The organism is Marinoscillum sp., assembly GCF_040222955.1.
GTDB lineage: Bacteria > Bacteroidota > Bacteroidia > Cytophagales > Cyclobacteriaceae > Marinoscillum.
Map to the genome: position 1 here is coordinate 57,672 of NZ_JAVKCA010000004.1, position 46,152 is coordinate 103,823.

Consider the following 46,152-nt stretch of genomic DNA (forward strand, 5'->3'; position numbering starts at 1 on the left):
AAATGACTGGGAATCCCGACAATTCGCAGCGTCCGATAAAACAGAACTTTATTCCAAATTTAAATCCACACAGAAAAGGCTGAACACCCTCCTGTCAGAAAGCAGTGATGAACTCCTGACCAAGACAGTCCCAAACCACACCATCACATTCGAAAAGCTACTGTGTGGCATCATTCAGCACGACATCTACCATTTAGGGCAGATCTATTTGCTCAAATCTTCTAAATGATTTCTTTCTGAGACTGATCGGGCAAATACTTCATAAATACCGCGAAGCACTGGGACACGACTACCATGCGTACCACAACCATGCACAGCGGGTGTATACCTATGCCACTACCCTCCTGCTGATGCGGGAAAATAAAAAACTGGCAATCGCTGCGGCATTTCACGACCTGGATATCTGGGTATCTGATGGCATGGACTATCTGCCAGGATCCGAACAATTGGCCAGAGACTACTTAAAAAGCAGTGACTTTGATTACCTGCCGGATGAGATTGCCTTTTTCATCAAAAGCCATCACAAACTGAGACCCATCAAAGGAAATATAGAAGCTGAGGCCTTTAGAAAAGCTGACCTGATAGACCTGACCAGCGGATTCATTCGTTACAACATTCCTGAGAGCATCATCTCGGAAACCGAACGTGCTTTCCCGAGGCAAAATTTCACCGGAATGATTTCATCTAAAGCCCTTAAACATGCCATCAGGCATCCCCTGAGACCATTTCCAATGATTAAGTGGTAATTTTGAGCATGATCTATGAAGAAGCCCTGAAGCAGGCACGAGACCAGCAAAAAGCAAATAAGGCTTTTCTGAAAACCCTTAAACGGCTCAAGCCCAAAGACCTGGATGATCAGTTTCACTCGCTACATGAGGAAGTCTTCGAAGAAGTAGATTGTCTGGAATGTGCCAACTGCTGTAAAACCACCTCGCCCATCTTTCAGATGGCGGACATTGAGCGGCTGGCCCGTGTCCTTAAAATGAAGGTGCCCCTGTTCATTGACACTTACCTGTACCTGGATGAAGAGCACGATTATGTACTGAAATCTGCTCCCTGTCCTTTTTTGGGTGCCGATAATAAATGCATTGTCTATGAAAACCGCCCGAAAGCCTGCCGTGAATATCCGCATACCAACAGAAAACGCATGTATCAGATCACGGATCTCACGTTTAAAAACACCCTGGTTTGCCCGGCAGTGAGTCAGATCGTGAGAAAACTCAGCGAATCATACAACCAATAGGCGTTCGCCAGCATCCTTACAGGGATATTGCTTAAATTAAGCCTGTAATCCTGAAACGATGCGCACTCTAACACACCCCATGCTCTTTATCCTCCTGCTGGCCAGCTGCGGCGAAAAGGAAAACACTCCTGAAGATCCGTTGAAAGATTACGCTTCGAGCTATGAGATCATACAGGGAGAAATATGGGATCAAACCTGCATCAGCTGCCATGTATCAGGATCTTCCTTTGCACGACAATCCGATTTGATTCTCACAGCAGATGTCTCCTATGCTCAGCTCATCAATCGCCTTCCTAAAAACACAGCTGCCGTGGAGGATGGACTGACACTGGTAGGCGACAAGGGACTGGAAAGTCTTTATGACAGCTTCCTGTGGGAAAAGATAAATGCACCTGATCAGGAACACTTTTATGCAGATCATCCCGGCTATGGCTCACAGATGCCTTTGGGCGGGGATCCTCTGACCAACGGGCAGCTTGAATTCATTCGCCAATGGATCTCAGCAGGGGCACCGCCGGAGGGTGATGTGATAGACAGGGATGTACTTAAAGACAGCAGTCGGTTTGAGCGTGTGGCTTTCCAGCCGCTTCCGTTACCAGAGCAGGGGTTTCAATTTCACATCACCCCTTTTGAGGTGCGCCCGAATAGTGAACGTGAGCTTTTCAAATACCAGCCCCTCCACAATGCTGAGCCCCTCTACATCTCCGGATTTGAAATCACCATGAAATCAGGCAGCCATCATTTTATCCTGTATAACTTCCCTGAAACTTTTGCTCCCTCTCTCCTCCCAAATGAAAACCTGATTAGGGATGTCTATGATGCCTCAGGCAACTACGTCTTCACTACATTGTACCACATGCAGTTTCATCAGTTTGTGGCTGGCACTCAGGTACCCAAAGTGCGCTACAATTACCCAGAAGGGGTGGCACTAAAAGTACCTGCAAATTCTGGTTTTGACATGAACAGCCACTATGCCAACCGAACGGACCAAATCATGGAGGGTGAAGTGTACGCCAATATCTACACCACTTCGGCCAGTGAGGTCATGCATGTCGCTCAAATTCTCAATCTCAATAATGACAACTTCTATCTACCGGCCGGAAAAGTAACAACCATTCAAAAAACATACACCTTCGATAAGGCTCGCCATATTTTTCAACTCTGGTCTCACGCCCACGAGCACAATACCTCTTTCAAAGTATTCATCTCCGGGGGAGAACGCCACGGTGAACTGGTCTACTTCTCCAATGACTGGGAACATCCGCCCATCCTACAACTGGATCCTCCACTCAGGCTCAATGCCGGCGAGGGCCTCACCCTGGAGGCTACCTATAACAACTGGGAAGAGCGGGACCTTGCCTTTGGTCTGAGAAGCACCGATGAGATGATGATCCTCTTTGGGGCGTATTATGAGTAGTTCAAAGGCCCTTTAGGTGATGGATGTGTTCGTCCACCACATCTATTTGTTTGGTAATGGCTTCCACATACTTTCTCATTTCTTTCTCCAACTCCTTGGCTACCTTCTTATAATCATCCATGGTTTTGTTTCGCTCATTATCATTTAGAGAGGTGCACTCCTGCCGGAGAAATGCAAGAAAAGCTCCGGTCGTGTAATCCGTCTCCAAGGTACTGATATCGTCCAACGTAGCCTTGGCTTCAGGATCTTCGCTGGTCTTAAACTTGCTCTGCACGATCCTGTAAAGGGAGCTGTCATAATGATGAATTTCCTTCAAAAGTAAGATGGTGTTGTCCCTGTATGCCTTGTTTCGGCAATAATCCATCAAGCCCTCATAGGTTCTGAGTTTTTCTGCAGAATTGTCCCACTGTATGGTAAGGTCATCAATGATGGTCACAATATCCTCGTCCTTTTCCTGTGATTGGGCCATAAAACAAAAGCAGGTAAGACAAAGCAGTAGTATTAAGCGGTGTGTCATAAAAAATGGGTTTATAATCTTCTGCTGATAAAGATATCAAATTCAACCAATTCATACTTGTAGTAGTTAATATCATACCCATACGATTGGTCCTTACCTTTGTCTCATGGAAAAAATCTCAATCCTGGGCTGTGGCTGGCTGGGCCTCCCCCTGGCCAAAGCCCTCATACAAGCAGGACACCCCGTCAAAGGCAGTACCACCCATTCTGAAAAAATATTCCTTTTGCGCGCAGAAAACATCAGCCCTTACCTCATCAATCTTGGCCCAACCTATCAAGGACCCAAAGACTTTTTTGAAAGTGACCTTGTAATCATCAACCTCCCCCCCAGAAACAGAAACGAAGATCCATCGTTTCATCAAAAGCAGTTATTATCCATCAGGGAAAACCTCCTTATTTCCGGTGTCTCCAAAGTCATCTTTGTGAGCTCCACGGCTGTCTATCCCAATCTGAATCGGGTGGTCACCGAGCAGGATGCCTCAGCATTAAGCCTGAGCAGGGCTGGTATTTCGCTGCTGGACATGGAGCATCTTTTCACAGAAGTACCCAACCTCCAAAGTACCATTATCAGGTTTGGCGGACTCTATGGACCCGGACGGCATCCCGGTGGGTTTCTAACAGGTGGAAAGCAGCTTGATGGTGGCAAAAACCCGGTCAATATGATTCATCTGGACGACTGTATTGGGATCATCCAAACCATCATCCGAGACCAGCATTGGAATCAAACATTCAACGCCTGCTCTCCCAAACGGCAGACCAGAGCTGAGTTTTACACACGAGCTGCGAGAGACCTGGGCGTAGAAATCCCTGACTTCACACAGGCAAGCAAACCCTACAAAGAAGTTTCATCCGAAAAAATGCTCTCCCAAACAGGTTACCGGTTCTTTCATTAAGTTTCACCTTTTCGTTCTCTTGGTTTTGTCCTACTTTTGCCACCGTTTTAATCAAAGCCAACCATGAAAATATTCAGGTACGTACCCATTATCATTCTCACTCTACTCTCAACACAGTCCTTCGGCCAGATGGCCATCTCCTTTGAGGAAGCCAAAAACCAGGGCATCAACGTGGCTGAGCTGGACAGTACCTATAAAAGTGGCATACACAGCGACCCCAGCCTGGCGGTATTTTCAGAGCAGCAAACGGAGTATATTCAGGCATATTACGCGATGATTCGTGACCTGAGCACTTACCTGAACAGCAACGATTTCCGATGGGGCGGACAAACCCGGTGCTTCAATAGAATATATTTTGCCGCTGATGGCTCCATCGAGTACTTCATCTATCAGTTTGAAGAAGGTGAACTCAGCGCAGAAAGGCAGGCAGAGTTTGATCAGCTCCTGAATGAGTTCATCAACAACGCAAAATTCCCGATGAGCAAGGATGTGAAATTTGCACAATGTAGTCCTGTAAACTACCGGGATACGCTCTAAGCCTATCCAGAGGCTACCTCTTACAAACATCCTTCTGTGGGTCGGAGCCATTCACCCCTTTTTTAAACTCCATCAGGATTTCCCCGTGTGATCATGGGGCATGTATCCTCCATGTTCATTGGAGATGGTAGGTGCCTACCTGTCCACCGTACCTTGTCATATTGACGCTGGTTTCATTTTCAAAAGCCTGCATGAGAACCTGTGCGCGTTTAAAACACCAAAATATTTAGGCCAGCCGCGCGATCAAAACCATACTATATTTTTATTATTCCCAACAATTATCTAATTTCATTAAATATTATTTTGATTTTGATTCAATAAATTAAAAATATTTTAATAATTGAAGGCTTTAAATATTAACTCCGTAATTGACCCCTCTCTTTTGGATAAGGGTATAGAAATCCGTTTAAAAAATGGCGAAATCCTGACGCAGCAATTCGCCAAAGCGAATGATTTCTATCTACTCAAATCCGGGCGTGTAAGATTTTTTCTGTCTATGGATGACTCAGGAGGGGAAATAGAAGTAGGTGAAAGTGATACCAGACTGACTCCTATCGGGTGGAGTGGCTTTAATGCCCCCGGCAGATATGCCACCACGGTGAAAGTGGATTCTCTTTCGGCCACCTTTATCAAGTGGAATCACGAAGAACTGCGTGAGATTCTGGAAGCCAATCCTGAACTCGGCACTGCTTTTCTCAGAGATATTTGTGGAAGGGCCAGAGATCTTATCAAAATTGCAGTAAAAATCCTCAATGCCAAAGCCCCTTCCGTCCTCCCCTCATTTCCTGAGAATGCCAATGGATTCACCATCACGCAGCCTTCTCCTGAAGAGGATTTGGTGAAATTTCTGCGAAAATCTTCATTTTTCGAGGCTTTTGATGAAGTGCCCCTGGAGTTTCTCACCCAGAATGTAGAGCGCCGTATGTATGCTGCCAATGAAACCATCTACACACAGGATAAAAAATCAGATGGCTTGTTCATCCTGGGAATGGGCAAAGTCAGGTTTAGTTACCATAGCGAAAATCAGGCTAACGTCAGTTTTACCCAGATTACCACGCCCGGGTTTGTGCTCAGCTGGGCCTCCTCGGTTTTCAAACCCAACATCATCAATGCCCACGCTGTGCAGGACACATTGGTCTATTTTGTCCCGCAGACCAGTCTGGACAGAATCATCAAACTCAATCCTGCCTTTTCACCACAGTACTTCAAGCGACTCCTCTGGCTGATCAGCCATCAACTACAAGCCATCAGGGCGAGGATTATCGCCTCCAGACTCAACCATGAGGTGGTGGCCATCAGTAACCTGATCGACCAAAACAGCGCCAGGCTTACACTCACCTCCCCATTGCACAAAATACCTCACCTGCTAGACAACAAACTGACGGTCACAGACGCCATAGATACCCTGGAGCACCTCAAAGAACACGGCACCTCGCTGGAGAAGACCATTGCACTCTCTTCACTGGACATCCTGGAGGGGATCAGGAAAGAGCAGCAGTTTTACAAAGGCCTGGTCAATGTATATAACAGTGTGGTTGGTGCCCCTAAAGACCTCCCTGCTGACCAAGTCAGAAAAATCAGTGCCACTGCTTATAGGAAGATCTTCGACCAGCAGGAGCATATCATTACAGGTACTGAAAACCTGCCCGACAAATCGGGCAATATCTTCATATACAACCACCTGAGAAACCATACCTACAACACCCTGCCCAATCAGTTTCAGATCACACTGGACTCCCACTTTATCAGTAGCATGGTACTTATGAAAAAATATGGAGACCCGGGGCTGCGCATTGTGCGGGTGGGTCTCAGCAAAGAATTTGCCCATCAGGAGTACTACCAGCGGCTGGGACATATAGATGTGTTCACCGAAGATTCAGGAAAGAAACCTAAAAAACTAAAGAAGCAGGTACGCCAAATGTTCTACAATGAAGCTGGCGCACACTTATCCAAAGGAGGTAACCTCATTATAAGCCCGGAAGGAAACTCCTATAGCACTGAAGAGTCCCCGGGGCCATTCAAATCCGGCGCTTTTAACCTGGCGCTCTCCATGAAAAAAGAGCCCTGGATCGTCCCGGTGGCTATGGCCAATTTCGAGAAGCGGGCAAGAAACAATTGCTTCTCTTGCCTCATTCTGCCTCCCTTCAAGGTGTCTGACTATATTAGCGACCCTGAAAGCAAAACAGAAATGAAGCAGTTTCTTTCGGAGTATCAGGAAACCTACCGCATCTATGTGGAGCGTGCCCTGGAACAATCGAAGACGCCTTTAGTGTAGTGCCCCATGGATGAATATATTATGGATTTTGAATTTGAAGAGGAGATAGAGGCGCTTGAGCAAAAAATCCTTGATCACACGGACAAAAAGGATCTGGTGGTTTTTTACGGGAGTTCCTCTATAAGACTTTGGGATAACCTGGAAAGTGACCTTGCTCCCCTCAACATACTCAACCTGGGTTTTGGCGGGTCCTCTTTCTCCTGGTGTATTTACTACTTCGAGCGCCTTTTCGCCAACATCAAGCCATCGCATATGGTCATATATGTAGGAGACAATGACCTGGCCAATGGCATTAAACCAGAGAAAGTGCTGAAAAAATTTCGGATGCTTGTCAAAATGGTTCGGCTCACCTTCCCCAAGATGCCTCTGGATTTTATCACCATTAAACCCAGCCCTATACGCACCTACCTGCTACCCGAAATACAGCTCACCAATAAGCTCATCAGGAAAGAGCTCATGGGGCTGGACAAGGCCCGCCTCATTAATGTCTTTGACTCTATGCTAAATGAAAGGAATGTAGCCCGACCAGAACTCTATCTGGAAGATCAGCTCCACATGAATGAAAAGGGCTATAAGATCTGGCGTGGCGTAGTGAGGCGCTACTTTGAGATATAAAAAAACCACCCGGCAGTGCCAGGTGGTATCGGGTTTGTTGTTTAATAAAGGTTTACTCCACTCCGTATAGTGTTTTTCCGGCCTCTTCGTACTTGTCTCCTTCTTTCCAGAAAATCTCCTCGGTGCGGTTGCCTATGAGGGTCACTGCGTAAATAAATGACTTGGAGTATTTGGTAAGGTAATCATAATCCAGTGTATTGGGCTCATCCGTAGGCTGATGGTAGTATTTGGTGATTTCTTCGTTCATCTCGGTATACCCGGGATCATAAGAGACGGCAGGTACACCTTTGGCCGCAAAACTCACATTGTCTGACCGGTCATAATAATTTTCCTCTGGCAAGGGATCGTCTATGGCCGTGAGTCCAAAGGCTTGAGCTGACTTCACAAACAATGGAGTCACGGAGGTCCTGTTGAAGCCCACCACAGTTACTTTGGTCACGTCGTTGTATCCACCAGTATCCGTATTCAGGTCAAAAACAGTCTTTTCCAACGGGAACACAGGATGATCTGCATACCAGCGACTACCCAACAACCCTTTTTCCTCAGCATTGCAGGCCAAAAATGCTACTGATCGCTTTGGAGGATTCTTACTCAAATACTCTGCCGCTGTGAGCATATTAGCGATACCTATGCCATTGTCACGGGCGCCATTCCAGATAGAGTCGCCTTCCGTCGTACTCACGCCCACATGATCCAGATGCGCAGAGATCATTACATACTCGCTTTTCATTGTTGGGTCTGTACCTTCTATATAGCCCACCACATTGGGCACCGTGATCGACAGATTGTTTTTCCCATGAATGGAAATAGTAGCAATCTCTCCATCGCTTTCTTCAAAAAAGGCCAGCAAATTATCAGAATCATTCAGCCATGCCGAAGGGAATGTGGATTTGCCACTTGTTTCGCCTTTGTCCAGCCTGTACTTTTCACCAGAGAAGTAATACTGAATGAGCTTCCAGGGATAGCGGCCAGGCTTATAAAGTTCCACAAGGCCTAGACCGCCTGCTGCCTCCACCATCTCCTGCTTTTGTATGGTATAAGGAGTAAGTCGCTCCTCCGGGTTGCCATTCCCGGCTTTGGCTACCACTATTTTGCCTTTCAGGTCTTTGCCCTTTAAGTCATCTTCCAAACCAAACCCCACATAGACCACCTCACCGCTGAAGGTGCCATTGTTGGAAGTATAAAAAACCATATCGTCGCCAAGGTTGAAGGTTTTCTCACCAACAGATAACGTCGCCTTCTGGGGACTTACTTCTTTTATAAGGGAGACAGGCTGAAAATAAGAATCCATGCCCGGAGCCATTTTCACACCATACGAGCGAAATCGCTCTGCGATATATCTGGCGGCTATTTCATTCTCTATCGTACCAGTATTTCTTCCTCTCAGTTCATCGGAGGCCAGAAAATACAAATGTGATTTAATTTCACTCAGTTGAACTTGCTTGTCAATGTCTTTGACCAGCTCCAGCTCTTGCGAAAAGCTCCCAAAAGAGATTAGAAGCGCTGTAAATAGCGTCAGTAAATACTTCATTTTCAGTTTGTTTTATTCTTAACAATCACTAAAGTACCGAATTGTTTAGTAGACAGAAATCAGCATTTTGTATGCGGTCATAATCAGGCGTTGGATGGTATTGCTTCAAACGGAGGCAGAAAAAAAGCCATCCGGATAAAGTATCCGGATGGCTTTCATAAAGGAGAAAAATCTTGCTTAAAACTTCGGATGTTTGACTCCAGGGAAAGTTTTCTCGAAGAATTCACCGTACTCCTTGATGGTTCGCTTCATGTCCTTTCTCAACCAGATGATTCCGATCAGGTTGGGTATAGTCATCAGCGCGATGGTGATGCCCGACAAAGTCCAGATAATGGTCGTATCCTGAAAGGCAGCAAAGAAAAAGGCAATGACATAGACGATGCGGTAATAAATCACGGATTTAGACCCGAAAAGGAAAGTCATGGCACGGTCTCCATAGTAAGACCAACTAATGGCTGTACTAAAGGCAAATAACAAAAGACCGATGGAGACAATATATTGACCATAATCACCAAAAAAACCTCTGTTGAACGCCAGAGCTGTAAGTGGTGCACTATGAACAAGGGACTCGCCAATAAACTTCAGTGGTTTGCTATCTGTCACTGTCCCGTTGACAATCTCTACCGAACCTGTGAATACCTCATCGGTCAGGAGGCCTTCATTTTTGTAGACCATGATGTTCTCCGCAAAACTTCTGGAATGCAGGAAAGTAATGTCCTCGTTCTGGATTTTGCCATCCACCACATTCAGCACTCCTGTATACACAGGTAGTGCTTTGATGCCATTCAAATGGTCATAGATGGTTTTGGAGTTATCCGGGTTGCTCTCTTTATAGCTATCGTTGAGAATCTCTATCTCGGCATATTCAAACTGATTACTGTGTTTTTCTGACCACACCCCCGAGGAGAGCAGTACCAGGCCTGTCACCAGACAGATGATAATGGTGTCGATAAAAGGCTCCAGAATAGCTACCATCCCCTCAGATAATGGCTCGTTAGCCTTGGCCGATGCGTGGGCGATAGGAGCTGACCCCTGCCCAGCTTCATTAGAGAACAGGCCTCTGTTCACCCCACGATTGAAGGCAAAAGCAAGATTGGCACCTATGAAGCCACCTGTAGCTGCCGTACCAGTGAAAATATCACTAAAGATGGAAACGAAAGAAGGGACAATGTTCTCAACATTGAAGAAAATAACGGCAAAGGCGCCTATGAAATAGATGATTGCCATGCCGGGCACCAGTTTGGAAGTCACTGCGGCAATCCGCTTGATCCCGCCAATAATCACCAATCCCAGACAGATGGCCAACACTGCACCAGTCAGCATCTGATTGATCCCAAAGGTGGATAACATCGTGCTGGAGATGCTATTGATCTGAGGAAGACTACCAGTGCCAAAAGAGGACAACACCGTAGCCACAGCGAAGATCGTCGCCAGCCACTTCAGGTTTACTTTTTTGCCTCGTATTTTAAACTCAGCATTTTTCATATAGTACATTGGCCCGCCGGCCATCGTACCATCATCCAGTTTATTTCTGTATTTGTGTGAAAGCGAAACCTCCACAAACTTGGTACACATACCCAATGCAGCTGTAACAAGCATCCAAAAAAGTGCTGCCGGACCGCCCAGGTGAACAGCAAATGCCACACCCGCAATGTTGCCGGTGCCCACCGTACCCGAAAGTGCTGTGGATAGTGCCTGAAAGTGAGAAGTATCTCCAGGCAGATCCTTTCGATCAAACTTTCCGCTCACAATGCGTAAGGCGTGTCTGAAAAACCTGACCTGGGGAAACTTGAGGTAAATAGTGAAAAACAAACCTGTACCTAGCAGGACATAAGGAAACCAGACTGCCCCACCAATGAAACTGTCAATGAGGCTAAGAAATTCGTTGATCTGAAGCATAAAAGGGAATAGGTTGTAAATTGATAATCCGACAAAAGTAATGATTCTAATGAAAGTAGCGCGGTGTACCTCACCGCTTTGATTTCACGGCTGCCTTAGATAAATTGACCACATGATCGGTCTCCTGAAAATCATCCTCAAAATACTCCCCTGGCTATTGGTGGTGCTCCTGCTCACTTTCATGCTGCTGGAGGAGAAGCTCTCGCTGGATGTGATCACAGGGGAAAAAGAAACGTACCAGAGCACCATCCTCACACGTGTGGAGGAAATGGGAAATCTGGAACTGGTGAAATATAATTTTCAGGAAGTAACCGAAGTAAAAAAGGCCGTCGATAAGATCGATTTTAAGTTTTTCAAATTACCCACCTCCCTGGCCCCGGACTCGAGGGCCGTACTCATCAGTCAGGGGAGTGCCGCCGGGTGCATAGACCTGTCTGCTGTGAAAAAAGAGGACATCAGGGAAGATAACGATACGCTCTATGTCACCCTACCTGCACCGGAGCTATGTTATTTCAAAATAGACCTGGAAAAATCTCGGCTTTATGACCTTGAGATCTCCGGGATAGCGAGGAATGAGCAAAAAAAATTCATGGAAGAACTGTACAAAGTAGCTGAGGCAGAAATCAAGACTTCCGCATTAAAAATGGGTATCCTGGAGCAAACCAGAACAAATGCCGGGCTCATTCTGCAACCACTTTTTGAAAATCTTTCCGATAAACCAGTCGTCATCAAGTTTCGAATGGATCAATCAAATATTTCAAATCAATAAATCAATCAAATGAGAACAAACATTTCCTCGGGAAGCCCCTGGGAAGACAAAGTAGGCTACAGCCGGGCTGTGGTCATTGGCAACGTGATAGAAATATCCGGTACGGCACCCGTAAAAAATGGAGCACCCTTTTACGGATCTGCCTATGAGCAAACCAGGTGCTGCCTGGAAATCATAGAAGAAACACTCAAAAAAGCCGGCGCTTCACTGCAGGACGTGGTGCGCACGCGCATGTATGTCACCAACATCGCTCAGTGGGAAGAAGTTGGCAGGGCGCACGGGGAGTTTTTCGGCACCATCAAGCCCGCCACTACCATGGTAGAAGTGTCAGCCCTGATAGACGACCAGCTGCTGGTGGAGATCGAAGCCACTGCAGTCATTAGTCACGGGTAGAAGAACCAAAAAGCTCCCGCCACTAACAGGCGGGAGCTTTTTTTAGTTTTTCTCTTTCTTTTTGCGGCTCATGGCCACATCGTACACAAAGGAAGCTGCCAGTTTGGCGGTACGCCCATCATCATAGGTGGGGTTAAATTCTGCCACGTCAAAGCTGATGACCTTGCCGGTGCCCAGGATCGTTTTGATCATTCCCCGCACCAAATAGGGAAACACACCGAAGGCCGCCGGAGCGCTTACACCAGGTGAAAACCCCATAGACATCACATCCAGGTCCAGGGTAATGTAGATATAGTCCATACGGGCAGCAAACCCTAATATGCGCATTCTGATCTCCTCAATGGTATCGATGCGTACTTCCTCCAACGGGATGTAGGTCTGGTTGTAGATTTCCATCACCTTGAACTGAGCCCGCTGATTTGCCGCCTGATTAATGCCAATGGGCAGATAATGAATCTGTTCTCCACGCTCCTCACAGTCGTCTACTATTTGCCGGAAGGGCGAGCCAGAGTGGGCTCCGTTGGCGTATGACCGGAAATCAAAATGCGCATCAAAGTTGATTACCCCTATGTTCCGCTTAGGCTTATCCTTCACAAACTCGTAGATGCCGTTGTAATGACCATAGGCGATCTCGTGACCTCCGCCGAGCAGGATCGGAAAATACCCGGCACTTAACAAGGTTTTCACCTTCTCCGCCAGCTCTTTTTGTGCCTCCTCCAGCTTACTTTTTACAGTAGCCACATTGCCCACATCTTTGATCTTAAGCTCTTCACCACTGAAGTGCACAGCCAGGTTACACATGGCTTTCCGGATAACATCCGGACCGTCCTTGGCTCCGGGCCTTCCCTGATTTCTTTTCACTCCCTCATCAGAAGCAAAACCCAAAATGGCTACCTGATTGGGATGATCGGCGGGTACCAGGCTCTTCTCCATGTCCACTACCTCCACTACATGATGCCACAGGTGGCCATCCTCTCCATCAAACGGGTCATTTCTCCCCGTCCAAATTTTCTTATTTGGTGACTGATACATATTTGGTCTAATATAAAATCGTGTGACTTCAGACGAGCTGCCCGCTCTTCCAAACCAGCGATGGCTTCACACTCCCCTGATGATAAAAAATTTCTCTGTAGTCCTTTACGGCAAAGGCGATCATATCGGCACGCTCACCAATGGCCAACCGACCTCTGTCTTTCAGATTCAGTGCCATGGCAGCCCGAAAAGTAATTCCGGCGAGCAGCTCTGCGGCTGTTAGCTTCTCATATACGCCCAGCAGTGATGTTTGCACCAGCAGGTCTCCCATGGGAGCAGAGCCCGGATTCCAGTCGGTGGCAATGGCCACACTCGCACCGGCATCCAACAACTTTCGCGCCGGCGTAAACTGCATTCCCAGCCCAAGCGATGCACCTGGCAATGCCACAGAAACCACCTCCGATGCGGCCAGTGCCTCAATCTCTTTTTCTCCTGAAGCTTCCAGGTGATCCGCACTGAAAGCCCCCATGTCCACGGCCAATTCACTCCCCCCTACACTGAACTGGTCTGCGTGTACTGTCAGTTCAAAGCCCAGCTTGCGGGCGGTGGACAGATAAGGTCGCGCCAATGACTCAGGAAAGGCATTGTCTTCCACAAAAATATCCACTCTCTTGGCTAGTCCTCTCACCAGAACCTGAGGGAGTAGCTCATTTTCCAGATAAGTCAAAAACGCCGCAGGTTCGTACCCCTTGGGGCATACGTGGGCTGCCAGGCAAGTAGGAACCAGATCAGCCTTCGTCACCGACTTGGCATCACGAATGATCTCTAATAGCCGGAGCTCGTGTGCTGCCTCCAGCCCGTAACCTGTCTTCACTTCTATAGTGGTCACACCTTCAGACAGGTGTTTGTCAGCCCTCCTGATTAAGCTTTGGAGGAGCTCCTCCGATTCGGCCTGCTGTGTCTTGCGCACCGAATCAAAAATGCCCCCTCCGGCAGCCAGGATATCCTGATATGACTGCCCGGAAGTACGCATAGTGTAGTCCTGATAGCGGCTCCCACCCCACACCAGGTGTGTATGACAGTCTACCAGCCCGGGAATCAGCACCATGTCTTCTTCTATGGGGTGGTATTCGTAATCCCTGACCTCAAAAGATGAAAAGGGAGCGATGCTCACAATGTGCCCATTTTCTATCAGCACACCTCCCTCGTCGATCACCGTAAGTTGCTCATTCTGTATTTTTCCCTTCAGGGGAATATCCCAAAGTGCAATGATCTGCCTGAAAGGTCCGTGAAGAGTAGGCATTGAAGATATTTTTTGGATTAAATAAAAAAGAACACAAAGCTAGTAGGAATTGCTTACTTAGAAACAGATTGCGATTAATATCCGTACTTCTCTTTCCATCGATTTTTCAGAAATTTTCTCAACTCCTCTTCACGGGGATTCCTTCCCGGATCATAAAATTTAGTGGATTTGATCTCATCCGGTAAAAACTCCATCTCCGCAAAATTGTGCTCATACGCATGTGCATACTTGTAGCCGTCTCCATACCCCTGATCTTTCATGAGTTTGGTGGGAGCATTGCGAATGGCCATAGGTACCTGCAAATCACCTGTCCTGGCCACTACCCTTTGTGCTTCATTGATGGCCTCATAGCTGGCATTGCTCTTGGGGGAGCAGGCCAGGTAGGTCACGCATTGCGAAAGAATAATCCGGGATTCCGGATAGCCAATCACATTGACCGACTGAAAAGCCGCATTGGCCATGACAAGCGCTGTGGGATTGGCATTGCCAATGTCTTCAGAAGCCAGAATGAGCAGCCTGCGAGCAATGAACTTGACATCCTCGCCCCCTTCGATCATCCGGGCCAGGTAATACACCGCCGCATTGGGATCACTGCCCCGTATGGACTTGATAAACGCTGAGATAATGTCATAATGCATCTCTCCGGACTTGTCATAAAGCACGGTCTTACGCTGCACGGCATTGATCACTTTTTCGTCAGTGATGTTAATAGCTTTCTGGTTTTCATCACTCTTGATGACCAGTTCGAGGATGTTCAGCAACTTGCGGGCGTCCCCTCCCGAAAGGTTGAAAAGTGCTTCTGTCTCTTCAAGGGTGACCTGCATCTTCTTCAACTCATGATCCTCAACCAGGGCTTTTTCAATGATGGTTTTCAGGTGGGATTTCTCCAGGTGATTGAGTGTATACACCTGGCACCTGGAAAGCAGGGCGGCATTCACCTCAAAGCTTGGATTTTCAGTGGTGGCTCCTATCAGAGTGATCACTCCCTTTTCCACGGCACCCAGCAGGGCATCCTGCTGACCTTTATTGAATCGATGGATCTCGTCGATAAAAAGAATCGCCTTGCTACCACCCCTTATATTTCCGATTACCTCCCGGATGTCCTTTACTCCGGCACTTATGGCACTGAGGGTATGAAATGGCATCTTCACCTGATTGGCAATGATATTGGCCAAAGTAGTCTTTCCGGTACCCGGAGGGCCCCACAGGATCATGGAAGGCACTCTCCCCGAAGCGATAGATCGTTTCAAAATGCCCTTTTCGCCTACCAGATGCTCCTGACCGATGAGCTGATCCAGATTGGAAGGCCGCATCCGCTCCGCCAGCGGAGAGTTGTCTTGAAAAATGCTCATGCAACAAAGATAAATGGCCGGATGGCCAATGGGTATAAAAAAACAGCTTTCCTTTATAAAGGAAAGCTGTTCACTTTTGGATTGAAAAAATGTCAGTTATCGAATCTGGCCGTAAGACCCAGGTGATTAACAACCTGTTGGTAAAATTCTCTTTCGGATTTTTTGGGGTGATAATCCTTATTCATGTAGGAAAAACAATAATTCACAAAATGCCGCTTTTCCTCCTCTGAAGCCAAATGCATGATATCATACTCTTCCCACTCTTCCAGCAGCTCCAAAGTATCATCCTTTGGCACACCCAAAAACTGACCTACATTAACAATTGCATCTCTTTTCTCTCCAGCCGGCCCAGCCAGCTTTGCAAGGGTGCAGAGGATCTGCATAGTCTTTTTGTCAATCTCAGTGAATACCATAAGCTGTCTTTTTAGAATTACCAGAATATAGAATCGTAGTACAATTATACGAATTGCAAACGATTGCAAGTCTATTTTCGTTGTAAATATTTTCACTTTATTTGCGCCGAACCAATGTCCGTTAAATTCACATTTGGTGAAAGATCTCAAGCACAAATCATTCATTATGCAGAGTACAGATCGGCGAAATAAAATGCTGCATCAAGGTCAGTTTTTATTCAAATACCGGGGCCTCCTTCCTGTGATCTTTTTGATCATTGGATTGATTATTTTCTTTTTTCAAGTCCGGAACTCTGCACTTTTCTTCACTGAAGGTGAGAAGCACATCTACGATCTCTCCTGTTTGGTGCTTGCCCTTTTCGGTCTGATCATTCGGGTAATTACGGTAGGATATACCCCAAAAGGTACATCCGGAAGAAACACTACCACCCAGGTGGCGGATCAGCTTAACACCACAGGGCTTTATGCAGTAACCAGAAACCCACTGTACCTTGGCAATTTTCTGATCTGGCTGGCGATAGTCCTACTTTGCCAGCACATCTGGTTTACCATTTTCTTTCTTTTAAGCTTTTGGTGGTTTTATCGGCTCATCATCTTCACTGAAGAGACCTTTCTGGCTACTGAGTTTGGAGCAGCTTACCTGACGTGGAAGAGCAACACCCCGGTCTTCTTTCCTGCTTTAGGTAAGTACCAGCCCAGCACCCGTACCTTCAACTGGAAAAAGGTGCTCAGAAAAGAGAAAAATGGGGTTGCTGCCATCTTTGTTATCTTCTTCCTATTTCAACTCACCCGAGCCATAGCCGATGACAAAGATTTTCATCCATTGACATTTCTATCCGATCACCTCTTCTGGTCACTTTGTGCCATCGGATCGGGACTGTATTACCTTTTGATCAAAGTAATCTCAACCACGACAAACTGGCTGGAAAATACAAGTGGAACCCCAAAGACTTAGGTCTGCGACCGTATCTTTGCCGCGTGAAATTTCCGGATCTCAAGCAACATGCAGCCATGCTCTTCGTGGGCCTGCTCTATGGCACCAATTATAGCATTGTCAAAATCATCACACCTGAGTACATTCTTCCTTTTGGGCTGATCGTAGTGCGGGTGGCCATCGCCACAGCCTGCTTCTGGCTGATGGGGCTGGCGGTCAAAGAAAGTATACACTGGCGAACGGACTGGCTGCGGATCGTTCTCTGCGCATTCTTCGGTGTGGGGATCAATATGCTTTTCTTCTTCAAAGGAGTAAGCCTGACCACCGCCATCAATGGCAGCATCATCATGACCCTCACCCCCGTGATGGTCTTTGTCACCTCCCTCGTCCTCTTGAAGGAGAAGGTAACCCTGCTAAAAGTCCTTGGGTTGGCTGCTGGTTTTTTAGGGGCATTCCTGATTATTTATCGTCCGGGAACGGAACTTTCGCTGGGAAACTGGAAAGGCGATGTACTCATCCTCCTCAATGCCCTGAGCTATGGGGTTTACCTCGTTTTGGTGAAGCCCCTTATGGCAAGATACAGACCCATCACGGTAGCTAAGTGGATCTTTTTCTTCGGCTTCTTTCTGGTGCTGCCTGTTGGCTGGAGTGAATTCACGGAAATTCACTGGCAGACGCTCCCCGCCAAAGTATACTTGAGTATGGCATTTGTGATCATCGGAGTGACGGTGATTGTCTATGCCTTGAATATCTGGGCCCTGAAAAAAGTGAACCCTTCCACAGTGGGCGTTTACATTTATGTGCAGCCGGTTTTTGCCACGCTGATCGCCAGTACCTTCTTCGGCGAAATACTTACCATCCGGCACCTTTTCGCTGCCCTGCTGGTGTTTGCCGGAGTGTGGTTAGTAGTGAAAAAAAATTAAAGATTGACTGTGTCATAAAACACCAGATACCACTTGCCACCGATCAATTGAAAACGTCGCTCTGAATAAAAACCACCACCATCTTCCTGTACTTTTTCAATCACTTCGCCTTCCTTCTCCACAATATCAGTGATGTATTGCGGATCAGAAATTTCGGTCACCTTCTGTTTGTGAGGCTCCCAGGAGGATTTCACCCAGGGCTGACTGCCCTCCGGGCCTTCATACTCTCCCGCCAGTGGAAACTTCACCCGGTCTAATTGGAAGCTTTCATCTGTATGAAAGCGGTCGTAGAACTCCTCGAAAACCTCTGAAGTCCTGGAAGTAGTAAGGTTCTTTGCACACCCGGCAAATAGCACAGCGATCAGGCATAAAATGCCCCATTGAGAAAGATTTTTCATAGGCTTTTAAAAGTGGAGAGTGTCTGCTCGAGATGATCATCCGTAAAATCCAGATGGGTCACAAATCTGACGGCCTTTTTGCCGAAAGATACGCCCAGCACACCCTTTTCATTGAGTTTTTTCAAATATTCTTCCGGTGAAATCCCATCCAGCTCGGCGATGACGATATTGGTCGTAACCGGGATCACTTGTCCAATGTATGGTTGCCCCTCGAGTCCCTTGCCGATCTCCCTGGCTCTCTGATGATCTTCTGTCAGCCGGGCACGATGTTGATCTACGGCATAGGTGCAAGCGGCCGCCAGATATCCTGCCTGACGCATTGCCCCGCCTAATGCCTTTCGCACCCGAGTGGCCTGCTTGATCATGGATTTGGAAGCGAGTAGCACTGAACCTACAGGAGCCCCCAGTCCTTTTGAAAAGCAAACCGAGAGTGTGTCAAACAAGCCCCCATAATCCGCCGGGTCTTCTCCAGTTTCCGCCAATGCGTTGAAAAACCGGGCTCCGTCCATATGTAAAAGCAGCCCATGGGCATCACATACCGCTCTGATCTTTCGGATCTCACCAATATCGTAAATACTCCCACCGCCTTTGTTCATGGTATTCTCCAGACCTACTAATCTCGTGCGTGGAAAATGTATGTCATCAGCATTGATATTTTCTTTAATCTGCTCAGCTGTGAGTCGTCCTCTGTCACCCGTGAGCAGCTTTGGCGAAAGCATGGAATTGTAGGCCATCCCACCACCTTCATAGAGATAAATATGAGAATGTTTATCGCAGATGACCTCATCCTGTGGGTTGGTGGATATGCGCAGCGCAATCTGATTGGCCATGGTGCCGGAGGGGCAAAAAAGGGCGGCCTCCATTCCGAAAAGTTCAGCTACCTTCTCCTGCAGCTCATTGACAGATGGGTCGTCACCCAGCACATCGTCACCCACTTCGGCAGACATCATGGCCTCCAGCATGGCAGGTGTGGGTCGTGTGATGGTATCGCTTCTCAGGTCAGCTATGGTGCTTTTTGTCATCATTGCCCTAAAATATGGAAATTGGAAATAACCCTATCTTTGAATGCCCATTAATTCATCTCAACATCCATTAATTCAATTCTATGATTATCCACCTCAAAGGTGACCTGGCTTCTGAAAAAATAGCCACCCTCGCGATTGCACATGAAGCCATTCATTTTCGTTCAGAAAACCGGGATATTCTGGTGCTCTCCTCCAAAGTCACTTCTACCCCGGCGGCACTGGCCCCTTATGCCGATCAGTCTTTTGTACTGGACAGTGACATCCAGTTGGCCAGCAGGGACTATCAACCGACTAAAAGAACCATTCAAATCGGCCAGGACGCCATAGGGGGCAATACCCGAAATACCATGATGATGGCCGGACCGTGTAGCATAGAATCCTGGGAGCAAATCTCTCAGGCTGCTGAGCTGCTAAAATCCCTCAACATCAAAACGCTGAGAGCGGGTTGTTTTAAGCCCCGCACATCGCCCTACACTTTTCAGGGATTAGGAGAAGAAGGGTTGAAAATGCTGGTAAAAGTGCGGGAAACCTATGGCCTGAATATTATCACTGAGGTGAAAGACAGCTCTCATGCAGATCTGGTCATTGACCATGCCGACATAGTGCAGATAGGCACCAAAGCCATGTATGACCAGAGCATTCTTAGGAAATGTGGAAAATCAACCAAACCGGTCCTGCTCAAACGGGGTTTTGGCACCACCCTGCAGGAGTTCGTACAAGCGGCAGAATTTATCCTTTCGGGTGGCAATCCTAACGTTATGTTGTGCGAGCGGGGCATTCGTACATTTGAAAATAAAACGAGGTTTACGCTCGACCTAACCGGGGTGGCTTATTTGAAGGAATTCACCAACTTGCCCGTGGTGGTAGACCCCAGTCATGCCATGGGCTATCGCTACGGCGTACCTGATCTCACCAGAGCTGCCGTGGCCATGGGAATTGATGGTTTGCTGATAGAAACCCACCCAACACCTGAGCTGGCAAAATCTGATGCAGCTCAGCAACTCAATTTTACTGAGTTTACCAAAATGTTTCATTCACTCAAACCTGTGGCCGAGGCTGTAGGACAAACAATGACTTAATGACAAAACTTCCCACCATCAAATTACTTGTGCTGGATGTAGACGGCACCATGACCGACGGGGGCATCTATATCATGGAAGATGGTCGGCAGTTTAAAAAATTTCACGCTCGCGATGGACTCGGCATTAAAGAAGCCATGAAAGCAGGCGTGGAAGTGGGCATCATCAGCCACAGTCTGGCTACTGAGATGGTCAACTCCCGGGCCAATATGCTCGGAATGAAGCACTTCTATGTGGGTCAGCGTCCTAAGCTGGAGGTGCTCAGCGAATGGATCAAAGAACTCAACATCAGCTATGATGAGATTTGCTTTATTGGTGATGACATCAATGACCTGGAAATCATGCAAAAAGTAGGGTTTTCTGCCTGTCCTTCAGATGCCGCAGCAGCCATAAAAAAAATCGCGAAGGTGGTGCTAGACAGAAAAGGAGGTGATGCCGCGGTCCGTGAGTTCATTGACCGGTTCATCCTTTCGGAGGAATGAGTTAATCAAACTTATTTAAATACTGGGTGAAGAAGAATATAGGCATAGGCCAGAGTTTCCTGGCAAACTTCTTCTTGAAAAATCCAAAATGACCGATCCGTTCCAACCCAAGATCCTTAGGCTTGATAAACTGAAAGGTGGTCACTGCATTCCTGTAAAAGTGCATGAGTGCCTGTGTGGCTGCCGAAGGGGCCAGTAGTTTGTCATCCTCTATGTTCACAAAATGAACCGGAATCCTCACAGAGTCAAACTTCTGCGCCATTTCCCTATTCCCTTGCAGCACTCCTTGCGGGTGGGTTCCCCACTTGCGCCACTCCTTAGCCGCATTTTTGGGGATGTCAATATTGCCACCCATGGTCCAGCCCGGTAGATAACGATAGGCAGAGACTGTCAGGGGAATCAAAATGTACCAGAAAATGAGAACATAAAGCCACCATAAGCCTTTCCAATGACCATGGTATGCCGACTGGGACCCCACGAAATAAGCAGACCTAATGCGTCCGTTGTTGGCCGCTTTTGGAAAAATCTGCCCGGCCACACTGTGACCTATCAGAAAAATTTTATCATATTTTTCATCAGCCCAGGAAATCACGCTTTTGAGATCCTGATCACCCCAGTCGCTCATTTTGCAGCGCTCATCCTTCACAGCGCCGTGCAAAGAGCCTCCTATCCCGCGATAGTCAAAAGTGACCACATCAAATTCTTTGTATTGGCAAGCGTAGTCCGCGAACCCTTTGTAGTAGTGCTGAGGAGCCCCAGCAGCTGGACTCACGATGATCAGATGTGCACTTTTGGCATCTCCTGAAAAAAGCGTAGCGCTTATTTTGGTTTTATCCTCCGAAATGATCTGAAACCCTTCAGCCTTATGCATGCCTTATTTTTATACTGAATTGCCGATGTGGCGGATAACATCTGGACTGCCGCAAATGTATTATAATACTTTATATTCACAATCCGTTTGGCAATGTGTCCATTTCAAATATTTTTGCAACTCAAATAGAAACCAATCCAAAATGAGCGTTCTAGTCAATAAAAATTCTAAAATAATCGTACAGGGCTTTACAGGCACTGAAGGAACCTTCCATGCCTCTCAGATGATTGAGTACGGCACCAACGTGGTGGGAGGTGTTACTCCGGGCAAAGGAGGACAAAGTCACCTGGACAAGCCAGTATTCAATACCGTGAAGGATGCCGTGGATGCAACAGGCGCTGACGTGTCTATCATCTTTGTGCCACCAGCATTCGCCGCTGATGCGATTATGGAAGCTGCCGATGCAGGCATCAAAGTCATCATCACCATCACGGAGGGTATTCCGGTGAAGGATATGATGAAGGCAAAACCTTACGCCATAGCCAGAGGCGCGAAGCTGGTAGGGCCCAACTGCCCCGGTGTGATCACTCCGGGTGAAGCCAAGGTGGGTATAATGCCAGGTTTTGTCTTTAAGAAAGGAAATATTGGGATTGTTTCTAAATCGGGAACACTGACCTACGAAGCAGCCGACCAGGTAGTAAAAGCAGGATTGGGTATTACTACGGCCATCGGTATCGGAGGAGACCCGATCATCGGTACTTCTACCAAAGATGCCGTGCAGTTGCTCATGGAAGATCCTGAAACAGAAGGGATCGTGATGATCGGTGAGATCGGTGGAAACTACGAAGCAGAAGCCGCTAAGTGGATCAAAGAAAATGGCAACAAAAAGCCTGTAGTTGGATTCATTGCCGGCCAAACAGCGCCTCCCGGAAGAAGAATGGGTCATGCCGGAGCCATCATTGGTGGAGCAGATGATACGGCCGCAGCCAAAATGAAAATCATGGCTGCCAATGGCATCCACGTGGTAAACTCCCCTGCAGATATCGGGGAAGTGATGAAAAAAGCATTGAGCTAATCATTTAGCTCAATTAGCAATACATAAGCCGGTTGGATAGTTCTGACCGGCTTTATTTTTTTATTGCCCGCCATTTTTTTTGCAAACTAATTTTTCCGTGTTACGTTTGTGCTCTCAAATCGATAAAGCATCGATTTATAAAGAAGCGCTGAGAGACAGGCTCTGAGAAGCGCTAGCAACCCCCACCCTAAACGGGAAGGTGCTAATTCCTGAAATATAAATTGATAGTTATGAAATTCTACAAAAACACTTTTGCGAAAGCTATTGCTTTTTTGCCAAGCACTGAAGCAAGCTTATTTATTTCACATGCTGCACCTGACAGGGTTCTCTGTTGTATGTGCTACTGCTAATTCCGCAGGTATTCTTCCTTTTAGTTATTGGAAAATCCGCAGGCCAATTCATGTAATGTCCTGGTCATAAAAGCATATCACATATACAATTCTAAAATCTTAAAAATATACACTCATGTCAACATTGAAATTTGAAACCTTACAACTACACGCAGGCCAGGAAATAGACCCCACAACAGGATCTAGGGCTGTACCTATCTATCAAACCACCTCCTTTGGATTCAAAAACTCCGAGCACGGGGCTAACCTTTTCGCCCTGAAGGAATTTGGAAACATCTACAGCCGGATTATGAATCCTACCAATGATGTATTCGAAAAACGGATAGCCGCGCTGGAAGGTGGAGTGGCTGCATTGGCGGTTGGCTCCGGGCAGGCGGCTCAGTTTATCGCGCTCAGCAACATACTGGAGTCTGGTGACAACTTTGTGTCCAGTTCATTCCTTTATGGCGGCACTTACAACCAGTTCAAGGTAGCCTTCAAACGACTGGGTATTAATGTCAAATTTGCGGAAAGCGACCAGGCCGAAGAATTTGAAAAACTCATTGATGAGAAAACCAAAGCCATCTACCTGGAAACCATCGGGAATCCGGGCTTCAATGTACCGGATTTTGAAGCCATCGCCGCAGTGGCCAAAGCGAATAACATTCCCCTCATTGTAGACAATACGTTCGGGGCTGGTGGGTACCTGTTTCGCCCATTGGAACATGGCGCCTCTGTGGTGACTGCTTCTGCCACCAAGTGGATAGGTGGACACGGCACCAGCATTGGCGGCGTGATTGTGGATGGAGGAAACTTCAACTGGGGCAATGGAAAATTTCCGCAGTTTACCGAGCCCTCTGAAGGCTATCACGGCCTGGTCTTTTGGGATGTCTTTGGAGAAGGAAACCCACTTGGCCTTCCCAACATTGCCTTTGCCATACGTGCACGAGTGGAAGGGCTAAGAGATTTTGGGCCAGCACTCAGCCCATTCAACAGCTTCCTGCTATTACAAGGACTGGAAACTTTATCTCTGCGAGTACAGCGTACCGTTGATAATGCCCTGGAACTGGCTCAGTGGCTGGAGCAGCATCCTTTCGTGGAAACGGTGAATTATCCAGGCCTAAAAAGTAGCAGCTATCATGAACTGGCCAAAAAATACCTCAAAAATGGATTTGGAGGGGTTCTCTCCTTCACACTGAAAGGGGAAAAAGAGTTGGCCACCCAGCTGGTAGATAATCTGGAGCTGGTGAGTCACCTGGCCAATGTGGGAGATGCCAAGACGCTGATCATACAGCCATCTGCTACCACCCATCAGCAATTATCCAATGAGGAACAGTTAAATGCGGGCGTACTTCCCAACCTGCTCCGGGTCTCTCTGGGCATCGAACACATCGATGACATCAAAGCGGATTTCCAGCAGGCTTTCGAAAAAATATATGCAGACAATCAAGTTAATGCCTAATACCATCGAACAAATACAGCCAAAATCTGCGATCCTCAAAGTAGAAGAACCGTTCATCCTGGAGTGTGGAGACACACTCCGGAATGTCCGGATTTCCTACACCACCTATGGTAACCTCAACAGTGAGAAAACCAATGTGGTCTGGGTATTTCATGCCCTCACAGCCAATGGCAACCCGGCAGAATGGTGGCCCGAACTGGTGGGCCCCGGAAAAGCCATCGATCCTGAAAACAAATTCATTATATGCGCCAATATGCTCGGCTCATGTTATGGAACCACTGGACCGAAAAATTACAATTTTCCTCTGGTGACCATCCGTGACATGGTAAAAGCACACAAGGTGCTGAGGAATCATCTCGGTATAGAAAAAATTCAATTAGGAATCGGTGGATCGATGGGTGGGCAGCAGCTTCTGGAATGGGCGGTGGAAGAGCCCACACTTTTTGAGCACATCGTACCTTTGGCCACCAACGCCTTCCATTCTCCCTGGGGCATCGCTTTTAATGAAGCGCAACGAATGGCCCTGGAGAACATAGATAGCGCTAAAGGGCTGGAAGCCGCCAGGGCCATCGCTATGCTCTCCTACAGGCACTACAATACCTATGACAAGACGCAGCGAGATGTAGACCAGCGATGGGATGACTTCTCGGCATCTTCTTACCAACGATATCAGGGTGAAAAGCTGCGCAAGCGATTTTCTGTAGAGAGCTATTATTACCTCTCCAAGGCCATGGACAGTCACCATGTGGGCAGACATTTCGGGTCGGCAGAGACGGCTCTGAAACGCATCCAATCCAAAGCGTTGGTCATTGGCATAGATACCGACATATTATTTCCACCTCAGGAGCAGCAGTACATTGCCGGACTTATACCGGGTGCTGAATTCCGTTTGGTAACCTCTGCGTTTGGTCATGATGGATTTCTGACTGAGGCGGAGCAAATTTCAGAATTGATCAATGATTTTTTGAATTATTGATAGGTGTCGTGACATAATAAAAGCCAACCCCCTGGGGGTTGGCCTAACGCCCGAAAAGTATCCGGGACTGCCCTAGTTCTTCTTAATCACTTTTAGTTGATCAATGAGCTTGCCCTCTCTGAATATTTGCATGATGTAAATACCCTGATCAATACGGCTAATGTCTGTAGGCACATTACTTCTTCCTTCCATTGCCAACCCGCCATTCAGTTCGTACAATCTCCAAATGCCAGGCTCCGGGGTTTTGACTAAGATTTGGCGACTCGCCGGATTTGGATACACATTCACTCTTTTTTGAGGTCGTGAACCCAATACACCCATTGTAGCAATCACAAAAGTTCCTGAAGCCGATCCCTGGTAATTAGTTTCATTGATTTCGACGAATACGTCGTAGCTGCCGGCTGCCACTGGCGCATCAGCTTCTCCATTGAATGTCATGATGAAATTCAAATCGGGAGGATCAGTTGTAACTTGAGGTTTCTTCTCGGATCCGTCCTCTTCCTGTTCCATACCAGTCAGCGCTAATGTCGCTATTGCCTGTCCGATTGTGAGTCGTCCTTCTTCATATGTAAAAAAATAGTTAGCCGCCTCCCCACCAGAGGCAATGATCTCATAAGTCCCTGCGTCAAGGTTTCCCGAGCGCTCAACTCCTGCTTCCGGGAGGGCCAGTAGAACCTGATCATCCTCGCCATTTACGAATCCTGATATGGAATAAGTAAAGTGAGGAAGTGCTTGACCATAAATCACCTCTTGATCATCTGGTGTCACCACCAACTCAGCCATACTTACTTCAAATGACCTATCCACTGATTCAGCGGATACAAAATCAAGATCACCAGCCTGGCTTGCGGTCATGGTGGTGGTGCCCACTCCCACGATGGTCACTGTGCTGCCACTAACAATGGCCACGGACTCATCCGAACTTTCAAAACTCACGATCAAGCCGGAGGTGGTCGTTGCGATAAGCTCAAACGGTGCATCACCAAACACCTTATCGTCTGGCCCTGAAAATGCGATGGTCTGCTCAAGCTTGGGAATATCAGAAACGGACAAAATCTGCTCCTTCGATGCAGGCATGTAATTGTTGCTGCCCGCCTGTGTGGCTGTAATAGTAGTAGTCCCCGATGACAAGATACTCACCGTTTTTCCCGAAATGGTAGCCACCGTTTGGTCGGAGCTTGAAAAGGCAACCTCCAGACCCGAACTAGAGGTAGCTATCAAATCAAATGGTTTATCGTTTACGGCCTTTTCGTCAAGTTCGCCAAAAGATATAAGCTGACTTGCCTTGTTTACGGTAAGAATTTGCGCTACTTCATCTGCAGATTCAAATTCCTCATTCCCTGACTGGCTGGCAGTAATGGTGGTAGTACCGCCACCAATTATGGTCACCACTTCCCCGGATACAGTAGCCACCTCCACATTTGAGCTCTCGTAAGTGATCTCCAATCCACTAGTGACCGTTGCTGCAAGATCAAAGGTGCCATCACCGTATGTCCTTTCACTCAGTGGCTCGAAAGTAATCGACTGTGAGTACTTGCTGACTGTAATGGTTTGCTGACTTGTGGCTGCGTTGTAGCTTTCATCTCCAGATTGGCTCGCTGTGATGATCGCACTACCAGCTCCTATAACTTTCAAAACCCCCTCTTCAATCAGGGCAACCCCTGTATTGGATGAGCTAAACACTACTTCTAACCCGGAGCTCGCTGTAGCTTCCAGTGGGATATCCTCCGTACCGATTTTCACTTCGGAGGCTATTACTGTAAAAGAAATGGTCTGATCACCTTTGGAAACCTCCAGATCAAATGTTGTAGATACTGACTCATTAAAAGGGTCCGTAGCTGTGATCTCCACTGTGTATTCTCCCAATGTGCCCGCAACAGGGGCCAGGACTAACTCACCCTCAGCAAGCACCATCCAGTCTGGCAATGGCTCTCCTCCAAATAACCGGGATTCAAAAGACATATCATCACCATTCGGGTCATCAAAGATACTGCTCATGATGAGCGTCTGTGTTTCGCCAATGTCCAACCTTAGAAGAGATACGGAAGAACGAACAATCGGAGAGCTGTTATTGGATGTAATGGTCAATAGAAAAACATCAGAAGCACTTGCTTCCCCATCAGAAGCCGTAACCCGAAGGGAATATTGGCCCACATAGTCTTCATGACTGCTACCACTCAGCGTGCGACTGGTAGGATCAAAAGTCAACCAGGACGGTATATCATTTCCATCTTCCATCTTGATAGAAAAACTCAATTCTTCATTATCCTCATCTGAAAATGCCGATTCAGGAATGACGATGGAAACAGCTTCCCCAACATTTACACTGTGGTCTGGTAACCCTGACGCCAGGAATGGTGCATCATTGACAGCAATCACTGTAAGTACAAACTCATCTGACACATCAGCAAACTCATCTGCGGCAGTAAGTACAATTGTATAAGTGCCTGCATCAGACTGCAACGGTGTTCCGGAAAGCTCGAAAGCTGCAGCCTCAAAAACCAACCAGGAAGGTAGCGGATCACCGCCCTTCAGAGCAATGCTGAACGTAAGCACATCATCGTCCGGGTCGGTGAATGTATTAGCATCAAAGCTGTACTGAAAAAGTTGATCCTCGCTGGCTTCCAGGTCCGAGACAGGCACCGCCACCACCGGAGGATCATTATCCAGTGTGACCTTCAGAGTGAAGTCCGTGAAAACACTAGCGGTGAAAGGATCAGTAGCAGTTAACCGTACCGTATGGTTAGCCACATCTGATACTGTGGGGGTACCACTGAATGTCCCGGTAGCACCATCAAAGGACAACCAGTCCGGCAAGGCCGACCCATCTGAGAGACCTGCTGTAAGTGTTAATACATCCTCATCCTCATCCTCAAAAGTACTTGCGGGCACCTCGAAAGAAAAGGTCAAATCCGTTAAAGCGGTTTTAGTTGAAATCGATTGATTCACTACCGGAGCATCATTTACATTGTTAACTGTGACGTCAAACTCATCAAAAACAATCCCCTCCAGCCCGTCATCGGCAGTAACCGTGATGCTGATCGTACCCACATTTGCCTGAAGGGGCGTGCCACTAAAGGTGTGACTGGCAGGGTCAAATGAAAGCCAGGCGGGCAAGGCACCCTCATCAGTTAAACTTGCAGATAGTGAAAGTTCATCCTCATCAGCATCTGCAAACGTATTTTCAGGAATAGAAAAAGTAAAAAGAGCATCTTCATTAGTTTCCTGATCTGGAATACCACTATCCACTGTGGGATCGGCATTGGAGCGATTCTTAAACCAGGTGATCTCATTGTCACCATAGTTACAGACGATAATGTCCAGATTTCCATCATCATTCAAATCTCCTACCTCAAGGTCAATGATATCAGACTCCTGGTCAGAGAGCAATTCTGTAGTAAACGCGCCAGTTCCATCATTTTTCAAAAAATAGAGGGAATGACCGGATCGAAAAGCAGCCACAACATCCAGATCACCATCCCCATCAAAATCCGCCAGATCCAGTGCAACTACATCATCCCCCGTAAGCAAAATTTCGGATGTGTAGATGCCCGTACCATCATTGCTATACAGTGTAAGATCATCCGCATTGGCAGTTACTATATCCTGATCACCGTCGCCATCGATATCATCCATTTTAAGATCTTTGAAGTAAAATCCCATGTGGCTGGTGAAAGAAAGTAGTCCGTCATTTTCATACCACACGTTTTCTCCTCCCAAAATATCCAGATCACCATCCAGGTCATAGTCCAATACTTCCAAAGCGGTATGATCATCGTCACTTACATGAAGCTTGGTAAAAGACAGACTTCCATCATTTAGATAAATATCCACAGAAAGGTTGGAGACAACAATCAAGTCAAAATCTCCATCCAGATCCATGTCCTTTATCCTAAATGCTTCTGGGTCTGAAATACCCGGAATGATGTCCGTGATGGTGAAATTGCCAGCCCCGTCGTTCTTATTCAGCGTGATTTTATCATCAATCGTGGTGGCTGAAATCACATCCAAATCACCATCCTGGTCCAAATCAAAAACCAGAATTGAAGATGCATGGACACCCAGATCCTTGGTGACGCCTGCATCCGCACCTGCCGATACCAGCAAGTTTGCTGTAGCGGCTGTACCTCCAGGTACTGTAATATCTAAATCATCGTCACCATCCAAATCGCCTAAGTCAAGTCCTAGTGGAAAACTATGACTAACAAGAGTTGACTGCTTCACAAATGCTCCGGGAGCGGGTGAGGTATTGGTGTGAAAGAAAAACGAAAAAGGAGAAGTGCGAATGGAGCCATCCTCGGCTTCCAGCGCGTCAGATAGGATGACCGTGTATATACGGTTTTCAGCCAAATCATCCGCCGGGATAAACGTGATTGTGGAAGTTCCACCCCCACCCAAAACCCCAGAAACGGTTTTCCCCTGATCGTCGAGAAGCGTGAAAGATCCTGGTAAAGTAGTGGCCTCCACGTTTTTATCAAATGTGATGGAAACACTTACATCCGTGGACTGATAGGTGCCGCGCAGAGGGGTAAAACTAACTACCGAAATGAGAGGAGGCGCGCTTATCGTGAAATCAAAATCATCAAATGCGGTTTCGCCTGCATGGTCGGTGGCGATCACTCGAAGGGTATAAGTGCCATCTGATCCATATGGGGCTGTTCCCGTCAATGTTTTGCTTGCATTACTAAAAGTGAGGTAGTCAGGTAGGTCGTTTCCATTGGCCATGGTCATGGAATACACCAGTGTATTACTGCCATCAGGATCGGAAAAGACTCCACTCATATCGATAGCAAAAGCAACTCCAACTACGACCTCCTCATCAGACTTAGCGCTGCTCACCACGGGAGCTTCGTTGGCTTTATTCTGGTACCAAGATAGTTTATTCGTTCCCTCTGAAACAGACACTACATCCAAATCCAAGTCGCCATCCAGATCAGCAAAGCCAATAAGGTTTCCCTCATTTGCCGCCAGTTCCCAATAGGTGAAATTGAAACCCCCGGTATTTTCCAACCAGCCTACTGAGTTTACACCATGTGCACCGACTAAAATATCCAGATCACTATCCGCATCCAAATCCACAAATCGTGCTTGCACCGGACCGATGACATCATCTGATACTTCAAGGGCTGTGAACAACTGATTTCCGTCATTCCGGTAAATAACCACATGATTTTCCAAATCCTCCGCGGTGAGAATATCCAGGTCGCCATCACCATCCACATCGGCTACATCTACATCTGACACTCCGTCGGCGGCTTGAGTGATTTCATTGTAAGTAAAACCCTGGGATCCATCGTTTTCGTACCAGGCCAGGAAGTTGGTGCCATAGTTATGACCACCCACTATCACGTCAACATCTCCATCTTTATCCAAATCTTCTGCATACGCCTTATTCGGATTGGTACCAAAAGTTCCGATTTCGAGCTGCGTGAAATTTTGTGCGCCATCATTTTGAAACCAAAGCACATTATCTGAGGCGCTTTCGGTCGCTAAGACATCCAAATGACCATCTCCATCGAGATCCACGACAGAAACACTCATTGTATAATTCATGCTGGCACTTACTACATGAGAAGTAAACACCTGGCTACCATCGTTTTCCAGCCAGGTCCACTTTCCGCCAGAGTTGGCAAACACTACTATATCATTGTCTCCATCCTGATCGATATCAGCTACATCAATTTTACATGAGGTAACTCCACTATGATTGATGTAAGTCACCGTAAAGTTTCCGGCCCCATCGTTAACATGCCAGTTGATCCGCTGATACGGTCGGCTGCTCGTGAGCACATCCAGGTCTCCGTCTTTATCAAGGTCCACCTCCACCATATCAGTGGGTGTAGCATCAACACTAAACTCGTTTTCACTTACAAAAAGTGCAGGGGAGCTCAGTGGATCGGCCGCCCCTACATCAAAATAGTAAGACTTATTCCCTGCTATAATACCTCCACCCTCACTTTTCAAGTCTGTGGAAATAATGACATGCACGCGCTCCCCCGGATAGAAATCATTGTCAGGATCAAACTGGATACTGGGTGTACCTCCTCCAGCAAAGCTTCCTGCTACCAGGCCAGACATGGATCCACGCACCTTGATATTGGAAGACGTCAGGGTGGTATTTTCTATATTTCCTGAAAAGGTGAAAGTCAGGTTATCTCCAGCCGATACATTTTGATCGTAATGCGCTGGGGCGTAAGCGTCGAGCGTCATGAGTGCGGGCACCGTAATCACCAGGTCAAATTCGTCACTGACTTCTGCTCCTGCTGGATCAGCGGCAGTCACTTTCACTGTGATAGTACCCGCATCCGATGCACTTGGCGTACCAGAGAAAGCCCGTCGGTCTGAATCAAACGACAACCAGTCCGGCAGAGGATCTCCTGTATCCAGGGAAGCTGAATAGCTCAGAATCATCAAATCCGGATCAAAAAAAACATTTGAGGGAAAAGTATATTCAAATGAAATATAGGCCTGAGCCAACTGATCGTCAATGGGATTGTCCACAGTGGGGTCTTCGTTTACTTTACTCTCAAACCAATAAATCCCATCACTCTGATAAAGGACAAAATCCAGACGGCCATCCAGATTCAAATCCACTGGATTCATAAACTTCGCAGAACTAAAATTATCAGCCAGAACTCGCTCTGTAAAATTCTCCGATCCATCATTTTCCAACCATACTACCTTGGCATCATTGCTATAGGTGGTAAGAATATCCATGTCGCCATCCCCATCTAAATCCCCCGATTTAATCAGGTGTACGGCATCTGCATCATTGGAAAGCAAGTGTTTCGTAAAAACCTGGGATCCGTCATTTTCGAACCAGTAGTACTCATCGTTTAAATTGGAACTCACCATAACATCCATATCCCCATCGTCATCCAGATCTACCAAATCCATGTAAGACATTGAGGATGAAGAGCTACCCAGTATATGCTGGATCATGCTCCCGGTGCCATCATTTTCATACCAAAGGCATCTTGAGCTTGTCCCCTGGCATATCACATCCACATCGCCATCTCCATCCATATCTGCTATCCCTACCAGTTTTCCATTGGACTGTTCTCCTTCTATGTCCACTATGGTAAAATCTCCGCTGCCATTGTTAAAAGCCAACTGGAGGCCATTATTGGAAGTATAGGCAATATCAACCAGGCCGTCGTTGTTCAAATCCCCGGAAGCTAAAACATTCGGACCATCAGCCTCGGTGGTCACATCATATTCGGTAAAGGAAGCTGCGTCATTCTCAAGCCACTTAAAGAGATCCATTGCAAGCTCTTCAAAGATCACGTCAACATCTCCATCGTAATCCAGATCATCCAGGTGCATGTCAAAGGAATTTCCACCTCCTATGTTTGCCAGCTCGTTGACAGAAGGGGTGTAGGTGCTAAAGGATTCGGAACCATCGTTTTTGTACCAAAACAAACTACCTCCGCCAAGACTTAGCAAGTCAATCTCTCCATCGTTGTCCATATCCGCCACGCTCAAATCTTTTTCCCCGGCATAATATGTGGGCAATTTCTGAGGCTTCAGGGTTGGGCTTGAAGAATAAGAAGGCAGTGTTTTCACACGAAAAGAATAACCAAATCCGTTGGTCAAGGGATCTGCAGAGACGGACTGAATGCCCGATTTGAGCAATAGATGTATTTTATCCCCATAGAGGAATGAATTATCAAGATCAATGGTAATGACTGCAGTACCGCCACCGGAGACGGTGAATGGCAAGCCACCCTGAAGGTCGCTCTTCACCAGGATGTTTCCCGCCAGTGTGCTGGCATCTACAGCCGCACTAAAGGTGACTTCAATATCGGCATCAATAGCTGCGTAATTGGCATTCTGACCAGGTGATAATCCGGTCACCGTAAGCTGGGCTACGGCCCAATGAGAAATGAAAACAAGAAGGAATGTATAAAGTGAATTATTCATAGGGCTTAGATTTAACTCTATGAAATTAGCCTGCGAGATTTGCCTCCAGAACACCCTTTTAGTGAAGGGTAAAAAATTTTGAGTGGGGGGCTATAGTCTTTTAGTGGGCCTAAAGCAACGACAGCCTGTCCATAAATTCCTTTCGGTAGGACTTTCCTATCTGAATTTTGTGGCCTTTCAGAAACACATACCCTTCAGATATGGAATCGATCTGGTCAAAATTGATCAGATAAGAACGATGCACCCGCAGAAAACCGAGCGGTACCAGCTTTTCCTCTATGCTCTTGAGTGTATGGCTAATAATGTACTTTTCTGATTCGGTATAGAGGTAAGCATAATTATCAAACGCCTCAGCGAAGAGAATTTGATCGGACATCACCGAGATGATCTCCTGATCCTTCTTCACAAAAAGCTTTTCAGGGTGGGTCTTGACAGCCACTGGCTGGGGGACTTTATGAAGCGCCAGTGCCACATTGGCTATCAGGTCTCGCTCGCTGAAAGGCTTTACGATGTAACCCGCAGGATGCAGGACCTTCGCCCGATCCAGCGTGGCCTTGTCATAATAGGAAGTTAAAAAAACGAAAGGGATGCCCAGCTTGGGTGCTAACTCTATACCGTCCATCTCACCCTCAATGTTCACATCCAGTATAGCCAGATCTGGCTTATAATCCTCCATGGCCTGAAGGGCATCCGCACCCTCATCCACAATGGCCACCACCCGGTAGCCGTTTTTGGTAAGCGTATCTGCTATGTCATCCGCAATGAGCGGTTCATCTTCCACTACTAAAATCGACGGCTTGGTCATACGACTAATTTATATCTGGAAAGGGTCATCTGCACGGTGGTCCCCTGACTATTGAGGATGTTTATGTCTGCTTTTACCTTTCTCGAAAGTGATCGGATCATTTTCCATCCAAAGGAGTTTGATTTTTCGAGAGCATCGGCATCCATACCCATTCCATTGTCACGAACCATTACACTGAGTTTATCGCCCTCTTCCCGAATCTGTATTTCCAGTAGCCCATCATGCGCAGCAACAAAAGCATATTTGATGGTATTGGTAATCAGCTCATTGATGATGAGGCCAAGCGGTATCACCGTATCTATGTCCAGTTTGATGCCAGAGGCATTAATCTCATAGTCCACACCCTGGACTCCAAATGCACTGAACAGCTCAGACGTGAGGTTTTCCAGATAGTCTTGTACATCCACGCCCCGGATATCTTCGGCGCTGTAAAGTTTTTGATGAATAAGTGCCATGGACTTCACCCTGTTCTGACCCTCCTTCACAGCATCCACTGCCGCTTCGTCTTTGAGCGAACCCGCCTGAAGATTAAGCAAGCTGGAGATGACCTGCAAGTTGTTCTTTACGCGGTGGTGGATTTCCTTTAGTAGTGTCTCACGGTCTTCCAGTGCCAGAGATATCTGTTGATTTTTTTCGGTTAGGAGATTTGAGGTTTTTCGCTTGGTATTGTAGCGGTAGAGTAGAAAGCCGGCAGCTATAAAAAAGATGATAAACCCCGAAATAAAGATGTTTCGCTGGTTTTGTGAGTTGGCCAGAGCCAAAGCAGCGGTTTGCTGGTCTAAGTTCAACGCGGCAATCTCTCTATCCTTTTCTGCGGTTTGATACTTCGTACTCATCTCCGTTACCATGCGGTTTGTCCGATCGCTTTTCAGGCTATCCTCATAGTCCTCATAACTCAGCCTATATTCGTAAGCTTTTTCATAATTTCCATTGGTCGCATTGACACGTGACAGCCCCTTATAGATGTCTCGCAATTGTTCCTTGCTCTGTGCCAGCTTTGCTGAGGCTAAGGCCAATTCTAAATTGGTGATGGCATTTCCATACCGCCCCTGCATTCTGTGCAATTCTGCAATATTGAAATAGGATCTGGCTATTTCCTTCTTATCATCCACTGTTTGATAAGTCAGGAGGGCATTGTGAAACAGCTTTGCAGTAGAATCGGGTTTGTCCAAATAGTAATAGAGTATTCCCAGATTATTGTAACTCCCCGCAAGGGCATAGTAATCCCTGGCATTTTTCCGGTAATGAATGGCTTTTCGGTAAAAAAATTCGGCCGAGTCCAGTTGATCCCTTCTCCTAAATTCAATGCCCAAATTGTTATAAATATTGCCAAGGGCTTCAAAGTCTTCACTTGCTTCTTTCAGCGGTATGGCCTTCCGATAATAGGAAATAGCCTCATCTGCTTGACCCAAATTTGACATGACAAGACCCAGGTTAATATAGTTTGAACCCAGTATTTTTTCATTGCCTATTTTCTCATTGAGCTGGATTGACTCAAGAAGTATCTCAGCAGCTACTTCATAGTTTCCCCTTTCTTGTTCTATATGCCCCATGTTGTTTAGGGCGGTTGCTCGTCCCTTTTCATCTCCCAGTTTCAGATAGGATTCGATCGCCTTTCTGTGCAAAGCTACGGCCGTGTCATATTCACTCCTGATAATAAAAACGGATCCTAAATTATTATAGCTCTCTGCAATTCCCCTTTCAAAACCAATGGCCTTAGATCGCTCCAGAGCTCGCTGACCATAACTTATGGCACTGTCAGGAAAGTTCTTTCTGAGTGCATATGTGGCATCAAATAGGATTTTAATTCCTACAGAATCAGGGGAAGAGGAGACCACTTGCTCCAAGCTGTCAAAATCAAATTGCTTTTCCGAAGGCTGGGACTGAACGATTCCAACTGAGGCGAGGCAAATGACCAAAACGAATATTGGAATTAGTTTCTTTCTTAGCGATGACATGAGTCGAAAGATAACATACTGAGGCATTAAAACACCGGATCTGACGCAAAAACCATCTGATCTACGGTCAGGAGTCATCGTCAGACTTTCGCTAAGAACAAAACCATAAGACACGGATGCTGATAAGGTGACTAATCTTCTATGTATTCAGCCGGAAGTCTGCCAAAGCGTTTCTTGAAGACCGTAGAAAAGTAAGCCGGCTGGGGAAACCCAACGGCGTAAGAAAGCTGGGATGTGCGCTTATAAACTTTTTTCTGGATGAGGTCCATAGCCCGCTGGAGCCTGATCTCTTTGATGAAATTGGCCGGGGTGAGCCCGGTCATCTCACGAATGTATCTGTACAGCTGGCGCTCGCTCATTGATGCTGCCTCTGCCAGCCTGATCACATTGAAGTTGGAATCATCAATGTTGTCATACACTTCCTTTTCCAGTTTTTTCAAAGTCTTTTCCTCATGGGAAATCTCCTCCTCCTGTGGCTCTGCCTGTGAGGTGATCCGCTCAGAATAATTATAAATGAGGTTTTGCACCCGCACGAGGAGCTCCTCTGCAAAGAACGGTTTCACCAGATAGTCATCGATTCCTATCCTCAGGGTATTCACTTTCTCGGTTTCATCACCAATGGCACTGACAGTGATAAAGGGTATGCCTCTCCAGGTTGGATGTTTTTTAACTTCTCTGGCAAAGGTGAGGCCATCCATACGGGGCATCATCACATCAGAGACGATCAAATCAGGGGTATGAGCACGGAGCTTTTCCAATCCTTCCATACCATCCCTGGCTTCTATCACTTCAAAATCCCTGCTCAGGAAACCTGAGATATACGCACGCATATCTGCGTTGTCCTCGACCACAAGGATTTTTTTATCCTTCAAAACAGAACGGTAATGAGCTGGCTCTTCTTCGATGTCCAATATAGCTGCCTGAAGTACCTCGTCCTCCTTCGCCAGCTCATCTCCCCCCATGAGCCTTTTGCCGGGCAGGAGTAATTCGAAACGGCTGCCCACTCCCAGTTCACTGGTGACAGAAAGGTCCCCACCGTGCATCCTGGCTATCTCCTTACAAAATGCGAGACCTACTCCAGTACCTCCCTGGCGACCGCTGGAGTTGGCAGACTGATAGAAGCGATCGAAGATTTTATTCAGGTCCTCTGCGGGAATACCATCTCCGGTATCTCTTACAAAAAGGGCTACTTCCTCCTCATTCACCTGAAGCCCAACTGTGATTTTACCTCCTTCGTGTGTGAATTTCAAAGCATTAGAAATGAGGTTAGTCAGAACATTGTTAATTTTTTCACGATCAGCACTGATCACCACAGAATCCTGAGGGTCCAGGTCAAACTCCAACTTCACTTTGGTGTGTCGGGCGGCACTATCAAAACTGGCCAGGGCATTCAATACCATCTCCGTCAGGTTAGTCCTACCAAGGTTAACAGGCATCTTGCCATCTTCCATTTTAGAAAGGTCCAAAATCTCATCCACGAGCTTCTGTAGCTGGCCTACATTTCGGTCGGCTATTTTGAGATCCTTATAGATGTGATCATTGCTGGGAATCGCTCCAAGTGCCTGCCGGATAGGCCCTTTGATAAGTGTTAGCGGGGTTCTCAGCTCGTGAGAAATATTGATAAACCAACGGGACTTAGCCTCCTCCATGGATTTGATCTCCTTGTTTTTCTCTTCAATCTGCTGATTCTTTTGTTTCAGAATGTTGTTGGCTCTATCCTTCAGTCGGCGGCTTCTGTAAATCATCACTACCAGCACCATGACGAACAACAGGCCGACAATCAGAATATTTCTCTGAAATTCCTTACGACCCAGCTCACCAGAGGCCCTTTCCAATTCCAGGTCTTTCTGGGCCAATTCCTTTTGCTTTTTCAGGGTGCTGTATTGGGCTTCCACCTCCTGCAATTGCCTCGTCATATCCAGGTTATAAAATGAGTCGCTTTTGGCCCGCACTTCTTTCAGTAATTCATAAGCTTGCTTGTACATCCCCCTCTTGAAGAGGTACTGATGATTGATTTCGTTCAGGTTATTCTGGAGGTTTCCAATGGCGTATTTATCTGCCAATTCTCGGGTAAGATTCATATACTTTGGCACCGAGTCCAACAGGTCAGTGGTCACATATAAAAAAGCAAGGTTTTGATAGGTATAGGCCAGTTGGATATAGTCCTTAACCTCTTTACCCAACGACACAGCTTCCCGATAATAAGCCTCTGCACCATCATATTCCTTAGTCTCTTCTTTGATAATACCAATGCCCAAAATATAGTCCATACGCTGCCGGGGATCGTTGATGCTCCACTTCAGTGCCTTTTCATAGTATTCCAGGGACTTATCATAGTCTTTTTTGACCGTGTATAAATTCGCTATGTTTCCCAGAACCTTTGAAACCCCCGTGGAGTCCCCAATGGACATATAGAGTTCCAGAGCCTTTTGGTAGTTCTCCAGAGAAAGATTGAACTCAGCAATGTAACAATAGCTGTTTCCTATGCCATTGTATGCATTTCCTGCCTCAGATTTCATGCCCAGATCTTCATAGATTTCCAGTGCCTGATGGTAAGCACCGATGGCGCTGGAGATGTCCTCAATGTCATAAGACAGGTGCCCCAGAAAAACAAGGGAGGCAGCTTTATCCTTGACTCTTTCAGGAACTTTGGCGTAAAACCCAATGGCCTCCTCTATAAAATGCTTGGCTGAATCAAACTGAAATTCGGTGAAGTAATGACGGCCCCATAGGAGGTTAATACGAGCCTTGACGGTATCTGAAGGAGAGGAGAAATAGGGCTGACTCAAAGCCCACAGGCTCTCAGTAGGTGGCTCATCCTGAGCCTCTATAGCTTCAATAGATCTAACCAAATCTTGGAATTCATTACTCTGGGAGAAAGCCCAATGAACACAAAAAAAGATACCGATCAATAGAAAAAATGCGTACTTATTCGCTGGTTGGCTGCTCATATTCCGCTTCTATCTTCATACCAAAGAATCCGAAAATTAACTCATTTTAGCAACTAAATATCGCAATAGATCAGAAAAATACCTGAGCGAGAAATAAAACAAATTGATAATGAGCCTGTTGAATACTCAAAGAATCGATCACTATAAAACTTTAACAATATGAGTGCTAGCAAAACATTGTTCACATTTATTACAGGAGTGGCATCAGGACTGGCCATTGCCTACTATGCAGACCCTAAGGGAAGTCAGCAAAAGCTGAAGAAGATAGAAAAGGATCTGAAGAAAACGAGAAAGACCCTGGATAAGAAACTGACGGAGTATAAAACCGGCTACAATGATATGGTGGAAACCTACGCGGCAAAGTCTAAGGGACTGATAGACAATGCCAAGGGTCTGGTAGATGGCGCCAAGAAGTCTGTCAAGGCACAATAATCCTTTATAAGGGAAATATTTCTAAGCATTTTTGGCAACAAAAATGCTTTTTTTATGCCCTGGTTTCAGAACCAATACTCCAGAAGGCCCAGGGTAAGAAGCGCTAAGATCAGATACCCCAGCCCCCTCAGTAGCGAGTGAGTCACCTGCTTTCTCATGAGCTGATTAAAGGCCTGCCAATGTTGCATGTATTTGTATAAGGGATGTACGTCCTTTCGGGATCTTGTAACTAACATATCTGCGATTTTTGGTAAAAGTATGGGTGGGACGCTTCATGATCTTGCCATTCGGGAGCACAATCCCGCCAACTTTTAATAACCCCGGCTAGTGCGTGCTGAGCGCCTGATAAAGTTTTTCACGTTCGATGGGTTTGAGTAGAAAACCATCGAAATAGGGCTCAAAAATCTCTCGTTGGTGTGCGGTGATATCGGCAGTCAAAGCAAAAATAGGGGTACCGGTATTTGGGTTTTCTGATTCGCGAATGGTCCTGGCAGCATCGAACCCATCTACTTCCGGCATGTGAATATCCATGAGAATGTAATCGTACTTGTGGAGACTGGACATTTGGATGGCCTCTGATCCATCCCTGGCATGAGTGGCTTTTACTCCCCAGTTGCCTAGCAGTTTGAGAGCCACCATGGCATTGATCATGTTGTCTTCAGCTATAAGCACAGTACGGCCCCTGAGTCCATCAGATTCCTGACTGGTGGGAGCACCATTCATTTTTCCTTTGACAAAACTCACCTGAAAGTAAAACACTGATCCCATATTTTCCTGAGTCTTTACATGAATATTGCTACCGTGCAAACCGATGAGCTTTTTCACAATCGCTAATCCCAGACCGGATCCGCCCTGCTTCTTGGTGGTGTAAGACCGGGGCTGAGAGAAACTTTCAAAAATTTCCTCCAGAAAATTCTCAGGAATGCCTCCACCTGTGTCCTCCACCCTGAACTCCAACTGATCCCTGGATTCGCCCTGATCCAATAATTTAACCTCCACATTCACATGGCCCTCATCTGTATACTTGATCGCATTACTGATGAGGTTGCCCAAAATCTGAGATATCTTGGTTTCGTCCGCCAAATAGACCTCCGCCAATGCGGGATCCATGGTCAGCTTGAGGTCAATTCCTTTTTCACGAGCCATCCCCATATAGGCATTTCGGATGTTCCCCATCAGCTGGCTGATTTCCACTGGCTGAGTTTCCAAAACTACCCTTCCCGCATCCAGCTTACTGAAATCCAGTATGTCATTGATGATCCGTAAAAGATTATTCGCTGAAAACTTCAGCGATCGCAGTAACTCATTCTCTTCTTTGTCTGACCTTTCTTCCAGTAGGGAGGTGATGGTAATGACCGCATTGAGTGGTGTTCTGATCTCATGACTCATCGTGGACAAAAACTCCTGCTTCACCCTCGAAGCCTCCTCTGCCCTATTCTTTTTCTTGAGAATTTCAGCCTTCTCCCGGTTCATCTGAGCCTCCTTCTGAAGCCGTTCCATTTTGGATACGGCTTCATAGCTTTCTATCACTTTTTGAGTCTGGGTATTTATCACCGCCTCCTTCTCCTTCAGATAGATTTCCAGGTACTTCAGTGCCTCCACCGCATCACCCTTCTGCCGGCAGAGTTCGTATTTCAGGTAATTACAATTGATTTTAATAATCACCATATTATACTCTTGTGCAAAGTCCAATGCTTCATCCAGCATCTTGTCAGACTTCTCCAGATCTCCTATTTCCCTGTATAGCTGTCCCAGTTTGTAGTAACACATGCCCCGGCCTAGCCTCTCACCCATTTCCACATGGATTCGAACGGCCTCCATGAAAGTCTCCTCTGCCTGTTGAAACGCCTTGCGCTTCACGAAAACCTTGGCCCTTCCGTATAGCCCAAATGCCAATCCCCGGATGTCCCCCGTTTCATTCTTCATGCGGATGGAGCGCTCTATCATTTCATCAGCTTTATCTATTTCACCTCTGTTCAGATAAATGCCAGACAAAGGATTGTAGGCATTGGATTCCAGGTTTAGATCACCAGCCATTTGAGCGGCTTTGATGGCTTTTTCGTAAGACAGAATGGCGCTCTTCTGGTCTCCAAAATATTCATAAATGGTACCCAGAGATTTTTGAACCCTGGATTGGTTATGGAAATCGTCTAGCTTTTGATAAATCTCAAAGCAATCAATCAGATAAATAAGCGCCAGGTGGTAGTTGTCTGTGCGGTAGTACACCCCCGCGATGTTGTATTTGACGTCAGCAATACCTTTTTCGTCGCCCAGAATCTGAAAATACCCCAAAGCCTTTTTGCCAAGCTTCATGGTTTTCTTATACTCGCCCAAAATCATATGAAAAAGGGAAAGCCTTGAAAGGGAGCGGGCAATAAGAATGGCCTCGTCCAGCCGCTGACTAATCTCCAGGGCTTCCTGAGTCAGCAAGACACTTCTGGACAGATCACTCACCCTCAAATCATAGGCTTCTGCCAGGAGGCGTGTTACTTTTTGGGCATCTTTCACATTCGTCTGATACATGTCTGTAACTACTTGTTCAGGGGGTACATTCAGGGCACAAACATGAAAATAGTGAAAATTATGAGAATTCTGCTGCCATCAATCATTTTGCTCAATGCTCCGGCATGTCAAAATTGACAGCTTATCTCCACCTCACACAAACAATAGTGGCAAATTAACCGCTGGAGTAAAAACCACACACCTCTGCGCTGTTTGACGTAAAATAGGGCAAACCAACTCCACACCCATGACATCAGAATACATCAAAACCACTGTGAGAAGTTTGGCCAAAAACAAACTGATCAGCTTCATCAACATTGTTGGACTGGCCGTAAGTCTAGCTGCATTTTTTTTCATCTACAGATACGTGACGAAGGAACTGAGCTATGATCAGGGACACCCACACTACGAGCGCCTATACCGTGTGGCTGAGCTGATAGAGAGTGAAAATTATCTTGAGAATAGCTCAAGTTCACCCTGGCCTACCGGCCCGGCCATTGTCAGAGAGTTTCCGGATGATGTGGAGGGTATGGTAAGGTTCTTTGACTTTCAAACACCCATTATTACCATCACCCTGGAAGATCAGCGGAAGTTCAATGAGCGCTACATCTATTTCACAGACTCCACCGTGTTTGACCTGATGGATTTTAGGCTGATTCAGGGTGATCGGTCGGCCTTATCCGGACCTTTTTCTGCAACGATTTCCAAAAATCTTGCAGAGAAATACTTTGGAGATGAAAACCCCATCGGGAAGAAAATCACCCGTGAGGGGTTCAATACAACCTATACCATTACAGGGGTATATGAACAAGGATCCATCTCTCACATCCGTGCCGAAATGCTCCTTTCCATGCAAACGCTGGAAACCAATGCTCCTTTCCTCAGAAATCAATGGGTATGGAATCCGGCATGGACTTATATCAGGCTCAGCGAAAGTGCTTCTGTGCAGGACCTGGAAGAGAATAAATTTCCGCTGATGGTGGAAAAGTATTACGATCCCCGAACCAAGGATAAAACCAGTCACTATCTGCAACCCATTCAGGATATTCACCTGGGGTCACACCTTGAATTCGAATTAAGTGCCAACAGCGACATGAAATATGTCTACATTTTTATCTCCTGTGCACTGTTTCTCATCGTTATTGCCGTCGTAAACTTCATCAACCTCTCTACCTCGTTTTCTCTCCTAAGGGCAAAAGAAATAGGTGTCAGAAAGGTATCCGGTGCCACCAGGTCCCAACTGGTTTTCCAGTTTCTATCTGAGTCAGTCATCATTTCACTCATTGCCTACGTACTGGCCCTTGTTGGATGTTATGTAGCACTCCCATTTCTGCAGAACCTGATCAACATAAGTTTTTCAGAACTGTTTGGATTAAGCAATTTGCTCTTCCAACTGGGAGTCGTGGTTTTGGTTGGGTTGATTTCCGGGATATATCCCGCCTTCTTTATCTCTTCATTTGATCCCCTGCTGGTCTTCAAAGGCAAATTCATCTCCAATGCGAAGGGGCAAATCCTGAGAAAGGGCCTGGTCATCTCTCAGTTTACCATCGCCATAGTGCTCATTATATTTACCTATGTCACCTATCAGCAGCTACAGCTCCTTCGCAATCAGGACTATGGCTACCATACCAATGATGTGATCATTCTGGACGCGGCCACCACCAACCTCGGTCAGCGAATCGAAGGATTTAAAACTGCCCTAAAAGCCAATGCGTCCATTGAATCCATCACCACAATGAGTGACATGATTGGAGCTAACAACAATAACCACGATTTTCATCACGAAGGCATGCAGCCCGGCACCTGGAATTTTTATCCTGCTCTACTGGTAGATGAAGACTTTGCAGGCACGATGGGTCTTGAGGTGGTTGCCGGAAGAGATTTCAATAGTAACTATCAAAAAGAAGACAGCCTGGCGGTGCTCATCAATATCGCCATGGCGAAAACACTGGGCTATGCCACCCCTGAGGAAGCCATTGGTCATCCGCTCCGCTCGCTCTCAGGTACTGAAAACATCGTGGGTGTAGTCAGGGATTTCAATTACAAATCGCTCCATTCTGAAATAGGTCCTTTTGTTCTGGATATCGGTCAACGTGGACCCAATGGGTTTTTCTTCTTTCGCCATGTCGCCATCAAGGTTAATGATGTCAATAATGAGACCCTGGGTCATATTCAGAAAATATGGGAAGAGTTTGTTCCGAATAAGCCTTTTACCTATAAAATTCTTGGTGAAGAATTGCGTGGGCTTTATAAAAGTGAGAACAACCTGGGGCAGATTCTTGGAGTTTTTGCAGTACTCACCATCATTATTGCCTGTCTTGGACTCTTTGCATTGGCTACGTTCATTGCACAGCAAAAGACCAAGGAAATCGGTATTCGGAAAGTTCTGGGTGCCGGCCATCTGAAACTCTTTTTGGTGGGGTACAAAGAGCAGTTTCTTCTGATCATAGGCTCTCTCGTTTTAGCGACACCTATTGCCCTGCTTTTGGTAAGGAATTGGCTCTCAGATTTTGCCTACCGGGTAGATCTCGGACCTGCCCCCTTCCTGGCAGCTGGAGTACTTGCCATCCTGATTTCAGCATTGACTGTATTTTCCAATTTTTATAAAACCATCACTGCAGATCCGGCAGAAGTCCTTCGTGATGAATAAAAGGCACAAAAAAGCCAGCTCCCTGGGAGCTGGCTTAGTGACCAATCTCCGCGATCAGTCTGCCCTAGTAATCTTCATTCCTGTTTAGTATTTCACGACCCTTTGATGACTCACCATCCTACCATTGGGGTCACTTACCTGAATCAGATAAACCCCTGCTGGCAGACTGTCAACAGCTATGGTTTGGTTCGTTTTGTGCTCGATCTGTAATACACCACTGATGTCATAAATCTTTACTATGAGTCCGTCATCTCCGCTAACCGTCAAACGTTCAGTGGCTGGGTTGGGATAAACCTTCACCTCATTCACCATCGGCAGAGCACCTAAGGCTACTGCTTTTGTGAGTACAAAACTGCCACTAGCTGACCCTTCATAATTGGTCTCCAAAACTGTCACTTCCACAGCATAAGTACCTGCCTGCGTTGGCAAGGTGCTGCTGCCATCAAAAGTGATGGAGTAGTTGAGTGCAGCCGGGTCGGTGGTGACCGTTGGCGATTTGGCGGTACCATCTGCAGTTTGGCTGAGGCCCGCAAGGGTAATCGTTGCCAGGGCTTTGTTGATGATCAATATTCCCTCCGTGTAATCGAAGACATAGTTTTGATCTGCTCCTCCAGATACGGTGATGGCATAAGTTCCCACGTCGCTCGTTTGCGTGGCAAGGGTGGAGGCAGAAGGAACCGCCTCCAGATCTGCCTCCGAATCATCACCGATAAACCCCTGATAGCCAATGGTGAATACGGGATTGACTGCTCCATACACCCTGGATGCATCACCTGCTGACACCATTAATGATGCCTTGCCAATGATCAAATTCTGACTCACATCGCTTGCTACCCCATGGTTATCATCCCCTGCCTGACTGGCCGTAATGGTAACTATACCTGCACCCATAATCGTCACGGTGCTTCCCGAAACAGAAGCCACTGTTTCATCTGAGCTGGTAAAGGTCACAGTCTGGCCGCTGGCGCCTCCAGTAGCCATCAGCTCAAAAGCCTGATCGCCATAAGTCCTGTTGGCCAGTGCCTCAAACCTGATGGTTTGAGTGGCCTTTTCTATGGTTAAGCTTTGGGCTACATCCAATGCCGCATTGTAGTTATCATTCCCGGCCTGACTGGCTGTGATGGTGGCAGTCCCTGCACCCATGATCGTCACGGTGTTACCCGAAACTGAAGCTATCGTTTCATCTGAGCTGGTGAAGGTCACCGTCAATTCTGAACTGGCTGTGGCCGTGAGATCAAAAGCCTGATCTCCATAAGTCCTGTTGGCCAGTGCCTCAAAACTGATGGTTTGAGTGGCCTTTTCTATGGTT

At 46.7% G+C, this 46,152-nt stretch carries 36 protein-coding genes and 1 riboswitch (1 of these 37 cut by a window edge); of the genes, 19 read left to right on the top strand and 17 right to left on the bottom strand.

The features are described 5' to 3' along the window. The 4 genes from RIH33_RS01130 to RIH33_RS01145 form a co-directional block, all read left to right on the top strand. Positions 1-229, top strand: partial view of a DinB family protein gene (locus RIH33_RS01130; protein WP_406649948.1) — the 3' portion only. Its footprint begins 227 nt before the window's first position; the window shows 229 of its 456 coding nt (coding positions 228-456); the start codon falls outside the window, past its left edge; it ends in the stop codon at positions 227-229. A 91-nt stretch (positions 230-320) separates the two neighbouring features. Further along, positions 321-746 carry a hypothetical protein gene (locus RIH33_RS01135; RefSeq protein ID WP_406649949.1) on the top strand — a complete coding sequence of 142 codons (426 nt, stop codon included), beginning with the start codon at positions 321-323 and terminating at the stop codon, positions 744-746. Between the two features lie 8 nt (positions 747-754). Further along, complete coding sequence (locus RIH33_RS01140; protein WP_406650000.1) at positions 755-1,243, top strand: YkgJ family cysteine cluster protein; 489 nt, start codon at positions 755-757, stop codon at positions 1,241-1,243. Positions 1,244-1,301: 58 nt separating this feature from the next. Next, on the top strand, positions 1,302-2,660 hold the full coding sequence (locus tag RIH33_RS01145; RefSeq protein WP_406649951.1) for a hypothetical protein: 1,359 nt from the start codon (positions 1,302-1,304) through the stop codon (positions 2,658-2,660). Position 2,661: 1 nt separating this feature from the next. Here the strand turns inward: RIH33_RS01145 and RIH33_RS01150 are convergent, their stop codons facing one another. Next, on the bottom strand, positions 2,662-3,129 hold the full coding sequence (locus tag RIH33_RS01150; protein ID WP_406649952.1) for a hypothetical protein: 468 nt from the start codon (positions 3,127-3,129) through the stop codon (positions 2,662-2,664). A 154-nt stretch (positions 3,130-3,283) separates the two neighbouring features. On the opposite strand from RIH33_RS01150, the gene RIH33_RS01155 reads away from it, so the two are divergent. The 4 genes from RIH33_RS01155 (at position 3,284) to RIH33_RS01170 (ending at position 7,496) form a co-directional block, all read left to right on the top strand. Next, the gene (locus RIH33_RS01155) at positions 3,284-4,069 is read left to right on the top strand and encodes an SDR family NAD(P)-dependent oxidoreductase (protein ID WP_406649954.1); all 786 of its coding nucleotides are present in this window, start codon (positions 3,284-3,286) and stop codon (positions 4,067-4,069) included. A 63-nt stretch (positions 4,070-4,132) separates the two neighbouring features. After that, entirely contained in the window at positions 4,133-4,606 is a 474-nt protein-coding gene (locus tag RIH33_RS01160) for a hypothetical protein (protein WP_406649955.1), read from the top strand. A gap of 340 nt (positions 4,607-4,946) precedes the next feature. Then, the gene (locus RIH33_RS01165; RefSeq protein ID WP_406649956.1) at positions 4,947-6,881 is read left to right on the top strand and encodes a cyclic nucleotide-binding domain-containing protein; all 1,935 of its coding nucleotides are present in this window, start codon (positions 4,947-4,949) and stop codon (positions 6,879-6,881) included. A gap of 6 nt (positions 6,882-6,887) precedes the next feature. Next, positions 6,888-7,496 carry a GDSL-type esterase/lipase family protein gene (locus RIH33_RS01170; protein ID WP_406649957.1) on the top strand — a complete coding sequence of 203 codons (609 nt, stop codon included), beginning with the start codon at positions 6,888-6,890 and terminating at the stop codon, positions 7,494-7,496. Positions 7,497-7,548: 52 nt separating this feature from the next. Here RIH33_RS01170 and RIH33_RS01175 read toward each other — a convergent pair whose 3' ends face one another. Further along, positions 7,549-9,027, bottom strand: coding sequence for a M28 family peptidase (locus RIH33_RS01175; RefSeq protein ID WP_406649958.1), 1,479 nt, complete (start codon positions 9,025-9,027; stop codon positions 7,549-7,551). 177 nt (positions 9,028-9,204) lie between these two features. Continuing rightward, positions 9,205-10,926, bottom strand: a complete 1,722-nt coding sequence (locus RIH33_RS01180) for an alanine/glycine:cation symporter family protein (RefSeq protein WP_406649960.1) — start codon at positions 10,924-10,926, stop codon at positions 9,205-9,207. Positions 10,927-11,038: 112 nt separating this feature from the next. Here RIH33_RS01180 and RIH33_RS01185 point away from each other — a divergent pair, with 112 nt between their 5' ends. Continuing rightward, positions 11,039-11,695 (top strand): DUF4230 domain-containing protein, encoded by a 657-nt coding sequence (locus tag RIH33_RS01185; RefSeq protein WP_406649961.1) that lies wholly within the window; start codon positions 11,039-11,041, stop codon positions 11,693-11,695. Positions 11,696-11,704: 9 nt separating this feature from the next. Continuing rightward, positions 11,705-12,088, top strand: a complete 384-nt coding sequence (locus tag RIH33_RS01190) for a RidA family protein (RefSeq protein WP_406649963.1) — start codon at positions 11,705-11,707, stop codon at positions 12,086-12,088. Positions 12,089-12,130: 42 nt separating this feature from the next. On the opposite strand, the gene hutG is transcribed toward RIH33_RS01190, so the two are convergent. The 4 genes from hutG to RIH33_RS01210 all read right to left on the bottom strand — a co-directional run bounded on the left by hutG (position 12,131) and on the right by RIH33_RS01210 (position 16,128). Next, positions 12,131-13,120 carry a formimidoylglutamase gene (hutG, locus tag RIH33_RS01195; protein WP_406649964.1) on the bottom strand — a complete coding sequence of 330 codons (990 nt, stop codon included), beginning with the start codon at positions 13,118-13,120 and terminating at the stop codon, positions 12,131-12,133. A gap of 28 nt (positions 13,121-13,148) precedes the next feature. After that, the gene (gene hutI / locus RIH33_RS01200; RefSeq protein WP_406649965.1) at positions 13,149-14,363 is read right to left on the bottom strand and encodes an imidazolonepropionase; all 1,215 of its coding nucleotides are present in this window, start codon (positions 14,361-14,363) and stop codon (positions 13,149-13,151) included. Between the two features lie 74 nt (positions 14,364-14,437). Next, a complete protein-coding gene (locus RIH33_RS01205) occupies positions 14,438-15,715 on the bottom strand; it encodes a replication-associated recombination protein A (protein WP_406649967.1) in 1,278 nt (425 codons plus the stop codon). Between the two features lie 92 nt (positions 15,716-15,807). Then, positions 15,808-16,128, bottom strand: coding sequence for a hypothetical protein (locus RIH33_RS01210; protein ID WP_406649968.1), 321 nt, complete (start codon positions 16,126-16,128; stop codon positions 15,808-15,810). A gap of 136 nt (positions 16,129-16,264) precedes the next feature. Between RIH33_RS01210 and RIH33_RS01215 the strand changes: the two genes are divergently transcribed. Together RIH33_RS01215 and RIH33_RS01220 are read left to right on the top strand one after the other, a co-directional pair. Further along, on the top strand, positions 16,265-17,083 hold the full coding sequence (locus RIH33_RS01215; RefSeq protein ID WP_406649969.1) for a methyltransferase family protein: 819 nt from the start codon (positions 16,265-16,267) through the stop codon (positions 17,081-17,083). A 23-nt stretch (positions 17,084-17,106) separates the two neighbouring features. After that, the gene (locus tag RIH33_RS01220) at positions 17,107-17,985 is read left to right on the top strand and encodes a DMT family transporter (protein ID WP_406649971.1); all 879 of its coding nucleotides are present in this window, start codon (positions 17,107-17,109) and stop codon (positions 17,983-17,985) included. On the opposite strand, the gene RIH33_RS01225 is transcribed toward RIH33_RS01220, so the two are convergent. Further along, positions 17,982-18,383 (bottom strand): hypothetical protein, encoded by a 402-nt coding sequence (locus tag RIH33_RS01225; RefSeq protein ID WP_406649972.1) that lies wholly within the window; start codon positions 18,381-18,383, stop codon positions 17,982-17,984. The two genes, RIH33_RS01220 and RIH33_RS01225, sit on opposite strands and share 4 nt — an antisense overlap. Next, on the bottom strand, positions 18,380-19,408 hold the full coding sequence (locus RIH33_RS01230) for a threonine aldolase family protein (protein ID WP_406649973.1): 1,029 nt from the start codon (positions 19,406-19,408) through the stop codon (positions 18,380-18,382). The genes RIH33_RS01225 and RIH33_RS01230 overlap by 4 nt, the downstream gene beginning before the upstream one ends. A gap of 80 nt (positions 19,409-19,488) precedes the next feature. Between RIH33_RS01230 and aroF the strand changes: the two genes are divergently transcribed. Together aroF and RIH33_RS01240 are read left to right on the top strand one after the other, a co-directional pair. Then, positions 19,489-20,487 carry a 3-deoxy-7-phosphoheptulonate synthase gene (gene aroF / locus RIH33_RS01235; protein WP_406649975.1) on the top strand — a complete coding sequence of 333 codons (999 nt, stop codon included), beginning with the start codon at positions 19,489-19,491 and terminating at the stop codon, positions 20,485-20,487. Next, a complete protein-coding gene (locus tag RIH33_RS01240) occupies positions 20,487-20,969 on the top strand; it encodes a KdsC family phosphatase (RefSeq protein WP_406649976.1) in 483 nt (160 codons plus the stop codon). Before aroF ends, RIH33_RS01240 begins: the two co-directional genes overlap by 1 nt. 1 nt (position 20,970) lies before the next feature. Here the strand turns inward: RIH33_RS01240 and RIH33_RS01245 are convergent, their stop codons facing one another. Beyond that, positions 20,971-21,840, bottom strand: coding sequence for an alpha/beta fold hydrolase (locus RIH33_RS01245; protein WP_406649978.1), 870 nt, complete (start codon positions 21,838-21,840; stop codon positions 20,971-20,973). A gap of 142 nt (positions 21,841-21,982) precedes the next feature. Here RIH33_RS01245 and sucD point away from each other — a divergent pair, with 142 nt between their 5' ends. The 3 genes from sucD to metX all read left to right on the top strand — a co-directional run bounded on the left by sucD (position 21,983) and on the right by metX (position 25,622). Next, entirely contained in the window at positions 21,983-22,855 is an 873-nt protein-coding gene (sucD, locus tag RIH33_RS01250) for a succinate--CoA ligase subunit alpha (protein ID WP_406649980.1), read from the top strand. A gap of 132 nt (positions 22,856-22,987) precedes the next feature. After that, positions 22,988-23,078, top strand: a riboswitch (SAM riboswitch). 242 nt (positions 23,079-23,320) lie between these two features. Beyond that, positions 23,321-24,646, top strand: a complete 1,326-nt coding sequence (locus RIH33_RS01255) for an O-acetylhomoserine aminocarboxypropyltransferase/cysteine synthase family protein (RefSeq protein WP_406649981.1) — start codon at positions 23,321-23,323, stop codon at positions 24,644-24,646. Beyond that, positions 24,639-25,622 carry a homoserine O-acetyltransferase gene (metX, locus tag RIH33_RS01260; protein ID WP_406649983.1) on the top strand — a complete coding sequence of 328 codons (984 nt, stop codon included), beginning with the start codon at positions 24,639-24,641 and terminating at the stop codon, positions 25,620-25,622. The genes RIH33_RS01255 and metX overlap by 8 nt, the downstream gene beginning before the upstream one ends. 72 nt (positions 25,623-25,694) lie before the next feature. Here the strand turns inward: metX and RIH33_RS01265 are convergent, their stop codons facing one another. The 4 genes from RIH33_RS01265 to RIH33_RS01280 all read right to left on the bottom strand — a co-directional run bounded on the left by RIH33_RS01265 (position 25,695) and on the right by RIH33_RS01280 (position 39,160). Beyond that, entirely contained in the window at positions 25,695-33,545 is a 7,851-nt protein-coding gene (locus tag RIH33_RS01265) for a putative Ig domain-containing protein (RefSeq protein WP_406649984.1), read from the bottom strand. Between the two features lie 109 nt (positions 33,546-33,654). Next, the gene (locus tag RIH33_RS01270; protein ID WP_406649986.1) at positions 33,655-34,350 is read right to left on the bottom strand and encodes a LytR/AlgR family response regulator transcription factor; all 696 of its coding nucleotides are present in this window, start codon (positions 34,348-34,350) and stop codon (positions 33,655-33,657) included. Beyond that, positions 34,347-36,308: a tetratricopeptide repeat protein gene (locus RIH33_RS01275; protein ID WP_406649987.1), complete on the bottom strand. Its 1,962-nt coding sequence runs from the start codon at positions 36,306-36,308 to the stop codon at positions 34,347-34,349. Before RIH33_RS01275 ends, RIH33_RS01270 begins: the two co-directional genes overlap by 4 nt. A 131-nt stretch (positions 36,309-36,439) precedes the next feature. Then, positions 36,440-39,160 carry an ATP-binding protein gene (locus RIH33_RS01280; RefSeq protein WP_406649988.1) on the bottom strand — a complete coding sequence of 907 codons (2,721 nt, stop codon included), beginning with the start codon at positions 39,158-39,160 and terminating at the stop codon, positions 36,440-36,442. 258 nt (positions 39,161-39,418) lie between these two features. Between RIH33_RS01280 and RIH33_RS01285 the strand changes: the two genes are divergently transcribed. Further along, complete coding sequence (locus RIH33_RS01285) at positions 39,419-39,691, top strand: hypothetical protein (protein WP_406649990.1); 273 nt, start codon at positions 39,419-39,421, stop codon at positions 39,689-39,691. A 65-nt stretch (positions 39,692-39,756) separates the two neighbouring features. Here RIH33_RS01285 and RIH33_RS01290 read toward each other — a convergent pair whose 3' ends face one another. Both RIH33_RS01290 and RIH33_RS01295 read right to left on the bottom strand, forming a co-directional pair. After that, positions 39,757-39,927 carry a hypothetical protein gene (locus RIH33_RS01290; RefSeq protein ID WP_406649992.1) on the bottom strand — a complete coding sequence of 57 codons (171 nt, stop codon included), beginning with the start codon at positions 39,925-39,927 and terminating at the stop codon, positions 39,757-39,759. An 88-nt stretch (positions 39,928-40,015) separates the two neighbouring features. Beyond that, positions 40,016-42,214, bottom strand: coding sequence for a DUF2225 domain-containing protein (locus RIH33_RS01295; protein WP_406649993.1), 2,199 nt, complete (start codon positions 42,212-42,214; stop codon positions 40,016-40,018). A 226-nt stretch (positions 42,215-42,440) separates the two neighbouring features. Between RIH33_RS01295 and RIH33_RS01300 the strand changes: the two genes are divergently transcribed. Further along, complete coding sequence (locus RIH33_RS01300; protein WP_406649995.1) at positions 42,441-44,843, top strand: FtsX-like permease family protein; 2,403 nt, start codon at positions 42,441-42,443, stop codon at positions 44,841-44,843. Positions 44,844-44,927: 84 nt separating this feature from the next. Here RIH33_RS01300 and RIH33_RS01305 read toward each other — a convergent pair. Beyond that, on the bottom strand, positions 44,928-46,152 hold a 1,225-nt coding region (locus RIH33_RS01305; RefSeq protein ID WP_406658689.1), incomplete at its 5' end, for an MBG domain-containing protein.

Coding starts and splice junctions, on each gene's coding strand:
- RIH33_RS01270 (WP_406649986.1), bottom strand. CDS start 34,350: ATGACCAAGCCGTCGATTTTAGTAGTGGAAGATGAACCGCTCATTGCG.
- RIH33_RS01240 (WP_406649976.1), top strand. CDS start 20,487: ATGACAAAACTTCCCACCATCAAATTACTTGTGCTGGATGTAGACGGC.
- RIH33_RS01140 (WP_406650000.1), top strand. CDS start 755: ATGATCTATGAAGAAGCCCTGAAGCAGGCACGAGACCAGCAAAAAGCA.
- RIH33_RS01295 (WP_406649993.1), bottom strand. CDS start 42,214: ATGTATCAGACGAATGTGAAAGATGCCCAAAAAGTAACACGCCTCCTG.
- RIH33_RS01230 (WP_406649973.1), bottom strand. CDS start 19,408: ATGATGACAAAAAGCACCATAGCTGACCTGAGAAGCGATACCATCACA.
- RIH33_RS01185 (WP_406649961.1), top strand. CDS start 11,039: ATGATCGGTCTCCTGAAAATCATCCTCAAAATACTCCCCTGGCTATTG.
- RIH33_RS01145 (WP_406649951.1), top strand. CDS start 1,302: ATGCGCACTCTAACACACCCCATGCTCTTTATCCTCCTGCTGGCCAGC.
- aroF (WP_406649975.1), top strand. CDS start 19,489: ATGATTATCCACCTCAAAGGTGACCTGGCTTCTGAAAAAATAGCCACC.
- RIH33_RS01190 (WP_406649963.1), top strand. CDS start 11,705: ATGAGAACAAACATTTCCTCGGGAAGCCCCTGGGAAGACAAAGTAGGC.
- metX (WP_406649983.1), top strand. CDS start 24,639: ATGCCTAATACCATCGAACAAATACAGCCAAAATCTGCGATCCTCAAA.
- RIH33_RS01175 (WP_406649958.1), bottom strand. CDS start 9,027: ATGAAGTATTTACTGACGCTATTTACAGCGCTTCTAATCTCTTTTGGG.
- RIH33_RS01225 (WP_406649972.1), bottom strand. CDS start 18,383: ATGAAAAATCTTTCTCAATGGGGCATTTTATGCCTGATCGCTGTGCTA.
- RIH33_RS01275 (WP_406649987.1), bottom strand. CDS start 36,308: ATGTCATCGCTAAGAAAGAAACTAATTCCAATATTCGTTTTGGTCATT.
- RIH33_RS01255 (WP_406649981.1), top strand. CDS start 23,321: ATGTCAACATTGAAATTTGAAACCTTACAACTACACGCAGGCCAGGAA.
- RIH33_RS01210 (WP_406649968.1), bottom strand. CDS start 16,128: ATGGTATTCACTGAGATTGACAAAAAGACTATGCAGATCCTCTGCACC.
- RIH33_RS01155 (WP_406649954.1), top strand. CDS start 3,284: ATGGAAAAAATCTCAATCCTGGGCTGTGGCTGGCTGGGCCTCCCCCTG.
- RIH33_RS01245 (WP_406649978.1), bottom strand. CDS start 21,840: ATGCATAAGGCTGAAGGGTTTCAGATCATTTCGGAGGATAAAACCAAA.
- sucD (WP_406649980.1), top strand. CDS start 21,983: ATGAGCGTTCTAGTCAATAAAAATTCTAAAATAATCGTACAGGGCTTT.
- RIH33_RS01205 (WP_406649967.1), bottom strand. CDS start 15,715: ATGAGCATTTTTCAAGACAACTCTCCGCTGGCGGAGCGGATGCGGCCT.
- RIH33_RS01150 (WP_406649952.1), bottom strand. CDS start 3,129: ATGGCCCAATCACAGGAAAAGGACGAGGATATTGTGACCATCATTGAT.
- RIH33_RS01285 (WP_406649990.1), top strand. CDS start 39,419: ATGAGTGCTAGCAAAACATTGTTCACATTTATTACAGGAGTGGCATCA.
- RIH33_RS01170 (WP_406649957.1), top strand. CDS start 6,888: ATGGATGAATATATTATGGATTTTGAATTTGAAGAGGAGATAGAGGCG.
- hutI (WP_406649965.1), bottom strand. CDS start 14,363: ATGCCTACTCTTCACGGACCTTTCAGGCAGATCATTGCACTTTGGGAT.
- RIH33_RS01300 (WP_406649995.1), top strand. CDS start 42,441: ATGACATCAGAATACATCAAAACCACTGTGAGAAGTTTGGCCAAAAAC.
- RIH33_RS01160 (WP_406649955.1), top strand. CDS start 4,133: ATGAAAATATTCAGGTACGTACCCATTATCATTCTCACTCTACTCTCA.
- RIH33_RS01180 (WP_406649960.1), bottom strand. CDS start 10,926: ATGCTTCAGATCAACGAATTTCTTAGCCTCATTGACAGTTTCATTGGT.
- RIH33_RS01290 (WP_406649992.1), bottom strand. CDS start 39,927: ATGTTAGTTACAAGATCCCGAAAGGACGTACATCCCTTATACAAATAC.
- RIH33_RS01265 (WP_406649984.1), bottom strand. CDS start 33,545: ATGAATAATTCACTTTATACATTCCTTCTTGTTTTCATTTCTCATTGG.
- hutG (WP_406649964.1), bottom strand. CDS start 13,120: ATGTATCAGTCACCAAATAAGAAAATTTGGACGGGGAGAAATGACCCG.